Genomic DNA, 57671 nt, shown 5'->3' on the forward strand with positions numbered 1-57671 from the left:
GCTTTAACATCGGCTTCATCAACAACACCGCGCACACCACCGTAATGGTCGACGTGGCTGTGGGTATAAATCACCGCGACAACCGGTTTTTTGCCACGGTTTTTAAAGTAGAGATCCATGCCGACTTTGGCCGTTTCTGCCGACACTAATGGGTCAACAACGGTGATACCTTCTTTACCTTCGATGATGGTCATATTCGACAAATCGAGGTTACGGATCTGATAGACACCCTCCGTGACTTCAAACAACCCGCTGATATTGATCAACTGAGACTGGCGCCACAAGCTCGGGTTTACCGTATCCGGTGCCTTATCGCCTTCCTTAATAAACGCGTACTGTTGCGGATTCCAGATAACGTTGCCTTGTTCACCTTTGATCACGTCCTGAGGAATCGGGGCGATAAAGCCTTTGTGCGCGTCGGTAAAGTCGGTGTTATCAGAAAAGGGGAGTTGATTGTAGAGTGCATTGTTGGCTTGTTGCGTGGCTGCCGTCGCCTCTTTTGGGGCTTCAGCAGACATGACGGGAACAGCAAAAGACGTTAATAACCCAGCAAGTATAAAGCTTTGTGCGATTCTATTAAGTTGCATCGTAAAACCTCTCTGACACTTCATAAGTCCAGTTCTGGGGGGATGCTGCTTTAACGGATTGCGTTTTGAACCAATATTTGACTTAGTGCACGATTAACTATAATTCACATGAATGATTCGGCAAGGTAAGGGAAACGATTTATCTGACTGGTTTTTCGGAAGTTTTGAGAAGGCTGATAGGGATGACAGGCGGATCTGCCATCCATTTGTCGGTGATTATTTACCGGCAGTAACCTGTTTCCCGCTGGTGACAAATGTTCCGGCACCAAGGTGATGCAGGGTATTGAGTTTGCCATCATCAAACTGCCAACGACCTTCCACGAAGACTCGCTCATCAGCGGCAGCCGAGACCACTTCGCCAAACAAGGTGTCATATTTGTCCTGAGCCGCTGTGGCAGGAAGCAGGCGGCATTCCATCCAGGCGAGACACTTGGCTTCTACTAGCGGCAGCCCCAATACCGGGCCTTTGACTACCGGAATGCCGTAGCAGTTGAACTTATCTTCTATTCGACCGGAAACACTCCCTACGGCATAGGTCCAGTTCGTCGCGGCAACACCTGGAATAACAATACCAAATTGACCGCTACGTTCGATCAGTTCGCGCGACCAGGCAGTCTTGTCGACAACAATGGCTACCCGCGGCGGATCAAATTCCACGGGCATTGACCACGCGGCCGCCATCACATTACGCCGTTCTGTATTCGCGTCACGACTGGTTATCAAAATGGTGGGGCCGTGATTAAGCAGTCGGCTGGCGTGTTGTAATTCAACCGGACGAAAATGACTCATAGCGACTCCTCGGCAGAATAAAAATGACATCACAATAAACATAGATAGTAACGGGATTAGCGATTTTGTCGCCTCGCCGGGGGGAACAGCGCACAAAAACGACAGCGTAAAATTAAAAATGCGTTATAAGTACAACATTCAACAAACAGGAATCCCGTATGACGCCTTTTTTAAACGCTTATTTTGCCCGTATTGGCTGGTCAGGTGTGCCCAACGTCGACATTGAAACGTTGAGAGCGCTGCACTTACTGCATAACGGTGCCATACCCTTTGAAAATCTTGATGTGCTGCTGCCGCGTGAAATGCAGCTTGACGATGTGTCCCTTGAAGAGAAGTTGGTCACTGCTCGCCGCGGTGGCTATTGCTTTGAACAAAATGGTGTATTTGAACGGGCGCTGCGCGACATCGGCTTTACCGTACGCAGTTTGCTGGGACGCGTGGTATTGGCGAATCCGTCAAGCCTACCGCCGCGTACACATCGCCTGTTACTGGTTGAATTACAGGGTGAACAGTGGATCGCTGATGTTGGATTTGGCGGACAAACGCTGACAGCGCCGATTCGTCTGCAGGCTAACATTGAGCAGAAGACGCCACACGGCGAATATCGCCTGATTCAGGAGGGGGAAGACTGGATATTGCAGTTCCGCCATCATGATCACTGGCAGTCAATGTACCGATTCGATCTGGTGGTGCAACATCACAGCGATTATCTGATGGGTAATTTCTGGTCTGCACACTGGCCGCAGTCGCATTTCCGCCACCATTTGCTGATGTGTCGCCATTTACCCGACGGCGGCAAGCTGACGTTGACCAATTTCCACTTTACTCATTATCAGGATGGTCACGCGGTAGATCAGATTAATCTGCCTGACGTTGCCAGCTTGTATACGCTGTTGCAGGAACGCTTCGGCCTGGGCGTTGACGATGTAAAACACGGCTTTAGCGAGGAGGAACTGGCGACAGTAATGGCGGCGTTTGATACGCATCCGGAGGCGGGAAAATAGGGGCATCAGAATTAATGCCGGATGCGGCGTAATCGCCTTATCCGGCCTACCTGAAGATTTAAAAATCGATCGCCCATTCGGCGTGAAACAGGATCACTGCAGAGCCGGAAATCGTCACTTTTTCTGGCTGGTTATCACGGATTGTTACCGCCACATCAACCACACCGTCGCGTCCCAGCGCACGCCCCTGGTGCCCCTGAACATGCAACGTTTTGCCATCATGGGCCATCAGGTTATGGTGTACCAGCCAGGCCCCCATTGGACCATTCGCGTTGCCGGTAACCGGATCTTCCACAATTCCGATAGCCGGTGAAAACATGCGGCCATCGGTTGCGTTTTCGCCCGGACGGAGTTGAAACGGGAAGAAGCCGTTACAGCCAATCTCTTTGCTAATTGCCGTCAGCGCGGGCAGGTCAGGGGAAAGGGCGTCAATATTCACCTCGGGCTTCAGTGGGATCATCACTTTTGAATGCCCGGTAGATGCCACCTGAATCGGCAACCCAGGCAGCATATCGTCTTCAGTTAGGTGCAGCGCGTTAATAATCGCACGGCGAATGGCCCCATCCAGCGGCGCCTCAAAAACAGGTTTCCCTTGCTCCAGGCTGATGCGGTAGTCAGCGCCGTGCGTGCGTACGTCGACCCGGTGGCGACCGGCGAGTGACGTTTGCCAGACGGTCGTATCACTCAGCCCCAGCACGTTGGCGCGAACATAATGCGCGGCGACGGTAGCATGCCCACAGATGGGCACTTCGACCGTTGGCGTGAAGTAGCGAATACGCACATCGCTGTCGTCACTGGTCAGTAGAAAAGCCGTTTCCGAATGGCGCAGCTCACGTGCTATCAGCTGCATCTGGGCGTCACTCAACCCATCCGCATGCAGCACAACTCCCGCTGAATTGCCGCGAAAGGGTTCTGAGGTAAAGGCATCAACGTGGTAAACCTGTGGTTTCATTGGCGTTCTCCTGGAATGGAGAAGCATCATAACGTACAAAAAGTGGGATAGCGATGCTGCCCGGTAAGTGCACGCGCTACCGGACAGCAGAGAAAATTATCGGCGAGAACGTACTATCTGGTAACGGCGGGTGAAATACTCAACCGGTGCGCTCCAGACGTGAACCAGACGAGTGAACGGGAACAGCAGGAAAATCGTCATCCCCAGCACCAGGTGTACCCGGAAGATTAACGCCACGCCATCCAGATGCGCAGACGCACCGCCCTGGAAGGTGACGACCGACTGCGCCCAGCCCACCAGTTTCAGCATTTCACTGCCGTCCGGATGTTGTGCCGAAAACGGGATAGTGGTCAGGCCGAGGATACACTGAATCAACAGGATACACAGGATCAGGATATCTGCAGTGGAGGACGTTGCGCGAATACGCGAGTTCGTCAGACGGCGCACCAGCAGACCCACGCCGCCTACCAGCGTCAATACGCCACACAGACCGCCGGCAATCATCGCCATCTGTTGTTTCACGGCAACTGGCAGGAACCAGGCATACATCCAGTGTGGGGTTAACATGCCAAACAGGTGTCCAAAGAAGATCCCCAAAATGCCGATATGGAACAAGTTTGACCATAGCACCATACCGCGTTTATCCAGCATCTGGCTGGAGGAGGCACGCCAGGTGTACTGTCCGTAGTCGTAGCGTAACCAACTCCCGAGGATAAACACCGTGCCGCACAGATACGGGTAGATGTCGTAAAAAAAGACGTTCAGATACTGTATCATTTCGGGCCTCCCGCGCTGACGTCGACATACTGTGGTGCCACGTCCTGGCTAAAGCGTCGTTGATAGTTTTGTAACGGTGAACTGTCACAGGCAGTCGCATTATCCTCAATAAATTTCACCTGTTCCTCTTCCCAGACGGCATCCAGTGCCTGACGGGTATCATCGCGGGTTTCAGCCCCAACCTGCTTCGTGACACTGTCACTTGATAGAGGGCTTCCGGCAAGCAGCAGCAGGGCGTCAAACAGTTGATACCAGGGGGTATCGCGCTGTTTTAATCGACCGCCGAGCAGCGCCAGTATCGGTGCAACGTTCTGCAATCCCTCTTTGGCTTCTGTTTCAGGCAGCACGCTTAAATATTCCAGATACAGCGGCAGGTGATCCGGCAGTTCGCGACAGTTGAGTTGTAGCCCAACTTTTTCGTACTGGGCCAGCAGGTCGACCATCGCCTGACCGCGGTCGCGGGATTCGGCATGCACATGCTCGAACAGCAGCAGTGAGGTGGCGCGTCCACGGTCAAATACTTCACACCATTCGGCTTGTTTATCCAGTAACGGAGCATTGAGCAGTTCGTGGGTAAACCCGCTTAGCATGGGCGCATCGCTGGCGACCAGCGCGAAGGCGTCATCTTTGCACTCCCAGAGCAACGCGTCCGGGTATTCCATCAGCAGACCGATAACCTTGAGGATTTGCATTATTGACCCTCCGCTTTATCGCGTACTTCGGTGATATCGATAGCGTCAATGCGGCTACTGTTAAACAGATTGAACTTGGTATCCGAGCCGTGACAGCCGTCGCCGAAGGTGAAGCCGCAACCGTTTTTCTCCGGGAAAGCGTCACGTGCCATTTCACGATGGCTGGTTGGGATCACAAAGCGGTCTTCGTAGTTGGCAATGGCCAAATAGCGGTACATCTCCTCAACCTGTTCAACGGTTAAGCCCACTTCCTCAATTGCACGGGTATCGGTTACGCCTTCCACGGTTTGCGAGCGCATGTAGTGTCGCATCGCCATCATGCGTTTCAGGGCGCGCAGTACCGGACCGGTATCACCTGCACTGAGCATGTTGGCGAGGTACTGGACCGGGATTCGCAGTGACTCAACCGCGGGCAGAATGTTGCCATTGTGCGGCAGACCACCGGCATCAGCGTAAGACTGAATCGGTGACAACGGCGGCACATACCAGACCATCGGCAGGGTGCGATACTCCGGGTGCAGCGGCAGTGCCAACTTCCAGTCCATCGCCATTTTGTAAACCGGTGAACGCTGGGCCGCTTCAATCACGTTGTGCGGAATACCCTGTTTCAGCGCTTCTTCAATGACGGCCGGATCGTGCGGGTTAAGGAACACATCGCACTGACGCTCATAAAGATCGGTTTCATGTTCGGTGCTGGCCGCTTCCTCGATGCGATCGGCATCGTACAGCAGCACGCCAAGATAGCGAATACGTCCGACGCAGGTTTCGGAACACACGGTAGGTTGGCCGGATTCAATACGTGGATAGCAGAAGATGCATTTTTCTGATTTGCCGCTCTTCCAGTTAAAGTAGATTTTCTTATACGGACAACCGCTGATGCACAAACGCCAACCACGGCACTTATCCTGGTCGATCAGCACGATGCCATCTTCTTCACGCTTATAGATAGCGCCACTCGGGCAGGTGGCGACACAGCTTGGGTTCAGGCAGTGTTCGCACAGGCGTGGCAAATACATCATGAAGGTGTTTTCAAACTGACCGTACATCTCCTTTTGCATCTTCTCGAAGTTACGGTCACGGGCACGTTTTGAGAATTCACCGCCAAGTAATTCTTCCCAGTTTGGACCCCAGATAATTTTGTCCATCCGTTTACCATCAATCAGCGAGCGCGGGCGGGCAGTGGGCTGATTTTTGCCTTCCGGCGCACTGTGCAAGTGCTGGTAATCGTAGGTAAACGGCTCGTAATAATCATCGATTTGCGGAATGACAGGGTTGGCGAAAATTTTGGTGATGACCCCCATCTTGCCGCCCAAGCGCGGTCTGATCTTACCGTTAACATCGCGCACCCAGCCGCCTTGCCACTCTTCCTGGTCCTCCCAGTTTTTCGGGTAACCAATGCCGGGTTTTGTCTCGACGTTGTTAAACCACGCATATTCCATCCCTTCACGCCCGGTCCAGACGTTTTTGCAGGTGACGGAGCAGGTGTGGCAGCCGATGCACTTATCCAGATTCAGAACCATGCCTACCTGTGAGCGTATTTTCATTTTTTCGCCTCCTGTACCTGATCGCGACCTTCATCATCCAGCCAGTTAATATTTTTCATTTTCCTAATCATGATGAACTCATCGCGGTTAGAGCCGACTGTTCCGTAATAGTTGAAGCTGTACGCCAACTGCGCATAGCCGCCAATCATGTGGGTCGGTTTAGGACACACACGGGTGACGGAGTTATGAATACCGCCGCGCATTCCGGTGACTTCGGAGCCGGGTATATTCATGATTCGTTCCTGTGCGTGGTACATCATGGTCATGCCTGGCGGTACACGCTGGCTGACCACCGCGCGTGCGGTTAGTGCTCCGTTTGCATTGAAAGCTTCGATCCAGTCGTTGTCTTCAATACCTAACTCCTTAGCATCAGTTTCACTGATCCAGACAATCGGCCCGCCACGTGACAGCGTTAGCATCAGCAGGTTTTCACTGTAGGTAGAGTGGATGCCCCATTTCTGGTGCGGCGTCAGGAAGTTGAGTGCTTTCTCCGGGAAGCCGTTTGGCGGTATCTCACGCATTTCGCTGACGCTACGGGTATCAATGGGTGGACGATACGCCACCAGACTTTCCCCGAAGGCGCGCATCCACGCGTGATCCTGATACAGTTGCTGACGACCCGACAGGGTGCGCCATGGGATCAGCTCATGCACGTTGGTATAACCGGCGTTATAGGAGACGTGCTCGCTTTCAAGACCCGACCAGGTCGGGCTGGAGATGATTTTGCGCGGCTGCGCCTGAATGTCGCGAAAACGAATCTTTTCGTCTTCTTTGTTCAACGCCAGATGCGTATGGTCCCGACCGGTCATTGCCCCCAGCGCTTCCCACGCCTTCACCGCCACCTGACCGTTGGTTTCCGGCGCCAGTGCGAGGATCACTTCCGAGGCATCCAGCGCGGTGTCGATCAGCGGGCGGCCTTTCGCCGGACCTTCGCGCTTGGTGTAATTCAACTTGCCGAGGAAATCGACCTCTGCCTGGGTATTCCACGCAATACCTTTCCCACCGTTGCCGAGCTTGTCCATCAACGGCCCGAGCGAGGTGAAGCGTTCGTAAGTGGCGGGATAATCACGCTCCACAACGGCGATATTGGGCGCGGTCTTACCCGGAATAAGGTCGCATTCGCCTTTACGCCAGTCCAAAATATCAAACGGCTGCGCCAGTTCAGCTGGGGAGTCGTGCTGCAGCGGTTGCAGTACCACATCGGTTTCTTGTCCCAGATGGCCGACACACACCTCAGAAAACACCTTGGCGATGCCTTTATAAATTTCCCAGTCGCTTTTTGACTCCCAGGCAGGATCGACTGCAGCCGACAGCGGGTGAATAAACGGATGCATATCCGAGGTATTCATATCGTCTTTTTCATACCAGGTGGCGGTAGGTAACACGATATCGGAGAACAGACAGGTGCTGGACATGCGGAAGTCGAGCGTCACCAACAGGTCGAGCTTGCCTTCAATCGCCGCCGACTGCCATTCCACTTCCTCCGGTTTAATGCCATCGGTTTCGCCAAGCGCTTCACCCTGAATCCCGCTTTCAGTACCCAGCAGATATTTGAGCATGTATTCATGCCCTTTACCGGAAGAGCCCAACAGGTTAGAACGCCAGACGAACAGGTTACGTGGATGGTTTTTGCCGCTGTCAGGTTGTTCGCAGGCAAAGCGGATATCACCGGATTTCAGTGCCTGCGCGGTATATTCAGCAGGGGATAATCCGGCTTGTTGTGCCTTTGCTTTTACCGTGAGTGGGTTAAGGTTGAGTTGCGGAGCAGACGGTAGCCAGCCCATCCGCTCGGCGCGGACGTTGAAGTCGATCAGATGTCCGGTGAACTTCGAGGCATCGGCCAACGGAGAGAGCAGCTCCTGCGCGGTGACTTTCTCATAACGCCACTGGCTGGAGTGGTTGTAGAAAAACGAGGTACTGTTCATCTGGCGCGGTGGACGGTTCCAGTCCAGCGCAAAGGCCAATGGCAACCAGCCGGTTTGCGGGCGCAGTTTCTCCTGACCCACATAGTGTGCCCAGCCGCCGCCGCTTTGTCCGACACAGCCACAGAACACCAGGATGTTGATCATCCCTCGATAGTTCATGTCCATGTGGTACCAGTGGTTCACACCCGCACCGAGGATGATCATCGAGCGACCGTGGGTTTTGTGTGCGGTATCGGCAAACTCACGGGCGATTTGTTCGATATGACGGCTCGGAACACCCGTAATTTGTTCGCCCCAGGCCGGTGTGTAGGCTTTAACTTCGGTGTAATCTTTCGCGCTATGGATATCATCCAGTCCACGGTCCAGACCATAATTTGCCAGTACCAGATCATAGACGCTGACCACCGGGCAAACGCTGCCATCCGCGAGGGTGAGACGTTTTACCGGCAATTGTCGAATCAGTACCGGTTCCTGCTTCACGCTGCGAAAATGTGGGTTTTCATTGCCGCCAAAGTAAGGGAAAGCGACACCGGCCACGTTATCGTGCTGTCCGAGCAATGACAACGACAGTTCTGTTTCCGCGCCAGCCGCCAGCGGCTCCAGGTTCCATTTCCCTTTTTCACCCCAACGAAAGCCAATCGAACCGTTCGGCACGACCAGTTCACCGTTGCTGTTAAACGCTACGGTTTTCCACTCCGGGTTGTTGGTTTCACCCAGACCATCTATCAGGTCTGAAGCACGCATCATTCGACCAGGGACAAAACTACCATCTTCGCGGGCATCCAGCAGGACCAGCATGGGCATATCGGTGTAGCGGCGGCAGTAATTGAGGAAGTAATCGCTGGGTTTGTCGAGGTGGAATTCTTTGAGGATCACGTGCCCCATGGCCATGGCCAGTGCGCTGTCGGTCCCTTGTTTCGGTGCCAGCCACTGGTCGCATAACTTGGCGACCTCCGAGTAGTCCGGTGTAATGGCAATTGTCTTGGTGCCTTTGTAACGCACTTCCGTAAAGAAGTGGGCGTCTGGCGTACGGGTTTGTGGGACGTTTGAGCCCCAGGCAATGATATAGCTGGAGTTATACCAGTCGGCTGACTCCGGAACGTCGGTCTGCTCACCCCAGGTCATGGGTGACGCCGGCGGTAAATCGCAGTACCAGTCATAGAAGCTCAGGCAGGTTCCACCTAGCAGCGAGAGGTAACGCGTACCCGCCGCGTAGGAAACCATCGACATGGCGGGAATGGGTGAGAATCCGGCCACCCGGTCCGGGCCATAGGTTTTTACCGTCCAGACGTTGGCGGCGGCAATCAGTTGGTTTAGCTCTTTCCAGTTGGAACGAATAAACCCGCCGCGCCCGCGCACCTGTTTGTAGCTCTGGCATTTTTGCGGGTCGTTCATGATCGATTCCCAGGCCAGCACCGGGTCGGGCTGGCGGGACAGGGCGTCGCGCCACAGTTCGATCAAACGTTTACGTACCAGCGGGTATTTCAGGCGGTTAGCGCTGTAGAGATACCAGGAATAGCTGGCACCGCGCGGGCAGCCGCGTGGCTCATGGTTGGGCAGATCGGGACGGGTTCGCGGGTAGTCAGTTTGTTGTGTTTCCCAGGTCACAAGTCCGTTTTTAACGTAGATTTTCCAGCTGCATGAGCCGGTACAGTTCACGCCGTGGGTAGACCGCACAATTTTGTCGAACTGCCAGCGTTGACGATAGCTGTCTTCCCAGTCCCGGTTGGTGTGCATCACTTGCCCATGCCCCTCGGCAAACGTCTCGCCCTTTTGTTTAAAGTAGCGAAAGCGATCCAACAGTTTACTCATGACATTTCTCCTGCTCCTAATGGACGCTGCCTACGATCTGCAGGCCAAATAGTTGTTATTTTTTTTGCGATTTGCGGCCATAGACCAACCAGGTCACCAGCACGCAGACGATGTAAAACACTAAAAAGATTTTCATTGCTCCTACCGGCGAACCGGTCAGCGCCAGAGAAGAACCAAAGGCTTTTGGAATGAAGAAACCACCCACGGCGCCGATGGCGGAGATAAAACCCAGTGCCGCTGCGGTATCGGTCACCGCTTCACGCTGGGCTTGTTCTTCCGTTCCACCCTGTAGCTTCACGCGGTAGATGGTGATTTTGCGAAAGATCACCGCAATCATCTGGAAGGTTGAACCGCTGCCCAGTCCCGCGGTCAGGAACAAGCCCATGAACACCAGATAGAAGGCAACAAAATTTCCTTCTCCTGAGCCGGGGAGGGTAAGAAACAGCAGCGCACTGAACAGCGCCATAAAGATAAAGTTGATTAACGTGACCCGTACTCCGCCGAACCTGTCAGAGATGACGCCACCCGCCGAGCGTGCCAGTGCGCCGATAAACGGCCCAAAGAACGCCAGTTGCAGAATATTAACGTCGGGGAACTGGGTTTTCGCTAGCATGGCAAAACCGGCTGAAAAGCCGATAAACGAACCGAAAGTGGCAAGGTACAACAGGCTTAGCAGCCACAGATGAAAGCGTTTAAGGACCGGTAACTGAGAGGCGATTGAGGCCTTGGAACTGGCGATGTCATTCATTCCCACGCCCGCAGCCAGCGTTGAGAGCAGCAGCAGCGGAACCCAAATCCATGCGGCGTTTGCCAGTGACAATAACGAACCATCAGGCTGCGGTACGCCTTGTACCCCTAAAAAGGTGAATAGGGGTAGGAAAATGACTAACGGCGCGATTAACTGCATCACGCTGACACCAAGGTTACCGAGACCGCCATTCACGCCCAGCGCACTGCCTTGCTTCGCTTTCGGGAAAAAGAAACTGATATTACCCATACTGGAGGCAAAATTGGCACCGGCAAAACCACACATCAGCGCAATGATGATAAATACACCGAAAGGAGTAGCGGTATTTTGCACAGCGAAACCGAGCCATACACAGGGAATAACCAGGATTATCGTACTAAAAACGGTCCAACGGCGGCCGCCAAATATAGGTACCATAAAGGAGTAGGGGACGCGTAATATTGCGCCAGACAGAGAGGGTAATGCCGTTAATAAAAAGAGTTGATCGGTGGTGAAATTAAAACCAATTTTATTTAAGTTTACCGCAACCGCACTAAATAACATCCAGACGCAGAATGCGAGTAGTAAGCAACTCACTGATATCCAGAGGTTTCTTCGCGCAATGTGTTTGCCTTTATTTTCCCAAAAAGCGGGATTTTCTGGTTTCCAGTCAGTCAAAAGATAACGATTATTCTTCTCATTTGGTGATGACATATTTTCCTCACATGCGCACGTCGGTCAATAAATAAACGCCTGGGGTTCCGCACTGGTGCTAATTAGAAATTATTGAAAAGTTTTAGGAATATTGACTGAAAGGATAGATAAAAAAGCGCAATAACGCGGCGTGTCAGAGGAATAACACGTTGCTTAAGTGTTACTAATTGTAAATAGAAAAGATGTATTGTTAATTCATGTATAACATCAAATAAATAACTCCAGCGTTATCATGCGATCCAGGTGGCGATCGAAAGCCGGATCGGCCATTTCTGCAAAGCCCAGCATATACATCCCATCCAGTCCGCAAACCAGCGCAATTAAACGCCAGGCGACGTCGGCGGCATCAGGCGCTGAGGAGAATTCACCCGCTTTCTGCCCGTGGGTAATGATTGCAGCGGTTTCTTCATGCCACATACGCATTGTGAGCAGGTAAGCGCTTTTGATTTCCGGGTCCTTATCGGCCAGGATCTGCGCTTCGCGCCACAGCTTGATATACGGCTCGAACCCACCGTCTTCACTTCCCAACATGGCATGAAGTCGTTCACGGTAAGATGCGTTTTCACTGACCAGTTCGGCATCAAGAAGGGTGCGGATCAGGCGGACAAAGGCCTGGGATTTGAGCTCACCGGCAGAGGTAAAATGATGATGCAGTTGCCCGGTCGCTACCTGAGCCTCCGTGGCAATGCGTCTCACGGTCATGGCGGAAAATCCTTCTTCAAGCGCCACGCGCATTGCCGCCTGCAGGATCAATTCCCGACGTTCATCCCGATTCATATAGCTCATACATCCTCCCTATATTCACATTATTGGCAGTTTAACAAAAAGTTGGACATGCGTTCAATTTTCCGTAGGATCGCTAAAGCTGGACATGTGTCCAGTTTCAGTTTTGTAGGGAGTTTTATGTTTCGTCAGTGGTTAACGTTAGTGATTATTGTGCTGGTCTACATCCCTGTTGCGATTGATGCAACGGTGCTGCACGTTGCCGCGCCCACGCTGAGTATGACGCTGGGTGCCAGTGGTAACGAGCTGCTGTGGATCATTGATATCTATTCTCTGGTGATGGCCGGTATGGTGTTACCGATGGGGGCGTTGGGCGATCGCATCGGTTTTAAACGTTTGTTGATGCTGGGTGGTGGGCTATTTGGTCTGGCTTCGCTGGCTGCCGCGTTTGCTCACAGTGCCGGCTGGCTAATCGCAACCCGGGCCGTGCTGGCCATTGGTGCAGCGATGATCGTTCCGGCGACGCTGGCAGGTATTCGTGCCACCTTTGCCGAACAACGTCATCGCAATATGGCGCTTGGCGTCTGGGCTGCCGTCGGTTCCGGCGGTGCGGCATTTGGTCCCTTAGTCGGTGGTATGTTGCTGGAGCATTTCTACTGGGGCTCTGTGTTCTTAATCAATGTGCCCATTGTTCTGGTGGTGATGACATTGACCGCACGTTACGTGCCACGCCAGAGCGGACGTCGCGATCAGTCGTTAAATTTTGGCCATGCGATTATGTTGATCGTGGCGATTTTACTGCTGGTTTACAGTGCTAAAACGGCGCTAAAAGGGCATATGGCGACCGGGGTTATCGTATTGACGCTGCTAACCGGAGCAGTGCTGTTGTGGAAATTTGTGCGTATTCAACTCGCGGCCTCACGCCCAATGATTGATATGCGGTTGTTCACCCATCGCATTATCTTAAGTGGCGTGGTCATGGCGATGACGGCGATGATCACCCTGGTAGGGTTCGAGTTGCTGATGGCCCAGGAATTACAGTTTGTTCACGGTTTAACGCCGTATCAGGCGGGGCTGTTTATGCTACCCGTCATGCTGGCAAGTGGCTTCAGCGGCCCGATTGCCGGTATGTTGGTTTCACGGCTGGGATTGCGCTGCGTGGCAACGGCAGGTATGGCGTTGAGTGCAGTCAGTTTCTACGGCCTGGCAATGACGGATTTCAGCACTCAGCAGATCCAGGCCTGGATATTAATGGCGTTACTGGGGTTCAGTGCCGCCAGCGCGCTACTGGCTTCAACGGCAGCCATTATGGCGGCAGCCCCGGCTGAAAAAGCCGCTGCTGCGGGGGCTATCGAAACCATGGCCTATGAACTGGGTGCCGGTCTTGGGATTGCGATTTTTGGTCTCTTGCTAAGCCGTAGTTTTTCCGCGTCGATTCTACCGCCTGCCGGCCTCAATGCGCAGGAGCTGGAACGTGCTTCATCGTCAATGGGTGAGGCGGTGCAATTAGCACATTCCCTTTCGCCGACCCTTAGCGACGCGTTGCTTGCAGCTGCCAGAGAAGCATTTACCTGGTCGCACAGCGTGGCATTGAGCAGCGCTGGCAGCATGCTTATCGTATTAGCGGTAGGGATGTGGTTCAGCCTGGCAAAAGTGAACCGTCAATAACTAGTGAGCTAAATGACAGGGGTAATCCATCGCTTCGACTTCTTTTCCACTCAGGCGAGCGTATTGCCCCGTCAACCTCCAGAAAGCAGGCTGTGTTTCGGTATAGATTTCAGCCGCCAGAATCAGACGGCGACGATCGACCTCATTCAGCTCCAGCAATGTCCACGGAATAAAGTAGCGATCGCTATCGGTCAGTGTAAACCATAAGGGGCATCCACAGCCGGAACAGAAGAAACGTTCTCCGCGCGTTGATGAGGGAAAGTGCGAAGGTTCTGCTGAATCAGGGGACAGTAGTGGATGACCGCAGGCTTCCAGATACATGGCGACACCACCGGACCACTTCTGGCACAGCGTGCAGTGGCAGGCATAGACATCAAGCATTTCGACGTTTACGGTAAAATGACTCTGTCCGCAAAGACAACGACCAGTGAACGTCTGCACGGCATACTCCTTATGACCGAGTCTACATCAAGAGAAAAAGCCAGCCCTGGATGGACTGGCTTTGTATTCAACTTACAACAAAATTAGAACTGGTAGTTCAGACCAACTGCCACGATGTTGTCAGTGCTAACACGGGCGTCAGAAGTGAATTTGTTGTCGTCCAGCAGGTTGATTTTGTAATCAACGAAGGTAGACATGTTTTTGTTGAAGTAGTAGGTCGCACCCAGATCGATGTATTCAACCAGATCCTGGTCGCCGTAAACACCCAGATCTTTACCTTTGGATTTCAGGTAAGCGATGGACGGACGCAGACCGAAGTCGAACTGGTACTGAGCAACAGCTTCAAAGTTCTGCGCTTTGTTAGCGATACCGTTAACTTTACCGAAGGTGGTCATGTTGCGGGTTTCAGAGTAGGTGGTTGCCAGGTAGATGTTATTCGCATCATATTTCAGGCCAGCAGCCCATACTTCTGCGTTTTTACCGGAAGCGTAGAATTCGTTGTTACCATTACGCATCTGGTCATCAGTACGGTCAGATTTCGCATAGGTTGCACCGATGCCGAAGCCTTCGTATTCATAAGTAGAAGACAGACCGAAACCGTCGCCGTTCGCTTCATGTAATTCATCTTCGTTGGTACGGTCGTTTTTGCCCTGATACTGAGCAGCAAAGTTCAGACCTTCAACCAGACCGAAGAAGTCAGTGTTACGGTAAGTTGCAACGCCGGTAGCACGCTGAGTCATGAAGACGTCAGTCTGGGTCCAGGTATCACCGCCGAATTCTGGCAGGACGTCAGTCCATGCGCCGATGTCGTAAGCTACGCCGTAGTTACGACCGTAGTCGAAAGAACCGTATTCAGCGAATTTCAGGCCAGCGAATGCCAGACGGGTTTTGTCTGCTTCGGAACCTTGATCTTCAGAACGGTTGCCTTTGAATTCATATTCCCACTGGCCGAAACCAACCAGTTGGTCGTTGATCTGAGTTTCGCCTTTGAAGCCCAGACGCGCGTAAGTTTTGTCACCATCGCTGCTGGTATCGTCAGAGAAGTAATGCTGAGCGTGAACTTTACCGTACAGATCCAGTTTGTTACCGTCTTTGTTATAAATCTCAGCTGCGTTTACCGCACCCGCTGCCAACAGGGTAGTCACTGCCACTGCAACTAATTTAAGTTTCATTCTAAATAATCCTTATAATTTTTTCTTGGTGTGTTTCCTAAACCATTGCTAAACGAGGCCGTTCATCAATGACGAACTATTTTTAAATGACGATGTGGTATTAGTTCAATAATAAGTTTCATAATATTGCGGAATATTTGAATTTGTGTGATCCAGATCTACATAATACAGCTGATTATATTAATCTTAATATGTGACCTTTTGTTGGGATATATTTTCGACGGGGACTATTGTGCTGATTATGGTTTACTAATCGTTAGTAACCTATGTAAAATATATACAACCGGAGGGTTATAGGTGAACATATAATATTTTCGGGTGTTTATTAACTACCAGTCATTTAACATTTAATTAAACAAATAAAAACATAAAACACAAGCGAAATGTACAATAATTATCCGTTAACTGACCAGAGTGTAGCCGGGTTCTATCTCTATGCCAGAAACCCGGCCTGATTTCTATGCCCGACGTGTTGCCAGCCAGCAAAGTAGTGAGCCAGCACAGACCATCAGTGCGCCTTGCCAGAACGAGAACGACAGCGGGGCGCTGAGCAATACGGCAGCCAGTGCAGAAGAAAGCACAGGGGTGAAATAAGAGCCTACCGCCATGACAGTGACATTACCGTGTAAAATTCCGATATTCCATGCTGCGTAGGCAAATCCTAGCGTTAATGCAGCCGTGAACATCTTAATGGTCACCGGTGTGCTAAAAACCATTTCTGGTTGTGGTGTCATAAAATAGTAGACCCACAAACTTGTCGCGGTCAGTAAAACAAAAACGGTAATGCCATTAAACCCTTTCGCAAATTTATTAGTGACGGTGCAATATGTTGCCCAGATAAAAGCACCAAAAAATGCGAGAAAATAACTCAGCGGACTACTGGCAATGTTGCTGATAATTTCACCTGGATTTAGACCGTTCTCGCCACCTAAAACCCAGCAGACTCCGGTCAATGCGAGAATTAATCCTGGAATTATCATCCAGTTTGTTTTTTGACCATTAAATAATATAGCAAACAAAATCGTCAGACTTGGCCAGAGATAATTGACCATTCCTACTTCTATTGCCTGGTGTCGGGTAGCGGCATAACCTAATGCCAGAGCCAGGCAAATTTCATAGCTGACAAAAAGCACGCTACCCGCGATTAAATAGCGAGGCGGAATTTTTTTGATATTCGGAAATCCGACGGTAAATATCAGCAGAATACCGCTTAATGAGAAAATCATCGCTGCGCCGCCCGCCGGCCCCAGTCCTTCACTCACTCCACGCATCAACCCCACCATCGTGCTCCACAGCACGATGGCGATGAGTCCGATTAACGTTGCTTTTTGTTTTGTCATGCTGTTTGTCTGTCCGTCGTCCTGGCAAAAATGAAGCTGAAATTTATAGCACTTTTACGTCAGTACGGGCTAACTAATTAGCTTTTAGCTAACTCCTTGTGGGTACAAAGGTTACACAAACTGCACTATTTAGTAGCGGAACCGTTTCGTTATTGATTTGACGCAAAAAAAATATGGATATAGCTGTTAGTTTCGACGCGAAGTTGTACATGTCATCTTTCAGACTGCCGCGCTGGCGCAAGGTGAAAGATGTCTTGTACGAACCCCTGTAAAAAAGAGGAAAGCAATGGACGTCAGCCGCAGACAATTCTTTAAAATCTGCGCGGGCGGTATGGCGGGAACAACAGTGGCAGCACTGGGTTTTGCACCCAAAATGGCACTGGCTCAGGCGCGAAACTACAAACTGTTACGCGCGAAAGAGATCCGAAACACCTGCACATACTGTTCCGTAGGTTGCGGGCTATTAATGTATAGCCTTGGTGATGGAGCAAAAAACGCCAAAGAGTCGATTTATCATATCGAGGGGGATCCCGATCATCCGGTGAGCCGTGGGGCACTTTGCCCTAAGGGCGCAGGATTACTGGATTACGTGCACAGCGAAAGCCGTTTACGCTACCCGGAATATCGCGCTCCTGGTTCCGACAAATGGCAACGCATCAGCTGGGGTGAAGCGTTCTCCCGCATTGCAAAACTGATGAAAGCAGACCGTGATGCCAACTTTATTGAGAAGAATGAGCAGGGCGTTACGGTAAACCGCTGGCTTTCAACCGGGATGCTGTGTGCATCTGCGGCGAGTAATGAAACCGGCATGCTGACGCAAAAATTCGTGCGCTCACTCGGCATGCTGGCAGTAGACAACCAGGCACGCGTCTGACACGGACCAACGGTAGCAAGTCTTGCTCCAACATTTGGTCGCGGTGCGATGACCAACCACTGGGTTGATATCAAAAACGCTAACGTCGTGATGGTAATGGGCGGTAACGCCGCTGAAGCACATCCGGTGGGATTCCGCTGGGCGATGGAAGCTAAAAACAACAATGATGCTACGCTGATTGTTGTCGATCCCCGTTTTACACGTACAGCGTCGGTTGCGGATATCTATGCGCCGATTCGCTCCGGCACGGACATTACGTTCCTGTCCGGCGTATTGCTGTATCTGATTGAAAATAACAAAATCAATGCTGAATACGTTAAGCACTACACCAACGCCAGCCTGCTGGTGCGGGATGATTTTGCTTTCGAAGACGGTCTGTTCAGCGGTTACGACGCTAAAAAACGTCAATACGATAAGTCGTCCTGGAACTACCAGTTCGATGAAAATGGCTACGCAAAACGCGATGAAACCTTAAGTCATCCACGCTGCGTCTGGAACCTGCTCAAACAGCACGTTTCCCGTTACACGCCGGATGTGGTGGAAAACATCTGCGGTACACCGAAAGCCGACTTCCTGAAAGTGTGTGAAGTTCTGGCCTCCACCAGTGCGGCCGATCGTACCACCACCTTCCTGTACGCGCTGGGCTGGACGCAGCATACCGTTGGTGCGCAGAACATCCGCACCATGGCAATGATCCAGTTGCTGCTCGGTAACATGGGGATGGCCGGTGGCGGCGTAAACGCATTACGCGGTCACTCCAACATTCAGGGCTTAACTGACCTGGGTCTGTTATCGACCAGCCTGCCCGGGTATCTGACGCTACCGTCAGAAAAGCAGACTGATCTGCAAACCTATCTGGCCGCCAATACACCCAAAGCGACGCTGGCCTCCCAGGTTAACTATTGGGGCAACTATCCGAAGTTCTTCGTCAGTTTGATGAAATCTTTCTACGGCGATGCGGCGCAGAAAGAAAACGACTGGGGCTTTGAATGGCTGCCGAAGTGGGATCAGTCCTACGACGTCATCAAATATTTCAACATGATGGATAGCGGGAAAGTCACCGGCTACATCTGTCAGGGCTTTAACCCGGTTGCGTCCTTCCCGGACAAAAACAAAGTGGTGCAGAGCCTTAGCAAACTGAAGTATCTGGTGGTTATTGATCCGCTGGTCACAGAAACGTCCACATTCTGGCAAAACCACGGCGAATCCAACGATGTCGATCCGGCGTCGATTCAGACTGAAGTTTTCCGTCTGCCATCCACCTGTTTTGCAGAAGAAGACGGCTCGATTGCTAACTCTGGCCGTTGGCTGCAGTGGCACTGGAAAGGTCAGGATGCACCGGGTGAAGCACGTAATGACGGCGAAATTCTGGCCGGTATTTACCATCGTCTGCGCGAAATGTATCGCACCGAAGGCGGTAAAGCTGTAGAGCCTGTGCTGAAAATGAGCTGGAACTATAAGCTACCGGACGAACCGCATTCCGAGGAAGTGGCCAAAGAGAACAACGGCTATGCGCTGGAAGATCTCTATGATGCCAATGGCGTACTGGTGGCGAAAAAAGGTCAGTTGCTCAACAGCTTTGCGCTCCTGCGTGATGACGGTACAACGTCATCCTCCTGCTGGATTTATACCGGTAGCTGGACCGAGCAGGGCAACCAGATGGCCAACCGCGATAATGCCGACCCATCAGGTCTTGGTAATACGCTGGGTTGGGCATGGGCATGGCCACTGAACCGCCGTGTACTGTACAACCGCGCTTCGGCAGATCCACAGGGTAAACCGTGGGATCCGAAACGAATGTTGATCCAGTGGAACGGGACTAAGTGGACCGGTAACGATATCCCTGACTTCAACAACGCTGCGCCGGGCAGTGGCACCAATCCGTTTATCATGCAGCCGGAAGGGCTGGGGCGTCTGTTTGCCATCGATAAGCTGGCGGAAGGGCCGTTCCCGGAACATTACGAGCCGATGGAAACGCCGCTGGGTACTAACCCGCTGCACCCGAACGTGATCTCCAACCCGGCAGCGCGTCTGTACGAGGCGGATGCATTGCGCATGGGGACGAAGCAGGACTTCCCATACGTCGGAACCACCTATCGTCTGACCGAACATTTCCACACCTGGACCAAACACGCATTGTTGAATGCGATTGCCCAGCCAGAGCAGTTTGTGGAAATCAGCGAAACGCTGGCGTCAGCAAAAGGTATCGGCAACGGCGACTACGTGAAAGTCAGCAGCAAACGTGGATTTATTCGTGCAGTTGCGGTGGTCACCCGCCGTCTGCAAACCCTGAACGTCAACGGCCAGAAGGTCGAAACCGTAGGGATCCCGATCCACTGGGGCTTTGAAGGAGTCGCGCGTAAAGGCTTTATCGCCAACACCCTGACGCCGAACGTCGGTGATGCAAACTCGCAAACGCCGGAATACAAAGCGTTTTTAGTTAACATCGAGAAGGCGTAAGGGGGCGAATATATGTCTATGGAAACGCAGGACATCATCAAAAGGTCCGCAACAAACTCCATCACGCCGCCACCGCAGGCTCGTGATTACAAAGCCGAAGTCGCGAAACTGATCGACGTTTCCACCTGTATAGGCTGTAAAGCCTGTCAGGTGGCTTGCTCAGAGTGGAACGATATCCGTGATGAAGTGGGGCATTGCGTCGGGGTGTATGACAACCCCGCCGATCTCAGCGCCAAGTCCTGGACGGTCATGCGGTTTACCGAAACCGAACAGAACGGCAAGCTGGAATGGCTGATCCGTAAAGACGGCTGTATGCACTGTGAAGATCCGGGCTGCCTGAAGGCATGCCCGTCTGCCGGGGCAATCATCCAGTACGCGAACGGGATTGTTGATTTCCAGTCAGAGCATTGCATTGGTTGCGGGTACTGTATTGCCGGGTGTCCATTTAATATTCCGCGCCTCAATAAAGAGGATAACCGCGTGTATAAATGTACGCTGTGTGTGGATCGCGTCAGCGTTGGGCAAGAACCTGCCTGCGTGAAAACGTGTCCGACCGGGGCAATACATTTCGGCACTAAGCAAGAGATGCTGGAAATGGGCGAACAGCGTGTGGCGAAACTAAAAGCACGCGGTTTCGAACATGCCGGACTCTACAACCCAGAGGGGGTGGGGGGTACGCACGTCATGTACGTTCTGCATCATGCCAACCAGCCGGAGCTGTACCACGGTTTGCCGAAAGATCCGCAGATAGATACCTCTATCAATCTGTGGAAAGGGGCACTGAAACCGTTGGCAGCCGCCGGATTTATCGCCACCTTCGCCGGACTGATTTACCACTACATTGGCATCGGCCCGAATAAGGAAGTGGACGACGACGAGGAGGATCATCATGAGTAAGTCGAAAATGATTGTGCGCACGAAATTTATCGATCGCGCCTGTCACTGGACGGTGGTGATCTGCTTTTTCCTGGTGGCGCTGTCGGGGATTTCGTTTTTCTTCCCGACCCTACAATGGCTGACGCAAACCTTCGGTACGCCGCAGATGGGGCGTATTCTACACCCCTTCTTTGGTTTGCTGATCTTCGTTGCGCTGATGTTCATGTTTGTGCGCTTTGTTCACCACAACATCCCGGATAAGAAAGACATCCCGTGGCTGAAAAACATTGTGGAAGTGCTGAAGGGCAATGAACACAAAGTGGCAGATGTGGGCAAATACAACGCCGGACAGAAAATGATGTTCTGGTCGATCATGAGCATGATTTTTGTGCTGCTGGTCACGGGCGTTATTATCTGGCGTCCATACTTTGCGCAGTATTTCCCGATGCAGGTAGTGCGTTACAGCCTGCTAATCCACGCTGCGGCGGGCATAATTCTGATGCACGCTATCCTCATCCATATGTATATGGCATTTTGGGTGAAAGGATCAATTAAAGGCATGGTTGAAGGGAAAGTGAGCCGTCGCTGGGCGAAGAAACATCACCCACGCTGGTATCGCGATGTTGAAAAGCTGGAAGCGAAGAAAGAGAGTGAAGAAGGGGTTAAGTAAACCTGACGCTTTCTGACAACAATGGCGCTGCGGATGTAGCGCCATTTTTTTTGCCAAAAAAACGTCATGTTTCTGTCATCTGGTAAACGTAAGGTGTTGTCTTTCCAATAAGAGAAGAGTTAAAAGACAATGCATCTGGTGAAAAAATTACTCGCAGTCAGCGTATTTCTCTGTGCGTCCGCTCAGGCGCAGAATATCCTCGAATTTCCGCAGCCGGAGAATAACCCGGAAGAGTTTTATGCCGTGACCGAAATCCCGGCAGGCGGGATCATCAAATATGAAACCGATGCGAAAACCGGCTTTATCGTCGCCGATCGCTTCCAGTCGATGCCGGTTGCCTATCCGGCAAACTACGGCTCATTGACCCAGTCCCTGGCAGGTGACGGTGACCCGCTGGATGTGATTTTTTATACCCGGGCACCGCTGGCACCGGGAACGCTGATCAAGTTGCGCGCGATTGGCGTGCTGAAGATGATCGATGGCGGGGAAAAGGACGATAAAATTGTCGCCGTGCCGGCCAGCAAAATTGACCCCACCTATGACGACATCAAAGAGTTGAGCGATTTGCCGAAGATCGAAGTGCAACGACTGGAGTCATTTTTCCGCGTATACAAAGCGTTGCCGGAAGGACGTAAGAAAGTAGAGTTAAATGGCTTTAACGATGCGGCCACCGCGAAACAAGAGATCAAGCAGGCATGGGATGCCTGGAAGGCGAAATCACCGCAGAAATAATAAAAGTGCCGGATGGCGCAAGCTTATCCGGCCTACAATACCCGTTACTGTGCTGCCAGCTTACGCAGGCGTGAAATATCCACGTTTTTTTTGGCCTCTGCCAGGCTCCAGGCATTTTGCAGGTTTAACCACATTTCGGGGGAACTGCCAATCACCACGGAGAGTTTAATTGCCATCTCAGGCGTCAGGGCCGCTTTCCCGGTTAATAGCCGGCTTGCCGTTGAAGGTGCAATCTCCATCGCTCTGGCAAACTCGCGCAGGCTGACAGTGAGTTCGTCCAGCGCTTCCTGAATGATATCCCCAGGACGGGGATGATTTGCCATCTTCATCAATGATAGTCCTCGTAGTCCAGTATGTACGCGTCGCCATTGACGAATTCAAACGTAATACGCCAGTTACCTGAAACAGAAATTGCCCATCTGCCGTCACGCTCGCCCGCCAGAGGATGTAGCTGATAACCGGGCATATTGATATCTGTAACCTTGCTTGCCGCATCAATAACGGCAAGTCTGTGTCGTAATCGTCGGACATGTTTCGCCATAACGCCTGATGTTCGTCCATGAAGAAACAAATCGCGCAATCCCTTGTGCCTGAAGTTCATGATCATCCGTATCATCCTTGTTCCTTCAAGAGGAACACTACCATTAATGTTCCTTTTAGCGCAACACCAGGATTGCGATATTTAAAATTGTGCGGCGAATGCACAAAAAGGAAAAGGGAGAAGGGGCATATCTGGAAAGCGCCACGCAAGAATCGCCGGATGGCAGGCCTACACGCGCATTTTGCTGATGTAGGCCGGACAGGCTTGCGCCATCCGGCAATAGAGATTACTCCAGTTGTGAGTTCAGACGCTCAATCTCCTTACGCCATTGCGCCTGCAACAACGGCTTTTGATGTTTCGGCTTGCGGGCGAGATCGTCGGCCAAACGCTGCTCCAGCTCAAGGAGTTGTTCCAGCAATCTATCGCTGTCACCGCGTATTTCGGCTCTCGCTTCGACCACCGTTTTGGGAACGCTCATCTCCTCAGACGTTTCCCGAATACGAGCGTTAATCGCGTCCAGATCGTGCCATTCGCTAAGTTCGCCATTATCGATAAACCAGAACCGATTACAGCTTTGGCTGATAAGCTGACGGTCATGGCTGACCAGCAGCACGCCGCCGCTGAAACTTTGTAGCGTCTGCGCTAGCGCTTCTTTACCTTCCATGTCCAGATGGTTGGTCGGTTCATCGAGCATTAGCAGGCTATAACGCGCCAGCGTAAGCCCGACAAACAGTAGCCTCGAGCGCTCTCCACCGCTTAAGGTATTGACCCGCTGCTGATGGCGAACCCACGGGAACCCCGCACTGATCAGCGCCATCTTGCGAACATCAGGCTGCGGAGCAAACGGTTCGAGCGCATCAAACAACGTGTCGTCATCTGCGAGCTGATGTAACGTCTGATCGTAATACCCCAGTGTGACGCGAGGGTGCAACACCAGTGAATGCGATGTTATTTCCGACTGAAACTGCTGCCAGATAAGCCGTAGCAGCGATGATTTCCCACAGCCGTTACGCCCAACAATTGCCACCCGGTCACCACTTTTTATCCTGATACCGGCGATGGAAAATAACGTCGCGGCGTCAGGCGCTGGCGCGACAGCCAGGTTTGTCATTTCCAGCAGGCGATCGGCACGCAGGGCATCACCCTGTAATGTTAGTGTCCACTGACTTCCTGCGGTCACTTCCGTCTGAACATCCTTCAGGCGCTGCACCTGCTTTTCCATCTGCTTCGCTTTGCGGGACAAATCTTCGTTGTCGTAGACACGCCCCCAGGTTGCCAGTCGTTTGGCACTGGCGGTAACGCGGTCGATTTCCTTTTGTTCCGCCTTATAGCGCAGTGCATCGCTGGCATCTCTCTCAACCAGCGCCTGACGGGCGGCGCTGCAGGGAAGATCAAAAGCGTGCAGTGTGCGATCGCGCAGGATCCATGTTCCCTGCGTGACGGCATCAAGCAGTTGTGGATCATGGGACACCACGACGAAGCTGCCAGACCAGTTCTGTAAGAACTGCTCCAGCCACAGCAATGTCGGCAAATCCAGGTGGTTGCCAGGTTCGTCCAGTAGCATCAGGTCAGGGTTTCGCATTAGCGCACGCGCCAGCAGCAGGCGAGTATGCTGTCCACCGCTCAGCGTTTGCGCAGTGAGATGCAAATTTTCCGGCGTAAAGCCCATTTCGGCGAGCAACGCTTCAACGCGCCACTGCTGGCTGGCGCGCTCATGTTCGGGAAGCTGAGCAAGTACAGCCTCCTGCAACGTAAGTGGCAGTATATCGTCCGGCAAGTGCTGCTCCACGCGGGCGAGGTGGCAGTGATTCGCTTGCGCAATGGTTCCACTGGTGGGGGCGATTGTGCCATCAAGCAGTTTTAACAGCGTGCTTTTTCCGCAGCCGTTGTAGCCGATTAGCCCAATACGGTCGCCTTTTTTCAGGGTAAAAGAGAGAGAGTCGAACAGGGTGCCGAATGCCGTATCAACGTGTAAGGATTGTGCGGTTAGTAATGTGCTCATTGTTGCTTACTCAAGAGTTACAGGCGTAAAAACGCCTCGTCAAACATCGCTGACGATAACCCGGTAAGCCCGAGAGAAGGGGATTTAGAAGTTAGCTTCGCTCAAGCAGAAGTTATCGCAGCACGATACCGATAACGCTTGAGCACTGGCGATCGCCAAAAGCATGTGAAACGATGAAACGTTCACAGTACAGCATAAGTATCCTCCTTTTATATTTCCGAATGTTAATCGATGGTGAAAGTGTAATCGCAACTGACACCGTTGTGCAAGTGTTGAGCGCCCGGCGACAGGATCGCCACCGGGCAAACCGTCAAATAGAAGTACGACGGTAGTCGCGATATTCTGCCTGCCAGAAATTGTCGTCGATTGCCTGTTGCAGCGCTTCGGCGGACGTTTTCACCGCCACACCTTGCTGCTGCGCCATTTTACCGACGGCAAAGGCAATGGCGCGAGATACGGTCTGAATATCTTTCAGCTCCGGTAACACCAGCCCTTCGCCGTTGAGTACCAGCGGTGAATACTGCGCCAGGGTTTCACTGGCTGACATCAGCATCTCATCGGTGATGCGTTTTGCGCCTGAGGCAATAACGCCAAGGCCGATACCCGGGAAGATATAGGCGTTGTTACACTGGGCAATGGGGTAGATCTTATCTTTCCACACTACCGGAGAGAACGGGCTACCGGTCGCGACCAGCGCGTTACCCTCGGTCCACGCGATAATATCCTGTGGCGTCGCTTCTACGCGCGAGGTCGGGTTTGACAGCGGCATGACGATCGGACGCGGACAGTGCTTGTGCATCTCACGGATGATTTCTTCGGTAAACAGGCCCGTCTGGCCGGAAACGCCGATCAGGATGTCTGGCTTGACGTTGCGAACAACATCAAGCAGTGACAGCACATCTTCCTGCGTATCCCAATGTTGCAGGTTCTCGCGTTTTTGCACCAGCTTAGTCTGGAAGGAGAGCAGGTTTGGCATTTTATCGGTTAACAGGCCAAAGCGGTCGACCATAAACACGCGTTGACGCGCGGCTTCTTCGCTCAATCCTTCACGCTGGATTTGCGCGATGATCTGCTCGGCGATCCCGCAACCTGCGGAACCGGCCCCAAGGAAAACAATGTTCTGCTCGCTCAACTGGCTGCCGGCCGCACGGCTGGCTGCAATCAACGTGCCCACAGTGACCGCCGCGGTGCCCTGAATATCATCGTTGAATGAGCAAATTTCGTCGCGATAGCGGTTTAACAGCGGCATCGCGTTTTTCTGCGCGAAGTCTTCGAATTGCAGCAGTACGTCCGGCCAGCGATGCTTCACAGCCTGGATGAACTCATCGACGAATTCGTAGTATTCATCATCAGTAATGCGCGGGTTACGCCAACCCATATACAGAGGATCGTTGAGCAATTGCTGGTTGTTGGTCCCCACATCCAGCACCACGGGCAGCGTGTACGCCGGACTGATCCCACCGCAGGCGGTGTACAGAGACAGCTTGCCGATCGGAATACCCATGCCGCCGATACCCTGATCGCCAAGACCAAGGATGCGTTCACCGTCGGTGACAACGATGACTTTGATATTGTGGTTCGGAACGTTTTGCAGAATATCGTCCATGTTGTGACGGTTCTGATACGAGATAAACACACCGCGTGCACGACGGTAGATCTCGGAGAAACGCTCACAGGCCGCACCCACCGTTGGGGTGTAGATAACCGGCATCATCTCATCAAGATGATTATGTACCAGTCGATAGAACAGGGTTTCGTTGGTGTCCTGGATGTTGCGCAGGTAGATATGTTTATCGATTTCTGTTTTGAATCCCTGATATTGGATCCAGGCACGTTCAGCCTGTTCTTCAATCGACTCGACAACTTCCGGCAGTAACCCCAGCAGGTTGAAGTTACGGCGTTCTTCGATGCTGAAGGCACTCCCTTTGTTCAGTAGGGGAAACTCAAGCAGTACCGGGCCAGCGTAAGGGATGTAAAGGGAACGCAGTTTTTTAGTTTCGTTTTCCATGTCACTCACTCTTTTTTGAATAACCGTCCCTGGCACTCTTTATGATCGTATGTAGCCTGTCTGCCAGGGAAACGGGCGAAGTATAAAGCATTGTGAATGGGTTAAGGGGTTTTATAAGCAAAAACACCACTGCGGTTGCAATGGTGTTTATCTCGTTAATCAGTATGTCGTGCGGGAAACTACTTGCTGTCAGCGCGGCGTTTTCTTCCGGTAGGATTGTTGACCACGCTGGATTTGTCGCCTTCGGTCACGACTTTACGTTGATTGGAGATTTTGTGGTCCAGTCCAAGAATATGACGGGCCTGACGGTTCGATTTCATTCTAACTCCTTAATCCTGTTACTGGTTTCAAGGGCGAGCCCGCGTAAGAACGGACGAAATACAACCTGACAAAAAGCCGATGAGTCAATTAACGGCTCTCTGGATGGTCGGTCATTTTATCTGAAAGGTCAATGCTTAAGCAGGAAATGCAGAACTTTCCATTATGGGTCATGCATTTTCCCATGAGGCCTATACTTGTTACTCCAATGACAACACAGGAGAGCGGTAATGACTATCCATAAGAAAGGTCAGGCCCACTGGGAAGGCGACATTAAACGGGGCAAAGGTACCGTGTCGACCGAAAGTGGCGTACTTAACCAGCAACCGTATGGATTTAATACGCGTTTTGAAGGCGTCAAAGGCACTAACCCTGAAGAGTTGATTGGAGCAGCACATGCTGCCTGCTTCTCGATGGCACTGTCGTTGATGTTGGGCGAAGCCGGTTTTACACCCGATGCCATTGATACGACTGCCGATGTTTCTCTGGATAAGGTGGATGCCGGTTTTGCGATCACCAAAGTGGCGTTACACAGCCAGGTGAGCGTGCCGGGGATAGACGCCGCTACGTTTGACGGGATTATTCAGAAAGCGAAAGCCGGATGCCCGGTGTCGCAGGTACTGAACGCGGAAATTACGCTGGATTATCAGCTGAAGTCTTAATCGTGGCGTGCCGGATGCGACTGCGTCTTATCCGGCCTACGACAGTGCTGGATGTAAGTCGGTCTTATCCGGCACCAGATGATGTTATTGCGCTACCCAGCCGCCATCCATATTCCACGCAACGCCTCGCACCTGCGCCGCGCCGTCTGAGCACAGAAATAGCGCCAGCTCACCCAACTGTGTCGGCGTGACAAATTCGCGTGACGGCTGCTTTTCTGCCAATAAGGCATCGCGTGCCGCAGTGGGCTCAGCACCCTCAGCAATACGCTTGTCGATCTGCTGCTGGACCAGCGGGGTCAACACCCAGCCGGGGCACAGTGCATTACAGGTGACACCGGTCTGTGCGGTTTCCAACGCAATCGTCTTGGTTAAACCCACCACGCCATGCTTGGCTGCGACATACGCCGATTTGTCTTTTGACGCGACCAGCCCGTGCACCGAAGCGATATTAATAATGCGACCCCAGTTACGCTTGCGCATCCCGGGCAGGGCCAGACGCGTGGTGTGAAAAACGGAGGAGAGGTTAATAGCGATAATCGCGTTCCATTTGGCTACCGGAAACGTTTCTACTGGTGAAACATGTTGGATCCCAGCGTTGTTAACCAGAATATCCACACCGCCAAACTCACTTTCAGCGTAACGCATCATATCGGCAATTTGCGCTTCATCGCTCAGATCCGCACCATGGAAACCTGGGGTTTTACCGTACTGCGCAACCGCGTCTTTAGCGGCCTCCACATCACCGAAACCGTTAAGAATCAGGGTGGCTCCTGCTTGTGCCAGTACCTGAGCGATACCTAAACCGATACCGCTGGTCGAGCCGGTAACCAGAGCGGTTTTACCCGTTAAGTTCATGATGATTCTCCTTAAACGATTCCTGTGGTGTAGAAGACGCCGATAACAAACAGCACGGCCAGGCTTTTGATTACGGTGATGGCAAAAATCCCGCCGTACGCCTGACGGTGGCTGAGGCCAGTAATCGCCAGCAGGGTAATGACCGCGCCGTTATGTGGCAGAGTGTCCATGCCGCCGCTCGCCATCGATGCGACGCGGTGGAAGACTTCGAGTGGAATATTGGCGGCATGTGCGGCAGCAATAAACGTATCGGACATTGCCGCAAGCGCAATACTCATCCCGCCGGATGCCGAGCCGGTGATCCCGGCCAGAGTGGTAATGCTGATCGCTTCATTGAGCAACGGATCGGGAATGGCCGCCAGTGCTTTTGACAACACCAGGAATCCCGGCAGGGCGGCGATAACCGCGCCAAAACCGTATTCTGATGCGGTATTCATCGCCGCGAGGATAGCGCCGCCAACCGCCGTTCTGCTGCCTTCAGCCAGGCGACCTTTGATATTGCGATAGCCGAATAGCACCACCAGCAGGATCCCCGATATCAATGCTGCTTCTACGGCCCAAATAGCCGTAATTTTTCCCACTTCAGTGGTAATAGGTTTGGCAAGTCCCGGGAGTTCCAATTGATGCGTCGCGCCATACCACTGCGGGATCCAGCGGGTAAACAGCAGGTTAAATACCCCCACCAGGATCAGCGGAGAAATAGCAATAATCGGGTTTGGCAGATTAATGTTATCCGGTGTTTCCGGTTCATTTAACAGTTCAGTGCCATAGCCCTCATTTTTAGCCTGCGCTTTCCGGCGCTGGCGTTCGAGATACACCAGACCAACAAAGATAATAAATAGCGAACCCATCAGCCCCAGCCACGGCGCGGCCCAGGCGTTAGTCCCAAAGAAGCTGGTTGGAATGATGTTCTGGATCTGCGGCGTACCCGGCAGGGCATCCATCGTAAAGGAGAATGCCCCCAGCGCGACAGTTGCCGGGATCAGACGTTTGGGGATATTACTTTGGCGGAACAGTTCAGCCGCGAACGGATACACCGCAAAGGCGACCACGAACAATGACACGCCGCCGTAGGTCAGGAGCGCACATACCAGCACAATGACCGGGATTGCATGGCGTCGCCCGAGAATATTAATGGCAGCCGCTACGATTGAACGGGAAAAACCGGATAACTCGATTAACTTGCCAAACACCGCTCCCAGCAAGAACACCGGGAAGTAAAGCTTTACAAAACCGACCATTTTTTCCATAAACAGGCCGGTGAAGGCGGGGCCGACGGCGCTCGGTTCCGTAAGCAGAACAGCACCTAATGCCGCGATGGGGGCAAACAGGATAACGCTGTATCCGCGATAGGCTGCCAGCATCAGCAAGCCCAGCGCTGCCAGGGCGATTAATACACTCATCATGACTCCTTATTATTATAGTGGGGTACAGAAAGAGACGTTATGGCTTCAGGGCAAAGCGCAGTTGATGTTCACGGCGTTGCTGAATGTATTCCTTGCGCGAATCATCCCAGCGATAAAAGCCCTGGCCACTGCGCAAGCCGGTGTCGCCGTTGGCAACCTTGTCAGCAACAAGTGACATCATGTCACTGCCGGTGGCGAGTGTTGGGAGCAGATGGCGGCAAATGTCCTGCACGGTGGACAGTCCGGTCATGTCTGCCGCTTCCAGCGGGCCGACCATGGCATAGCGACGTCCGAGGGAGGCGCGCATCACCTGATCCACCACTTCCGCGCTGGCGATCCCGCTTTTGACGATATGCAGCGCTTCACGCAGCAGTGCGAATTGCAAGCGGTTGCCGACAAAACCCGGCGCGGCGCGATCGAGCACCACCGCTTCCAGTTGCATAGAGAGCAACAGACGTTGCAATTCGCTGAGATATTCAGGTTTGGTTGCCGTGCCCGGCACAATTTCAACCAGCGGAATAAAGTGGGGTGGGTGCCAGAAATGGGCGATCAGCAACCGTTCGGGGTGGGTGAGTTTTTCTGCCAGCGCATCCGGCGGCAGGCCGCTGGTATTACTGGCAATCACCGCATCTGGGGCGATTAATGCTTCCAGTTGTGCGTACAGTGCGTGCTTAAGCTCGAGTCGTTCCGGGATCGCTTCAATCAGTAATTGCGTGGTGGCGATATCCTGCAGCGAGGTCGTACCGTGTAGTCGCGCGAGAACCGATTTTTTTTCCTCTGCATGAAACTGGTCCGTCGCGATCAGCTCATCGAGAATACTCTCGGCAACGGCGGTAATTTCAGCTATCCGGTCGCTATCGGTATCAAATAGCCAGATATTATGGCCGAAACGGGCAAAATGGGTGGCAATGCCGACGCCCATTAAACCCGCGCCCAGGACGCTAAAGTGATTATTTTGCATGCTGTTCTCCTGTTGAACGCTCTACCGCCAGTGCGACACCCTGACCACCCCCTACGCACAATGTGGCCAGTCCTTTGGTGACGTTGCGGCGTGCCATTTCATGTAACAGGGTCACCAGAATGCGGCAGCCAGAGGCGCCAATCGGATGACCCAGTGCAATCGCGCCGCCGTTGACGTTAACTCTGTTGCTGTCCCAGTTCAGAGCTTCACCCACCGCCAGCGCCTGTGCGGCAAATGCTTCGTTAGCTTCGATCAGATCAACGTCATTGAGTGTCCACCCGGCGCGTTTCAGACACTGGAGCGAGGCTTCTACCGGGCCAATACCCATGATAGACGGGTCGACACCGGAAACGGCGTATCCCGCGACCCGGGCGAGTATCGGCAGGTTGAGCGTTGCGGCTTTGGTGGCGCTCATCAGCATCACCGCCGCCGCGCCATCGTTGATTGATGAGGCATTCCCTGCGGTAACCGTGCCATTACCAGGGCGGAATGCCGGTTTCAGTTGTGCCAGTTTCTCAGCCTGAGTATCCGGGCGTGGCTGTTCATCATGCTCAACCAAACGTGGTGGTTTTTTCCCTTGTGGAACGCTGACCAGCGTGATTTCCGCGTTGAATCGACCGGATTCAATTGCCGCTGCGGCTTTCTGCTGAGACTGCAGCGCAAAGGCATCCTGTTGTTCGCGGCTGATAACAAACTTATCTGCCAGATTTTCAGCAGTAATGCCCATGTGGTAGTCGTTAAACGCATCCCACAGTCCGTCGTGTACCACGCTGTCTTTCAGACTGGCATGCCCCAAACGCAGGCCCGAACGTGCGCCGTCGAGAAAATAGGGCGCATTGCTCATGCTTTCCTGACCTCCGGCAATGACGATGTCCGCATCACCGCAGCGGATAGCCTGCACCGCCTGTTGCACCGCTTTCAGGCCTGAACCACATACCAGGTTGATGGTTAGCGCAGGGACCGTCACCGGCAAACCTGCCCGTAATGCTGTCTGTCTGGCCGGATTCTGGCCGCTGCCCGCCGTCAGAACCTGTCCCAGGATCACCTCGTCAATGTGCTCCGGCGCGACGGCGGTTTTTTCCAACAAAGAGCGGATCACTACCGTCCCCAGCTCCACGGCACTGAGCGGTGCCAGGGCCCCATGGAAACTGCCAATGGGTGTGCGCGTTGCCGCGACAATAACAACATCCTGCATGGTCAGATCCTCAGTTGAATTGCATTTCGGGCACGGTGTCGGGAACGATCAGTTTTCCAGCGGTCCTGGCAACAATCTCCTCGACGCTGATGCCCGGCGCACGTTCGCGCAGGATGAATGCGCCGTTGGCGATCTCCAGTAGCGCCAGGTCGGTAAGCACGCGTTTAATGCAGGCCACGCCGGTTAATGGCAGGGTGCAGGCGGGGAGCAGCTTGGACTCACCGTTTTTGGACGCATGCGTCATCACCACAATGATGTTTTCAGCCCCGGCCACCAGGTCCATTGCGCCGCCCATGCCTTTCACCATCTTTCCGGGGATCATCCACGACGCAATGTTGCCATTGGTATCCACCTCAAATGCGCCAAGCACCGTCAGGTCAACGTGACCACCGCGGATCATGGCGAAAGACTGTGCTGAATCGAAAATTGCCGCGCCTTTACGTGCCGTCACGGTCTGTTTCCCGGCGTTGATCATGTCGGCATCCAGTTCGTCTTCGGTCGGAAACGGCCCCATCCCCAACAGACCGTTCTCCGACTGCAGCATCACGTCCATACCCTCGGGGATATAGTTGGCCACTAAGGTTGGAATACCGATCCCGAGGTTGACGTAATAACCGTCGCGCAGTTCCCGGGCGACACGCATCGCCATTTGTTCACGTGTTAACATGGTCAGGCTCCTTTCTGGCGCAGGGTGCGTTGTTCAATGCGTTTTTCAAACTGCCCCTGAATGATGCGGTTTACGAAAATTCCCGGGGTATGAATCGCCGCAGGGTCCAGTTCACCGGGAGGAACAATTTCTTCAACTTCCACGACGGTAATGCGCCCGGCGGCGGCCATCAGCGGATTAAAGTTCTGGGCAGTGTGGCGGTAGATAACGTTGCCGTACCAGTCGGCTTTCCAGCCTTTGACCAGCGCAAAATCACCCGTAATCGCCTGTTCCATGATGTAAGGACGGCCGTCAAATTCACGTACCTCTTTGCCTTCGGCGACGGGGGTACCGTATCCCGTGGCGGTGAAAAACGCCGGGATCCCTGCGCCGCCGGCCCGTAACTGCTCAGCCAGCGTGCCCTGTGGGGTCAGAATGGCTTCCAGTTCACCGCTCAATACCTGCTTTTCAAACAGCGCATTTTCGCCAACATAGGACGCCACCACTTTGCGTACCTGGCGTGTTTCGAGCAGCACACCGAGGCCAAAACCATCCACACCGCAGTTGTTTGAGACGACAGTCAATCCCTGAACCTCCCGACGGCGTACTTCGGCAATCAGGTTTTCAGGAATGCCGCATAAACCAAAACCGCCTGCCAGCAGCGTCATGTTGTCGGTCAGCCCAGCCAGCGCCTCTTGATACGTGGCGACACGTTTATCCAGTCCAGCCATACACTTGTCCCTCCAGTTGTCCTTGTCGACATCATTGGGGGTGAAAAATGATTTGTTAATTTTAAATTTGTGACTCACTCATTGGGTTTTTTTATCAATTTAATGTTAATTAAAGGTATTCAATAGGTTAAAGGAATGCGAAATGGGAATGAGCATCAAACAGTTACGCGCGTTTTTAGCGGTAGCTCACACTCTGAATTTTGCTCATGCCAGTGAACGACTGAATATGTCGCAGCCTGCGTTAAGCCTGGCGATTAAAGGGCTTGAGGACTCGCTGGGTGGGGCCTTACTGCTGCGCACGACGCGCAAAGTCACCCTGACACAGGAAGGCGAAACGTTGCTGAATATGGGGCGACAACTGCTTGCTGACTGGGAAAATACTGAAGAAGCGATGCGTCAGCGCTTTACGTTACAACGCGGTAAAATCTCCATTGCTGCCATGCCCTCGTTTGCGGCAAACGTCTTGCCACAGGTACTGAAAACCTTTCGGGATTGCTATTCCGGTATTAACGTGACGGTTCACGATGTCATAAACGAACAGGTCATTGAAATGGTGAGTGAAGGGCGGGTGGAGATGGGGATCGCCTTCGAGCCTGATTATTCAGGGCAACTGCACTTCACACCGCTCGGTGTCGATCGTTTTGTGGCGATCGTCCCGCCAACGTCCAGGCTGGCGGGGCGAGAGCGTATTGCGTGGCGCGAATTGCTGACGCTGGATTTTATTACGCTGCAACGTCCATCTGCCGTGCGCCTGATGCTGGAAGAACAACTGGTGCAAAGCGGACATACGCTGGACGTGGCGCTGGAAAGCCATCAACTGGTGACCGTTGGCCGTATGGTGGCAAACGGATTGGGCGGCAGCGCAGTTCCCGCACTGTGTCGAACACAAATGACAGAACTTGGCGCAACCTGTATAGAACTTGACGGTCCCGTGATCCAGCGGCGGATCGGGGTGCTGCGTTCGGCACACCATAAATTATCAACCGCGTCGGGAATGCTGGTGGACGCGCTGAAAAAGGCGTATCTCGCCTGAAAATGCGCAGTCAACAGATATCAATGGCCTGCCAACAGCGAACTTCCCGTCCGGCTTCATTTTTCAGTAATGCCTGTTTTTTTTCACATCCGTGGGTTGCCAGCGGGCATCTGTCGCGAAAAAAACAGCCTTGCGGTAGCGTCCTGTTGCCGGGGAGTTCGGTTTTACGCAGGACCAAATCTTCAGCCAGCGGCGTACCCGTTTTAGGCACCGAATCCAGCAACAGACGGGTGTAAGGATGTGCCGGATGCGAGAGAACCTGCTGCGCATCGCCCAGTTCGACAATTTGCCCAAGATACATCACCGCCACACGGTCACTCATATGCCGCACGACAGATACGTTATGCGATATCAGCACAAAAGTCAGATTCCGGCGTGCCTGCAATGCAACCAGCAGATTGAGGATTTGCGCCTGTACCGAAATATCCAGTGCCGACGTCGGCTCATCAAGGACGATTACATCCGGCTCCGATGACAGCGCGCGGGCGATGGCAATACGCTGGCGCTGCCCGCCGGAAAAGGCATGCGGCAGGCGATCGAGATATTCCGGACGAATCCCTACCTGTCGAGCCAAATCCTCGGCCAGGGCGCGGCGCTCGCGTTCAGCGCTACGCTTTTGGATCCATACCGGCTCAGTGATTATTCGCCATACCGGCAAGCGCGGGTCCAGGGATGAAAGCGGGTCCTGAAAGACCATCTGCATACCATTGTTGCCCCCGCTGCAAGAATAGTACCCCTGGCTCGGTTTGATCATCCCCATCAGCAGTTGTGCCAGCGTACTTTTACCGCAACCGGATTCACCAACAATCCCCAGCGTTTCCCCCTGGCGGATTTGTAAATCCAGACCGTTGAGTGCATGCACCCGCTCTGTTACTTTGCCGAGCCAGTTTTTTCGCGCGGGGAAGTTGATATGAACATCCTGCAGGTCCAGTAAAATATCAGACATGTGTCGTCTCCAGTTGTGGGTACCAGCAGGCGGATTGTTGATCCGCACCGCCCTGGCTGCATAAATCAGGTGTTTCTTCACAGCGAGGCCCCGCGGCAAAGCAGCGCTCGCGGAATGCGCATCCGACAGGTAAACAGGTTAAATTCGGTACGGTACCCGGAATCGCGGGGAGCAAAGCACGCGGTTCACCGTGCTCAGGCGCACATTTCAGGAGACCAATAGAGTAGGGATGTGTGGGGTGCTGAATAACGGTTTGTGTTGGACCACTTTCAATCACGCTCCCGGCATACATAACGTATAACCGGTCACACAATTGCGAGACGACGGCCATATCATGGCTGATAAACAACACGGCGGTACCGCTGGCCCGTGCTTTAAGCTTCAGTAATCGCAGTACCTGAAGCTGTACCGTGACATCCAGCGCGGTAGTGGGTTCATCGGCAATGATCAGGTCTGGCTCGCAGGAGAACGCGAGCGCAATCATCACGCGCTGACGCATCCCCCCAGAAAGCTCAAACGGGAAGCGGGACATCACTTCCGGGGCATCCGGGATTTGCATTTCTTCCAGTAAAGCGATGGCTTTCTGCCGGGCATCCGTGCGGCTCAATGCCTGATGGTGACGGATGACCTCCACCATTTGTTGGCCGATTCGTCGTGTTGGATTCAACGCCGTCATCGGCTCCTGGAAAATCATCGCCACGCGTTGGCCGCGCCACTGGCGCATTTGTTTTTCGCTGGCAGTTAAAACATCTTCACCCAGTAGCGTAACGCGCCCCTGATGGATGCGATAGCTTCCTTCGGGTAACAGACGCATGGCGAGCATGGCCGTGACGGATTTCCCTGAGCCAGACTCACCGACCACGCCGACAATTTCCCCCCGGTTGATATGCAGCGACACATGATTCAGCGCATGCACATCCGCTTTATAACCGGGGAAGCTCAGGTGCAAATTCTCGATCTCCAGGACTGGTTGTGTCATGACTGTTTTCCTCCGGCTTTCGGATCCAGCAGATCGCGAATACCATCACCAAAGAGATTAAAGCCCACGGCGGTAATCAGAATGGCGGCACCAGGAAATGCACAATACCACCACTGATCAAGTACGTAGTTTCTACCAATCGCCACCATTGCGCCCCATTCAGCGCTGGGTTGTTGAGCGCCGAGCCCAATAAATCCGAGCGTGGCGGCCATCAGGATCGCACTGCCAATGTCCAGTGATGCCTGCACAATCAGCGGGGGAAGTGAATTGCGTAAAATATGCCAGCTGATCAGATGCCAGCGGGATGCACCATAGGTTCGCGCGGCCTGTACATAAGTAAACTGACGAACGACCAACGTTTGACCGCGCGCGAGGCGGACATAGAAAGGAATGCGTACAATCGCAATCGCCAGCATGGCGTTGAACAGACTTGGCCCTAATGCGGCGGCCAGTGCCATTGTCAGTACCAGCGAAGGAATGGACAGCATAACATCCATCATACGCATGATGATCGCATCGGCACGTCCGCCCATCACGCCAGACAGGCATCCCAACAGCGAGCCCAGCCCACCAGCGATACCAACCACCACCAGACCGGCGACAATTGACTGCTGACTTCCGACCAGGACGCGGCTGAACAGATCACGACCCACTTCATCGGTGCCAAACCAGTGGATGGACGACGGTGGCAACAGGCGTGCGGTCAGATCAATGGCGTTAGGATCGTAAGGGGTGATCCACGGAGAGAGCACCATTAACAATAGCATCAGTACAATAATGACGCCGCCAATCAGCGTCAGCGGACTGCGCTTCATCATCCAGAATAGCTTTGCCCAGTCAACACGGCGGCGGGTCGCTGGTGATGGGGCGGGTGTTTCTTGTGTGAGCATCACTGTGCACCTCCACGTCCGATTCGCGGGTCAATCCACAGGTAAAGGAGATCCACCACCAGGTTGACCAGCACATACGCAAAAGAGACCACCACGGCAAATCCCATGACTGCCGGGAAATCGAGTGCCTGAATGGAGGTCACAACCCAGGCACCCATGCCCGGCCAGGCAAAGACCGTTTCGGTCAGTACTGCACCATAGAGCAGATCGCCCAGGGCCAGACCCAGCACGGTTATCGACGGAATCAACGCATTCGGCAACGCATAACACAAAATGATATACCAACCCGGTAAACCACTGGCCCGCGCGGTGCGGATATAATCTTCGCTCAGTTGTTCCAGCATGGCGGAACGAATCTGTCGGGCAACGATCCCTAAGTGCACAAAGGCCAGCGTCAGCGACGGCAGGATCAGGTGCTGCAGCGCATTGAAAAAGACCTCAGCGTTGCCTTCCAGCAGCGCATCAACCAGATAGAAACCGGTGACGTGCGTGGGGGGATCGAGCCAGTCATCAAGCCGTCCGCCGCCGGGTAAAATCTGCAAATGGCCATAAAACAGCACGATAACGCCGAGGCCCAACCAGAATGCCGGGGTCGAAATACCGGTAATAGCCATCAGGCGGACAAGATGGTCGAGCCAACGGTTGCGCCAGACAGCAGACAGAATACCCAACGGGATACCGATGATCAGCGCCAGCAGCAGAGAGCAGAAGGCCAATTCAAGCGTGGCAGGGAAGAACACGCGCAATTCATCCAGTACCGGCCGGCCGGTGCGAATGGAGGTGCCTAAATCACCCTGAAAAATATCGCTGACATAACGGAAAAACTGAATATACAGCGGCTGATTCAGTCCCAGCTGTTGGCGAATATTTTCGACAATTTCATCGCTGGCGCGATCGCCGGCCAGCAGCCGTGCGGGGTCGCCCGGGATCAGGTGCGAAATAATAAAAGTGATTACACAGACACCGGCAACCACCAGGATAAGTCCCCAGCATCGCTGGCGTAAAATGCTCCAGAACGTCATTGGCTTCCCCTTGCGGAGCCAAATCGGCTCCGCATTAACGTGGCTTATTTACTCATGGTGGCGATGTTGAAGACCTGTTCCAGCATGGGGTTGAAGACAAAACCTTTGACGTCTTTATTCATCGCCAACTGGTAGTTTTTCTGGAATAAATAGACGTAAGCTGCTTCATCAATGACGATGGTTTGCGCCTGCTGGTAATCATTGGTTCTGGCAACCTGGTCGGTAGTGGCCAGCGCGCTGCGCAGCAACTTATCGACCTCACTGTTTTCATAGAATGAACGGTTACCCGGCAAGCCTTTCTTATCCGACTCGAACCAGTAGTTCATGAACATGTACGGGTCAGCAAAGTCCGGGCTCCAGTTACCGATGGCAATGTCATAGTCACCTTTACCGACGCGGTCGCGCATGGTGGCATTTGCCAGTTTTTCCAGTTTCACCTTAATGCCTAACTTGCCGAGGCTGGCCTGAGTGGAGAGAGCAATCGGCTCCCAGTTCGGATCGTTATCGGAATACAGGAAGCTCAGGGTTTCGGGTTTGTTGGCAACGTTGCCTAATGCTTCTTTTGCTTTCGTTTCATCAAAGCTGTACTGCATGGCTTTGTCATCAAAACCCCACATTCCCTCAGGAATAGGACCACGCATCTGCTTGCCGTTACCGCTCAGGATCCCTTTCACCATCCCCTTATAATCCGTGGCCCATGAGATGGCGCGGCGCAAATCCACCTGATTGAGCGGCGCCTTGCTGTTGTTCAGGTATAAATAGGTCACACGCAATGATGGGTAATCCGCCACGTTGACTTTACCTTCCTGTTTGAGGGCAGCAAGCTGGTCAACAGGGAGTGCATCGGCGATATCAATATCTCCACGAGACAGTTGCAAACGACGGGAAGCGCTTTCTCCGATGATTTTGACCGAAACGCGTTTAAACGTGGGTTTAGGACCGGAATAATGAGGGTTGGGTACCAGTACCAGTTGTTGTCCTTTTTGCCAGCTCTTCAACATAAAGGGACCAGACCCAGCCGTATTTTGTGCCAGGAATCCACGAGCATCATCCGCGGCATGCTCTTTTAAGATCGCCGGGTTGATAATTGAGGCACCGTCATTGGCCAGCGTATATAAGAACGGCGCGAATGGTTGGCTAAGGGTAAATTTCACCGTGTTGTTGTCGATGGCATCAACTTTCAGATCTTTCGGAAATGCCTCAGCCGGCCCTTGACCGATCTTGAGCAGGCGCTCAAAAGATTGTTTTACTGCATCAGCGGTCACTGGCGTGCCGTCGGCGAATTTAGCATCGCTTTTCAGGGTAAAGGTCCATTCTTTTTGGTCATCAGACGCTTTCCAGCCGCTGGCCAAATCACCTTCAACTTCCGTGGAGCCTTTGCCGCCCTCAGTTTTGTACTGCACCAAACGTTGATATGAAGGATAAGTCACCGTCCAGTCGTTGTTATCGATTGTTACAGCAGGGTCGAGCGTTTGTGGATCGGCGGCTTTACCGATAACCAGCATGTCTTTTGGGACGGCGGCCTGCGCGGCAGGCAAAGCGACCGCCAGCGCAACGGCTAACAGAGCGGGGCGAAAAAACGAGGTTAACGCAGGTGTAGTCTTCATAACCAGGCTCCAGAATTAAAGGGGATGTTGTGTTGTTATAGACGTGACAGTGTAACAAGCTATTTGATCGTCAAGCAGCGGGTAACGCGCGGCATTCGGCAGTTCGAAATGCCACCACTCGCTGTTGATGCCGACAAAACCGCCGCCGAACATGATGGCATTGAGCAGCAGTCGATTACGCTGCGCAGCCGGAGGAACTGAAGGGTGCCAGGCATGGGAACGGTCATGCATTTCATCAAAACCGGCCCCCATATCGAGCACATTACCGCGAGTGTCCATCAGCGTGACGTCAATGGCCGTACCCCGGCTGTGATTCGAACCGATCGCCACATCCACCACATACTGCGGATCCGGACAGGCATTCCACAGTATCGCCTGCGCCTGCTGTGGGCGGTACGCGTCATACACCACCAATGACAAACCCGCCAGCTGCGCGATGCTGATGCTTTTGGCCAGCGCAGTGACGGCCTCGGAATGCAGCAGACAGCGCGCTTCCTGGTAGATAGGCGCGCCGGTAATGTTATCGGCTGTAGCGTATTTCAGATCGATATGCAGTGACGGGAATATCACCGACAAATCGACCAGTTGTGGGGTATCTGACATAGCACGTTTCCTGTTTATTGTTCGAATTGACCAAATTGTTGTTGTAACTGGCGATTGGTTTGCAGGCGTCCCGCGAGGGCGTCGCCCAGTTGCGCGACCACCGCGGAGAGTAATAAGTTGAACAGACAACTCACCGGAGCAAGCGAATCCCAGAAGTGCCCGGTGTCCGTTTTCACCTGAAGTAAATCAATGGCATAGTCTCTGGCCCAGGGGCACCATACATCCGTGATTAACGCGAGAGGAATGCCACGCTCACTGGCAATGCGGCAATATTGTCGGGATGTTGCCGAGTAAGCGCGCGTATCGGTGATCACGACATAAGGTTGATTAAATCCCGAGTTCAGCGACTCAACCCAGCTACCGGAAAGTCCTTCGGAGTAACTCACTTTCGGTCGCAGATATTCCAGATGGCTAAAAAAGGCGTTGGCGATCCCGCGGGTGGACTGGATCCCAAGAATATAAACAGCTTCGGCCTGCGCTAATTGCTGCGCAATACGTAAAAATGTTTCGCTTTGTGCCAGTTGATAGACGTGGGTGATAGCGTCAATTTCCAGCAGCAGCGATTGTTGTGCGCGATCAGGTAGATTTTGCTGCTGGTGCCAGGAGTCCAGGCGCTCGTTCATTCCCCAGGGCTGATAGGGAATAGCGGGTATTTCACGCAGGCTGGCTTTCGCATCTTCCAGGTTACGAAACCCGAGTTTACGCAGGTAACGCCCGACGGTAATGCCACTGGTTCCTGCTGCTTTTGCGATGCCGTCTGCCGTTTCAAAAGGGATCTGTGCAGCGTGCGCTAACAACCAACCGGCAACGCGCTTTTCGCTGGGCGTTAGCTGGCTAAAGGTCTGTTCTATGCGGGCAAATAACTCAGGTTTTGATGTCATTACCATCTCGCTGTTAGTTGTTTGTCAGATACCGCTTCACTGTTACCGGATTAACAATGCAGGACGCGTGCCAGGTCAGCGACAGCGCTGCGTCGGGGCTTCTTGTTAAAAAATATCAATTTTCATTAACTAATGATCAACATTTGTGCAGCGTAGTTCAGTTTTGGTGCAACGGTAGGGTAAGTGAGGGATGAATCTGCTGATTTCGTCGTAACGATCACATTGTGTGCAACATTTCTTATCAGACATCAGAATCAGTAATGTGAAATATAAATTTCAGCCATATCGATGACCGTAATCTTTATTCTTCTGACGGTGGGAGTATTATTTTTTGCGAACTACATTAACGGTTTAAAGCGCAAGTGTAGATATTATCTGGATTATAAATGGAGTACTACAATGAATAAATTCTCCCTTTCTACAGCAGGCATCCTGGTCGCAGCGCTGTTAACCAGTGTAAGCGTCAATGCAGCAACTGATAACGCTAAAACTGAAGTCACTCCGAAAGGCATGAGCTGCCAGGAGTTTATTGATTTGAACCCGCAAACTATGGCTCCGGTTGCTTTCTGGGTGCTGAATGAAGACGAAGACTTCAAAGGCGGTGACTTCGTAGACTATAACGAAACCATCACTACAGCTGTGCCTCTGACCGTTGAACTTTGCAAAAAACATCCGCAAAGTGAATTAAGCAAAATAAAAGAAGAAATCAAAAAAGAATTATCTAAATAAGATTAAGCATGTATTAAAACCCAGCCAAAGTGCTGGGTTTTGCTATTTGTGACAATGTCACTTATTTATTTTGTAATACTTAAGAAAACTTTATAAAGATATAAACTCCTGTGCCGATACTGGGTAAAAGTTAGCCTTTTGCAGAAGGAGTTTGTATGGCCTGGTATCCTACTCGTATTTCAACGCGGTTAACCATTGGCGGCATCCTGCTGCTTGCGGTGACCACCCTTGTTATTGTTGCAATTATGCTCTGGCGTGGTCAGCCACGCGTCGTTGAAATCAATACCGCCCTGATAGAAGAAACAGGGCAAGGTTTAACCCGTCAACTGAGTACTGTGCTCTCTCGTATCGAGGGCGAAACCGTCAGTCTGTCACGACTGGCCGAAGTACTGCCTAATGATGAATCTTTGTATCAGAACGTGGTTCCACACCTGATTGGCGAAGACAGCCACTCAATTATTACCGGCGGCGGGATCTGGCCAGAACCAAACGCGTTCACCCCGGGAGTAGAGAAACGTAGCTTTTTCTGGGCGCGTAATGCTGAGGGTAAGCTTGATTTTTCGAATGATTATAATGCCGAAGGATCTGCCGGTTATCACAATGAAAGTTGGTATCAGCATGCTAAAGGTCACTCACAGAACAGTTGCCTGTGGTCTGATGTTTACCAGGATGCCAGTTCCGGCGTGAACATGGTGACCTGCAGTATTCCTTATCAATTAGCGGGTAAGTTTGCCGGTGTGGCCACCACCGATATTCGTCTGGATAACGTTGCAACCTTTATGCAGCAGCAGGGCAACAGTACCGGTGGCTACGCATTTGTGGTTGATAAACAGGGTCAGATCCTCTATTTCCCCCAGGCCGATCAGACAAAATACAAAACCTTTAGCGATCTGGCGCAAAGCGCACACTGGCTGGCCCCGGTGGAAGCCGGGCTGAAATCGCTTCGCACGACTGATGGCGTAAAAACCATCACGCTTGAAAGCGACAACGTACTGAATGCTCCGTCACGCGTAATGTTGTTCCCAATGGCTGATACTGGATGGGTCGTAGGGCTGGTGACACCGGAAACGCGCATCGTTGGTCTCGCTAAAGTCATGATGCAGGATGTGCTGGAAGTGCTGATCCCGATTATGACCGTGTTGCTTGTCGGATCATGGCTGGTGGTGCGTCGCTTGATCTCTCGCCTCGATGATACTCGTCGCGCGCTCGATGATATCGCACAGGGTGAAGGCGATCTTACCCGACGTCTGGATGTTCGAGGTAAAGATGAGATTTCAGATATCGCGGAAGCCTTTAACCTGTTCGTCGATAAAATATCCGCCATTCTGATCACCGTCAGAAGCAGTAGCGTAGTGGTAGCCAATAACGCCGTCAGTCTGGCCGACAGTAACATGGAGCTGTCTTCACGGGTTACTCAGCAGGCGGCCGCGCTGGAAGAGAGTTCGGCGGCGATGGAACAGTTAAATGCGACCGTTCATCAAAATGCGAGCAACACGCAACTGGCAGATGAACTTTCCGACAACACTGCGCAAACGGCGAATCGCTGTGGCGACGTGATGCAGGGTGTGATTTCGACAATGGATAACGTCAGTGCCTCGTCTGGCAGAATGGTGGAAATTGTCGCCGTCATCGACAGCATTGCATTCCAGACCAATATTCTGGCGCTGAATGCCGCCGTTGAAGCCGCCAGAGCGGGGGATGCAGGCAGAGGATTTGCGGTTGTCGCATCTGAAGTTCGTACCCTGGCACAGCGCAGTGCCACTGCTGCCCAGGAAATCAAAGCGTTGATTGATGAGTCCGTTTCACATGTTGGCAGCAGCAGCCAGCAAATCCACAATGCAGGTGAGCGCCTGGAAGAGCTGGTCAACAACGTGCGGCAGGTTAGCCAACTGATGGGGGAAATCCGTGTCGCGGGTGACGAGCAGCGTAAGGGCGTTTCCGAAGTCACACTCGCCGTTACCGAAATGGACAGCACCGTGCAGCAAAACGCATCGTTGATTGATGATGCCGCCACACGAACCCAGGTGCTGAAAGAAGAGGCGGAACAATTAGCGTTACTGGTTTCCTCATTCAAATTACCGGAGCCTTCAGCGGCCTGACCCCACGTAAAGTATCCGGGTGCATCGTCTGCGCCCGGATAACACCAGGCTACACTTAACGTGGTTAACACGTCAGGAGCCAGAGTATGGCTGAGTTTGTCGTAGCGATGCTGGTGCACACCCCGGTGTGGGTATATGTCTTGTTGGTCTTCCTGTTATTTCGGGGGATTAAAGCCAGGATACCCGCAACCGTTACGCTGGAAAAGCTGGCACTGATCCCGGCTCTCTTTCTTTTCTGGGATGTTTACGATCTGGTCACTTACCGCGATCAGTCCATCAGCACGTATCTACAGTGGATGGTTGGTATTATTAGCGGCGTGATTGTGGGCTATATGTTGATAAACCCCGGCCGTCTGGCACGCAGTACCGCGCCACGCAGCATTCATCGCCCGGCAGATTACTCTGCATTACCGTTCATGATGTTGGCCTTTGGCATCAAATATGTACAAGGTGTATTGAATGCTATCGCTCCTGATATTTTACGCCAGCCGGTAATGAGCGCGTTGGCAATCATTACCGGTGGCGTGTTTGCCGGTGTATTTATCGGGAAATTTATCCGTTACGTCAGCGTTTATCTCCGGTCACCAGCTCCCGGCAACACTTAGCGCCCCCAACGATCACGAATATAGGTCACGGCTTCCTGGGTTTGCGGTTGGTTAAGATAGTTCTCCCGAAACAAGATAGTGCCATTAATATTCGGTTCGGACTCGTTCAGATCGAGTTGCTTTTTCAACTCCGGCACACCGCCTTGTACCGTCCAGTCCGGTTCTTTTCGTGACGGCTCACCTACTTTATACAGCGCAACGCCAATATACAGGCGGGTATTGGTGGATTTCACCACGCCAGCCCACCATTTTGCCAGAACATCATAACGCGCCGCATCACGGGCGAAAGGCCAGTACAGTTGTGGTGCGATGTAATCCAACAGACCTAATTGCACCCAGCGCCGGGTATCGGCATACGATTCATCATACGCTGCCGCCCCTCGGGTGTCGGAGCCTGCCGGATCGTGGGAGCGATTACGCCACACGCCTGCGGGGCTAACACCAAACTCCACGTCAGGCTTAATCTTTTTGATGGCCTGTGAAACCTGTTCGATCAGCCGTTGCGTGTTATGACGTCGCCAGTCTGCTTTTGAATCAAAACCCTGACCATACTTTCTGAAAGTCTGGCTGTCGTTTAGCGTCGAACCCGGCGATTCGGTATAGAAGTAGTCGTCAAACTGCACGCCATCCACCGGATAATTCTCAACGACCTCCGCCACGATGCTGGTTATCCAGTCGCGCGCGTCAGGAATACCCGGGTCCAGTACAAAACGTTCACCTGATGTACGGATCCAGTCCCGATGCAGAACGTAAACGCTGGAGGGATTCTGCGACAGCGTGCTGTTTAATTCTGCGACCGTTGACGGTTTCGTATTGACGGAGACGCGGTAGGGGTTAAACCAGGCATGAACTTTCATCCCGCGTTTGTGCGCCTCGTCGAGCATAAATTGCAACGGATCGTAACCAGGATCCTTGCCGATGGTGCCGGTCAGAGTGTCTGACCAGGGAAGAATTTTGGATTGCCACAGTGCAGTGCCGTCCGGTTTTACCTGGAAAAAGACGGTATTGATCCCAAGACGTTGCAGATTATCCAGCTTATCCGTCAGCGCTTTTTGCTGCTGGCTGATGCGGATGGCGGGTGAACTGATGTTTACAGATGAGATTGGCGGCCAGTCCAGACGGGAAACCGTTGCCAGCCAGATACCACGAACCGGCTCTTTGCTATGCTGCGGGGTTGTGACCGGGGGATGAGGAGTCACCTTCGGCCCTGGCGGTTGTGAAGAGCAACTGCCAAGTAACAGCATACTGCCAACCAGTACAGCAAACCATTTCACATTGGTTAGCGGTAGCGTGTTGCGGGAACGGGCGAGGAGAGTCGCCAGTTTTTTCTGATAATGACCTGAAAAAAAACCGGATGCTGACATCGGATTTTGCTCTTATTTTTTCTTGTTGCGGCTGTTAGCCCAGGGATCAATAGCTGGAGCGGTGGGTTCTGGTGCAACGTCATGCAGAGAATCAAGATACAGTGCTTCAACTTCTGCACGCGCCCACGGCGTACGACGCAGAAACTTCAAACTGGATTTAACGCTCGGTTCATTTTTAAAACAGTTGATGTTTATCCGTTGGCCAAGTTCAGCCCAACCATAACGATCAACCAGGGCATTGACCTGCATTTCGAGCGTCACGCCATGCAAGGGGTCTTTAGAAATATGAGCATTCATATGAAGTCCAGTTCGGTAGTTCCAGATTTTGTCAGTCGCGCGAGCGAAAGGTTACAAGAAAGCAAGGCGACCAGCAATGGTATAAACCGGCATAGCACTGCGAATGAGCACCATGCCAGCAATGTGCGCTCAGTACTCCTTAAAGGCGAGTTCCAGGCGGGCGATCAGCGGTTTAAACAGGTAGCTTAAAAACGTTCGCTCGCCGGTCTTGATGGTCACGCTCGCGGGCATGCCCGCTTTAATCTTGTAATCGCCCAGCAAACGCGCTCCTTCTGCGGAAACTTGCACTTCGGCGAGATAATAGGGCTGTTGCGTTGCTTCATCAATTAAACGATCGGCTGAGATGGTCAGAACTCGGGCTGGTACGGAAGGTAACAGCGCATGGTTCAGGGCAGGAAACAGCACGTCAACGGTTAAACCTGGGGCCAGTTTATCAATGGCGTGCACCGGTATCCTGGCGTCGATTTGCATCGGCTGTCCAGCGGCAACGATATCCATGAGATGCTCACCGGGCTGAATCACACCGCCGACGGTACTGACTTTGACATCCAGAACGATACCGTTGATTGGGGAGCGAATCTCCGTGTTATCCAGTTCATGGCGGGTAGAAACCAGTTCATCCTCCAGCATCGCCACTTCTTTTTGGTTTTCAGTTAGTTCGGACTCAACGTCGCGTAAATACTGATGCCGTACCTGATACGCTTTGATTTTTAATTCGTTTTGCTGGGATTTGAGTTTAGCAATGTTCAAAATATCCTCGGACACACTGCCGGATATTTCGGCCGCCTCGCGCTCCAGCACCAGTAATTGTGCCTTGGGGTAATAGTTTTTTTCACTCAGCGCCCGAATCGCGCCCAACTCCCGATTGATCAGGTTGAACTGGTGATCGCGGTAACCTTTTATTTTATTGAGATTATCCGTTTGCCCGACCAGACCATCGAGCGTTTCCTGAATCATGGACAATTCATCCTGCATCGTTTTGCGTCGCGTATCGAACAGTTTGGCCTGTAGATTCCTGACTTCTGCCAGCCGTTTATTACCGGAAAACTGCTGTGTCAGCATGGAATTAAATACGATTGCCTCCAGGCCATCTCTTTCTGCTAACAGACGATCTTCAATGCTTTTGGCGGAAATATACTGTGCGTTTAACGCGCTGTAGCGCATGTCGAGTTGCATCTTATCCAGGCGGACAAGCACCTGATTTCGCTTAACCAGGTCACCCTCTTTAATAAAAATATCCGTCACTCTACCGCCGCTCAGATGCTGAATAGTTTTTCGGTTATTGGATACGGTTACCGTACCGTCCGCAACGACACCCGCATCTAAAGGGGCTTGCACTGCCCAAAATAAGAAACCACCCACCCCCAGCACAATGACAACGACACCGCGAACAATAGGGGACCAGATGTTGGTATCCACACCGGTGACGTCCGCGTTATTGGGATTCTTTTTCATCTTCATGCCTCGCGCTGCTGTTCGTTGATGGATGAAGAGGGTGTTGCCACTGGTTTCAGCACGTTAGCCTGGCGCAGATGGGCGAAGACCTGATCGCGTGTGCCGAACTCCTGAATAGCGCCGTCATTGAGCAGTAAAACTTTATTGACCACACCGAGCAGAGTAGGACGGTGCGATATAATCACGGTCGTTTGTCCCTGTGTTCGCAGCGTGTTGATGGCTTTAATGAGGGCAAACTCCCCGGCATCATCAAGATTGGCATTCGGTTCATCAAGGACGATAAATGCAGGGTTGTTGTAGACAGCACGAGCCAGCCCAATACGCTGGCGCTGCCCACCGGACAACTGGTATCCACCTACGCCGAGCGGTGTATCGTACCCCTGCGGCAGGCGCAGGATCATCTCGTGTACACCCGCCAGAAGTGCGGCCGCCACGATCAGTTCGCTGTCATTTTTCGTAAAACGCGCAATGTTTTGTGCGATAGTGCCGTCAAACAGTTCAACATCCTGTGGCAGATAGCCTATCGAGGGACCCAGCAGGGCTTTATCCCACTGGCAAATATCTGCGCCGTCTAACCTGACTTTTCCTGATAACGTCTTCCAGACACCGACCAGTACTTTCGCCAGTGATGTTTTTCCGGATGCAGAAGGACCGATAATCCCCAGCACTTCACCTTGTTCGAGTTGAAAGGAGATATTACGCAGCAACGGGGCGTGTTGTCCGGGAGCTGTCGCAAACACGCCTTCAACGCTGATGTTACCTTGCGGACGCGGCAGGGTCAGCACGTCTTTCGGGGCTGGATACTCCTTTAGCAGCTCCGATAACTGATGCCACGCGCTACGAAACTGGACAAACTGCTTCCAACTGCCGATGACTTGTTCCACCGGGTTCAGGACGCGTCCAAGTATAATCGAGGCGGCGATCATCAGGCCTGGGGTAATATGCCCACCAATTACCAGTAACGCCCCGGCACCCAGTGCGACAGATTGCAGCAACACGCGAACAAACCGGCTCAGGCTGCTTAACCCCGCCGTTTTATCGGCGATCTGTGTTTGCAGTACCAGCACTTTATTATGCTGTTCCTGCCAGTTTGCTTTTAGGGTGGAAAGCATGCCCATCGCCTCGATAGCATCGGAGTTTTGCAGCTGTTTATTCAGCTTGCTGGCATTATTGATGGTTAAGGCATGGGCTTGTTGAATAGGGCGCTTAGTAGAGAACTCTGAAACCAGTGTCAGAATGAATAATAGTGTGATTCCACCAAGAGACAGGTATCCCAACAGGGGATGTACCAGAAAGGCGATAAACAGATAAATCGGCGTCCACGGAATATCCAGCAATGAAAACAAGCTGTTCCCGGAGAGAAACTGGCGGATCTGATCGAGCTCGGCTAAAGATTGTGCCGGGTTGTTATCACCGGTGGACATTTTTCTTCTAAAAGCCGCATTAAAAACTAATTGGCTGAGCTTTATATCCAGCCGATTTCCCAGTCTTACCATGACCTGTGCGCGAGCAGATTCAATCATGGCAATAATGATGTACAAACCGACAATTAATAAGGTGAGCATTAGCAGCGTCGTGGTGTTTTTACTCACCAGTACGCGATCGTAAACCTGCAACATATAGATTGCCGGCGCCAGCATAAGCATATTAATCACACAACTAAAAAACAGCAGCATCAGAAAAGTGGGTTTCGTTCCTTTTAATGCATCATTCAGTTCTGTTGGCGTATGCTGGCGCGACATAGTCTTCTCCTTATACGATCAATGAACTATTGCCATTGTTGCTGGCAAGGGTAGTCGGCATTTCCAGATAAAAATCACCCATATTAACGGTGGTCGAATTGACGCCCACTAACGTAATGGTGTCAGTGCCGATGGTCACGATGGTGTTGCCGTTATTTCCGGTGATAGAGACGCTGCTGGCAAAGTTCTCCGCGTTAATGCCTAGCAAAACGAGGTCAAGGAAGTCTTGCCCGCCATTGGGGTTACTGTCGAAACCCGTGATACGGTCCTGTCCAAAGTTGGCTCCGAAGGCGAAAATATCACTTCCGGTTCCGCCATCCAGAATATCGTTTCCTTCCTGACCGTTGAGAATATCGTCGCCATTACCGCCAGAGAGGGTATCGGCACCCGCGCCGCCAATCATGACGTCGTTACCGTTTCCACCCTGCAGGTTATCGGCACCCTCTCCGCCATCCAGGAAGTCATTTCCGATACCGCCAAACAACTGGTCATTGCCGCCCATACCGAACAGATAGTCATTGCCGCTACCACCGGTGATAATATTGGCGATTGAATTACCAGTACCGATAAAACTACCGTTCCCGGTAAAGACCAACTCTTCCACGTTATCGGTCAGGTCATAGCTGCTGAGAGTAGTGCGGACAATATCTGTCCCGCCGTTGAGATCTTCGATCACGACATCACCAAAATCATCAACGATGTAGGTATCATTACCTGTACCGCCGGTCATACTGTCAGCGCCAAGACCACCGTCCAGGGTATCGTTACCCGCGTCACCTTGCAGCGTATCTTGTCCCGCCTGGCCGGAGAGAGAGTCATTACCCGCACCGCCGACTAACAGGTCATCACCCGCGCCACCCAGTAAGGTGTCATTGCCGTTTTCACCGCGCAGGATGTCACTCCATGCGGTACCGATGAGCGTATTGGCACCATTATTACCCACGATCAGATCGCCAACAGGTTGCGTGGTTGTCGACGTCAGGATAACCGGGGGATTACCCTCATCATCTACGACAGTGACGACCACCTGCAACGTGCGGCCGACCATAGCCTGGCCTGGCGTGAAGGTGGCTGATGTTGCGCCGTTGATGTTGACGAATCCGGTCGGTGAACTCATTCTCCATTGGTAGCTGAAATTTCCGCCGCTCAGGCCATCCGCGTCGGCGATACCCGAAACCACCGCCGTCAGCGTCAGACTTTCCGTTGGCGTGAGATCATTAATCACCGGCGTACCTGTTGTTGCCTGATTTCGTGGCAAGACGGCCTGAGTTTGTGCTGACACTAAGGTCTCGGCATCGCCCATTCGGTCATTGAAACTGGCGACAACACGCAGCGGAGCGCCCTGGATAGCGCCGGGAACTCTGAACTCCACGCCGGTTGCCTGATCCTGCCATTGTCCGTTAATTAAAGCCTGCCATGTCATGGTGATTGCAACATCTGCCGCAAGACCGTTGCCATCGAGCAGGTTTGCTACGTTAACCCGTAACAGGTCACCCACCGACGGGTTTGCACTACTGATTGCCAGGTCGCCCGTCGCGTGTTGCGCCGTGACCCACAGCTGTTGACCATCGCCAAACTCCAGTTTTTCGATATTCAGCAGACGGTCAATACCATCATTCAGGTTCAATGCGGAATTGGGGGTGGCGTGATCGACTCTGAGACTACCATCTGCCATTCGGGTAAAGGCGTAGTTGCTACTGACATCGCGATACACTGCCACGTCAGTTTCCGTGCCATCTCCCTCATGCAAGATTTCGCGCACAATCGACAACTGATTCGGTTTCAGCGTACCTGCCAGCATGTACGATTTCAGCTCAGCCATGCTTTCGGCGCTGGTGAGCCCCGGCATACCTGAAACAGCAATGCGCACGTTCAGCCAGGCGTCGCCATCAATGATGTCATTACCGGCTTTACCCATAATGCGGTCGCTACCGCCGCCGCCGAGTAGAATGTCACTACCATCGTCCGGATTGAGTAACACCGCATCCGGGTTGGCTGAACGCGCGACACCGAGAATAGCCTGCAGACCGTCGATTCTGTCGGCACCTTCCTGGGTCAGATTATTAGAGAGGGGGATACCCTGAACCGGTGCAGTACCGATCGGCTGTTCCGTACCGGTCAGGATATCATTGTGTTTCCAGCCAGACAGACCTTCGACCAGGTCAAAACGGTCGCGCAGAATAAACTCCTGCTGGTTGACGAAAATCGGGATACCCAGGTCAGAGTTAGCGCCATTAGGATCACCTTTATGGATCGCCCAGTCGAAACCGGCCATACCATTATTACGCTGGATACCCGCGCCCTGAACCATGATGTCATCACCGGCTTCGCCATCGTAGTCCGTATCGTTACCCTGACCGTTCAGGACATCGTGACCAATAATGGTGCTGTTGAAGAACAGCTCAGAGTTATCACCCGCGAGTGTGTCAAACCCATCACCACCTTCCAGCCAGTCATCGCCTTCATTACCCATCAGGAAATCACCACCCGATCCCCCAAGTGCAAAGTCGTTGTCCTGCCCAGCGAAAACCTCCTGGGCATCTTCACCGACCACGACGAAGTCACTGCCCGTGCCGCCAAAGACTAGATCGTTTCCGTTCCCGGAGAAGATGACATCGTGCCCGGCATCACCATGGAGGAAGTCAGCATCGCCTACAGGTGTACCGGTGTCCGTAATGATGTCATCGCCATCACCACCGTGAACCACATCCGCTTCATCGCCGCCGTCCAGACGGTCATCACCGCCATCTCCCCACAGGCTGTCGATACCTTTCCCTCCGATGAGCGTATCGTTCCCTGCGGTACCGCCAAGCACCACATGACCATCGCCGGTATATTTCAGATAACCACCATCAGCGAAACTGTCACCGTCCACATCCGCCCCAGGATCGCGTCGTACCAACAACGGCGAGAGCAGATCTTTCAGCGGATTCCCCCATTTAGGGTCGATTTCCGTTTGCAGCACGCGGTTTACTTCGAATATATGGTCAGGGGTCTGAAACAGGTTAGCAGGCAGGTGAGAGGACCCCTCTTCACCGAGATCACTGTTGCGCATAACCAGAGCAGAAAATGAGTTGGCTTCCAGTTCGTTCAGTAAATTCAATCCTTGTACCCGACTCAAATAGTAGAAACGGTCGCCGTCCTGCAACATTTCCATCTGTGTTTCGAAGACAAAATTGAAGGTTGATCCGAGCATGCCGCCAAATTCATTTTTGCGTTCAGCAAGCCCTCCAATCCAGAAATCGACCTTATTCAGACCTGTTTCTTTGCTAGCCCATGCGCCGGTACTGTTGAAGAAATCCATTGCGTCTGCTGGCGGAGCGTTGTTGGTATCACCAAATAACAGGAAATTAACCGCTGCGCGTTTACCTTCAAGGCTGGTGGCATTAAGGATCAGTTCGTGCTGACCATAGGCCGCCATAAAGTTGATAATGGAGGCCGGGTTTTTCAGGTATGTGGTGAAATCGGCCCAACTGGTATACGGCCGAAGCTGGCTATCTCCGCTTAATGCAAAGAACTGTTCACGGGCCTGGTTCAGCGACGGCATAGCCGTATCACGTCCACGGGCAATGTTAAGCGCCCCCAAATCAAGCGGCAGGCCAATCAGGTTATTACGCAAGGCGTCAGTAATAAACTCATCAATCTCGTTACCGACTTGTCGCGTCATGCCCCGAACAATCGCACCGATTGCCTGTTCATCGGACACGGTGGCACCGTTAATTTCATTAAATGCCACTGGATTGAGAAATGCGGCAATCAGACCGATATCACCGTTTTGCATGTCAATGTCGGTACGCGCTACGGTTTCTGTGAGCATTGAATGCCCGAAGCGATAAACCACGTGCGCAAACTCAGCAAAGATCTGCGGGTTGATATCTGCCGTGTTTGAAAAGACAAACGGATCGACGGCAGGTTGTACGGTGCGAGCAAACTCCTCGAAAACGAGGTGCTGGTACTGCATTTCTGTGGAGAATCGCCCCGCCTGGAAGAGGTATTCACCGTTCCAGACCAGCGTACTGGTGTCAGCAGGGAGCTCAGTGATTTGATGTGAGGGCATCAGCCACTGGTTGATAAGGTCAATATCACCGGTTTCCAGCAGGGTGGTTTTGTATTGCTCAACCAGCCGGTTATGTTCACTGTGAAATACGGCGTGAACGGCAGTTAGTCCAATGTTTTCATTACCGCGCCCGTCACCAGTGATAAAGTGGCGATCCAGGAGTTCATCATCGTACGTGCCCGCAGGCTGTTGCCCGCCAATAACATCGTCATCATCTGCCAGTAAACCCGCTTTTGGCGCGGCAGTATGCGCAATATCATCGAGAAAAGCATGCCCGGTTCGGAAGGTGCCCTCAGGTAACAGGCCGCCATTGGCTTCAACCAGCCCACTCGTGGTAACAATCTGTACTTTTCCATTTTCACTTAAAATCAAATTACCGTAACGATCAGTCGCCAGAAGCGGCACATTAAACACATCCTGATCGGTCAATTTGATGCCGAGTAGCGTTTCCGCCTGGTTCTTGACGTCAGCCCAGGTTGCCAGCCCACCGTTAGCCCCTCCTAATAAATTACCCGTCGGCTCAGGTTTACCGTCAATTAATACATATTCACGGATAAAGATCTGATGCGACGGATGAGAGGTGTAGGTTTGGTTCTGATCGATAAATGGGGTTGTAAGATTAACGGTTTCTCGATTCTCATCGACCGTTGCCCGGGTTAATAACATAAAGTTGGTCGACGAACCTTCAACATATAAAGGGTCGTCGGGTTGCAATGGAATGAAGACGATGCCGTTTCCTCCTTTAGGAATGAGGTCCAGACCATGGTCAAAAAACTGACCAAAGAAAGTCATCCAGCCATTAAACGCCGGAGAAAGGCCAATGTCAGGAGATTGGTTGGGAATAGATAAACTGCCATTTCCGGTAGTCGTCCCCCCCCCGGGAGCATCTTTTAAGGCATTAAATACCTCCAGCGCGGCCGGATTGGAGGCGGTTTGGTCAGAAATTAAGTTACTAATAACACGAGGGTCGGCATCAATGACCGTCCCGCCAATCTGAATATAACTGGTCATCTCATCCGCATCCTGCCAGTTCAGTGCCGTTAATCTCGGCATTGTCTGATCGGCCGAACCGTATAATTCTTGGCCGGGGAGGAGATTATTCCATGAGCCATCTACAGTACGCAGTCCGTAAGGTAACAGTGGACTGGAGACTAATTCCCGTAGCATATCAGCGTTGATGCTACCATCCGGGTTAGTCGCCGCTTCGGATATTTTTATCTGCTTAAGAATAAAAGCAAGATCGTGGAGAGTGACAGTAAAGTCATATTGTGAGGCCATACGTTATTACCCCTATCTTTACCTGTATTAGCTATCATCACCCATTTTCTATTTACAAAAACTGACAGAAGAATAGGCAGTATTAGATACCTGATTGTTATTACATGCTTAGATTCCATTCCGAAAATACAGAAGATACCCACAGCGTATTTAGAGTTGTTCTCCTGAACTTTACTTCGCACAATGAGGTGCTCACCTCATTTATATAAAGGTTTGGGCGGATAGCTGGTACCGTGGGCCATTGAATTAAAAGGTTTACTCATGGCGCACGGTTTTGAGAAGGACGAGTCCTCTCAATGCTTAAACGTGTTAGGGGGGGGTAACCTCATATTACATTTCTGTTATGATCATAACTATGGTTTTTCCTTTGCCGACTTCACTCATACTTTTCTATCAAAAGATTAAATTTTCATTTCTTTACATTAAAGTTTATTACCATGCTAACGTGTTTTATAATAGTAACGTTGTAGTGTGAAATATAAAATTTAATATTGGATAAAATTCAACAAGACACCATTCCTGGCTAATGATTATGATGTTGCGGAAATCAATATAACAATCTTTGTGAAACAGAGAGGCGACTCTATCGTTTTACAGGGGTACAACAACGCTCCTCTGGCAATAAAGATTACCCTTCCAAACAGGTAACTCAATGAATAAAAATATCATTCTCATCTCCGGGATGCTCTTTTCGACTGTCGGGCATGCCAGCGCACTCTATTTCTATGAAACAGGCACCGAGGACACCGCACTGGCGGGGGCAGGTCAGGCCGCGCGCGCTCAGGATGCCGCAACCTTGCTCACTAACCCCGCCGGAATGACACGTTTACCCGATCATATGGTGACCACAGGATTGCAGGCAATGGGTGGTGATATTCCTTACACACTCAATAACGCGTCTGTCGAACAGCAAAGTCCCGGCAATGCCATGAAGGTATTCCCTAATGCCAGTCTGTTTTACACCCAACACCTGAACGATACCGTTTCTGCGGGAATTGGATTGTATAGCAACTATGGCCTCGGTATTGATTTTGGTCACTGGGCAGGCGATCGACTCATTAAAAAAAGTACGATGGTTGCGATGACGCTAAGTCCAGGTGTGGCATGGAAACTGAGTGATAGAGTGTCCGTTGGTGCCGCAGCCGGGCTCAACTACGGTTTTCTATCTCTGACCCGGAATAATGATGGCAATGATCAGACACAACACGACCATGACTGGGCGATGAACTATCATCTTGGCTTATTAATGGATTTAACCGATCAAACCCGTGCAGGTATTACCTGGACCAGCAAGACAGACTACCATTTCAATATTGATGGTAAGGTACGATTCCCGAACCAGCCCAATCTTGAGTATGATGTGCCGTTCTCTACCCAGGTGCATGCACCACAACAGGTGATGTTTAGCCTGGTTCACGATATTAATCAGCAGTGGTCGGTGATGGGCGATCTTGGCTGGCAGGACTGGAGCCAGTTTGGTAGCCCGCAGATACAGGTTAATGGTCATACAAGCGATCGAACAAACCGGCTTCAGGACACATGGCATACCGCGTTGGGTGTGCAATATCGTCCCGATGAGCAGTGGCGCATAAATGCAGGCGTCGCATTTGACAGCTCACCGTACAAAACGCAAAACGATGTCGCACTTTCATTACCAACCGGCGATGAATGGCGTTTTGCCACCGGAGCGCAGTACCAAATTACCCCGGCCAGCAATGTCGGATTTGCAGTCGAATATTTGCATATGCAGTCGGCGAACGTAAAATCAGATCCATTTGCCGGTGAATACAAAAATCCGTGGCTATGGTTTGCCAGTGTTAACTACAGCTATCAGTTCTAGTATTTGGTTGCTTTCCGCGCATTATCAATAATCACCACGTTGAACTATCTCCCGTCATATTTTCGTCTAGCACGCGCGGTATAGCTGCATTTTTACCCATATCAGGCTATCTGCTGGTGGCCTTTTCCATTTGTTCTAATTTAAATAAAAACTCATTTCTGCTTTAAGTATTGGGCAACATATGATTTTAATAGACTTATGAACTATCTTCATGGAATAACCATTGTTTCACGCCACTCAATAAATTAAAAGAATACAGGTTTTCTCATGCAAATTTTACCCCCGGTACGCCCAGAGCAAAGCATACAGCGTTTGACACAAGCACTTGAACCTATTGCGGAAAAACTCAATGTTGTTCCGCGACGACGCATCATGTGGAAATACAAAAACCAGCCTCAGCTCTATCTGTTTTTGCAAGGCGAGCTCTCTATTTTACGTTC

General features: G+C 52.2%; 48 protein-coding genes (2 of these 48 cut by a window edge). 13 read left to right on the forward strand and 35 right to left on the reverse strand.

The features are described 5' to 3' along the window. Together NNO03_RS03560 and NNO03_RS03565 are read right to left on the reverse strand one after the other, a co-directional pair. A protein-coding gene (locus NNO03_RS03560; protein ID WP_271448830.1) for an alkyl/aryl-sulfatase crosses the window boundary here: on the reverse strand, positions 1-587 show its 5' portion. It extends 1390 nt beyond the left edge of the window; 587 of the gene's 1977 nt are visible here — the first part of the coding sequence; the start codon lies at positions 585-587; the stop codon falls past the left edge of the window. A gap of 216 nt (positions 588-803) precedes the next feature. After that, entirely contained in the window at positions 804-1376 is a 573-nt protein-coding gene (locus tag NNO03_RS03565) for a flavin reductase family protein (RefSeq protein ID WP_271442337.1), read from the reverse strand. 158 nt (positions 1377-1534) lie between these two features. On the opposite strand from NNO03_RS03565, the gene nhoA reads away from it, so the two are divergent. Further along, positions 1535-2380 (forward strand): N-hydroxyarylamine O-acetyltransferase, encoded by an 846-nt coding sequence (gene nhoA, locus NNO03_RS03570; RefSeq protein WP_271448831.1) that lies wholly within the window; start codon positions 1535-1537, stop codon positions 2378-2380. 58 nt (positions 2381-2438) lie between these two features. Here nhoA and NNO03_RS03575 read toward each other — a convergent pair whose 3' ends face one another. The 7 genes from NNO03_RS03575 to NNO03_RS03605 all read right to left on the reverse strand — a co-directional run bounded on the left by NNO03_RS03575 (position 2439) and on the right by NNO03_RS03605 (position 12309). Beyond that, on the reverse strand, positions 2439-3332 hold the full coding sequence (locus NNO03_RS03575) for a PhzF family isomerase (protein WP_271448832.1): 894 nt from the start codon (positions 3330-3332) through the stop codon (positions 2439-2441). A 96-nt stretch (positions 3333-3428) separates the two neighbouring features. Next, positions 3429-4109 carry a respiratory nitrate reductase subunit gamma gene (gene narI / locus NNO03_RS03580; RefSeq protein ID WP_271448833.1) on the reverse strand — a complete coding sequence of 227 codons (681 nt, stop codon included), beginning with the start codon at positions 4107-4109 and terminating at the stop codon, positions 3429-3431. Then, the gene (gene narW, locus NNO03_RS03585) at positions 4106-4801 is read right to left on the reverse strand and encodes a nitrate reductase molybdenum cofactor assembly chaperone (RefSeq protein WP_271448834.1); all 696 of its coding nucleotides are present in this window, start codon (positions 4799-4801) and stop codon (positions 4106-4108) included. Before narW ends, narI begins: the two co-directional genes overlap by 4 nt. Next, complete coding sequence (narH, locus tag NNO03_RS03590) at positions 4801-6345, reverse strand: nitrate reductase subunit beta (protein ID WP_271448835.1); 1545 nt, start codon at positions 6343-6345, stop codon at positions 4801-4803. The genes narW and narH overlap by 1 nt, the downstream gene beginning before the upstream one ends. Further along, the gene (locus NNO03_RS03595) at positions 6342-10082 is read right to left on the reverse strand and encodes a nitrate reductase subunit alpha (RefSeq protein ID WP_271448836.1); all 3741 of its coding nucleotides are present in this window, start codon (positions 10080-10082) and stop codon (positions 6342-6344) included. Before NNO03_RS03595 ends, narH begins: the two co-directional genes overlap by 4 nt. Positions 10083-10137: 55 nt before the next feature. Then, a complete protein-coding gene (locus tag NNO03_RS03600; protein ID WP_271448837.1) occupies positions 10138-11523 on the reverse strand; it encodes a NarK family nitrate/nitrite MFS transporter in 1386 nt (461 codons plus the stop codon). Between the two features lie 207 nt (positions 11524-11730). Further along, positions 11731-12309 (reverse strand): TetR family transcriptional regulator, encoded by a 579-nt coding sequence (locus NNO03_RS03605; protein ID WP_271448838.1) that lies wholly within the window; start codon positions 12307-12309, stop codon positions 11731-11733. A gap of 117 nt (positions 12310-12426) precedes the next feature. Here NNO03_RS03605 and NNO03_RS03610 point away from each other — a divergent pair, with 117 nt between their 5' ends. Beyond that, positions 12427-13914, forward strand: coding sequence for an MFS transporter (locus NNO03_RS03610; RefSeq protein ID WP_271448839.1), 1488 nt, complete (start codon positions 12427-12429; stop codon positions 13912-13914). On the opposite strand, the gene NNO03_RS03615 is transcribed toward NNO03_RS03610, so the two are convergent. The 3 genes from NNO03_RS03615 to yddG form a co-directional block, all read right to left on the reverse strand. Further along, complete coding sequence (locus NNO03_RS03615) at positions 13915-14295, reverse strand: GFA family protein (RefSeq protein WP_271442846.1); 381 nt, start codon at positions 14293-14295, stop codon at positions 13915-13917. Between the two features lie 143 nt (positions 14296-14438). Beyond that, the gene (ompD, locus tag NNO03_RS03620) at positions 14439-15527 is read right to left on the reverse strand and encodes a porin OmpD (RefSeq protein WP_271448840.1); all 1089 of its coding nucleotides are present in this window, start codon (positions 15525-15527) and stop codon (positions 14439-14441) included. A gap of 458 nt (positions 15528-15985) precedes the next feature. Beyond that, positions 15986-16867 (reverse strand): aromatic amino acid efflux DMT transporter YddG, encoded by an 882-nt coding sequence (gene yddG / locus NNO03_RS03625; protein ID WP_271448841.1) that lies wholly within the window; start codon positions 16865-16867, stop codon positions 15986-15988. Positions 16868-17153: 286 nt separating this feature from the next. On the opposite strand from yddG, the gene fdnG reads away from it, so the two are divergent. From fdnG to NNO03_RS03645, 4 genes are all read left to right on the forward strand, one after another. Then, a complete protein-coding gene (gene fdnG, locus NNO03_RS03630) occupies positions 17154-20201 on the forward strand; it encodes a formate dehydrogenase-N subunit alpha (protein WP_271448842.1) in 3048 nt (1015 codons plus the stop codon). A gap of 12 nt (positions 20202-20213) precedes the next feature. Then, positions 20214-21098 (forward strand): formate dehydrogenase N subunit beta, encoded by an 885-nt coding sequence (gene fdnH / locus NNO03_RS03635; protein ID WP_003833024.1) that lies wholly within the window; start codon positions 20214-20216, stop codon positions 21096-21098. Continuing rightward, complete coding sequence (gene fdnI / locus NNO03_RS03640) at positions 21091-21747, forward strand: formate dehydrogenase-N subunit gamma (RefSeq protein WP_048211647.1); 657 nt, start codon at positions 21091-21093, stop codon at positions 21745-21747. Before fdnH ends, fdnI begins: the two co-directional genes overlap by 8 nt. A gap of 129 nt (positions 21748-21876) precedes the next feature. Next, a complete protein-coding gene (locus tag NNO03_RS03645) occupies positions 21877-22479 on the forward strand; it encodes an inorganic diphosphatase (RefSeq protein WP_137381855.1) in 603 nt (200 codons plus the stop codon). A gap of 44 nt (positions 22480-22523) precedes the next feature. Here NNO03_RS03645 and NNO03_RS03650 read toward each other — a convergent pair whose 3' ends face one another. The 5 genes from NNO03_RS03650 to sra form a co-directional block, all read right to left on the reverse strand. Next, positions 22524-22808 carry a HigA family addiction module antitoxin gene (locus tag NNO03_RS03650; protein ID WP_048211649.1) on the reverse strand — a complete coding sequence of 95 codons (285 nt, stop codon included), beginning with the start codon at positions 22806-22808 and terminating at the stop codon, positions 22524-22526. Further along, positions 22808-23086, reverse strand: coding sequence for a type II toxin-antitoxin system RelE/ParE family toxin (locus NNO03_RS03655; protein WP_202039701.1), 279 nt, complete (start codon positions 23084-23086; stop codon positions 22808-22810). Before NNO03_RS03655 ends, NNO03_RS03650 begins: the two co-directional genes overlap by 1 nt. Positions 23087-23306: 220 nt before the next feature. Then, on the reverse strand, positions 23307-25022 hold the full coding sequence (locus NNO03_RS03660) for an ABC-F family ATP-binding cassette domain-containing protein (protein ID WP_271448843.1): 1716 nt from the start codon (positions 25020-25022) through the stop codon (positions 23307-23309). Between the two features lie 310 nt (positions 25023-25332). Beyond that, positions 25333-27030 (reverse strand): malate dehydrogenase, encoded by a 1698-nt coding sequence (maeA, locus tag NNO03_RS03665; RefSeq protein WP_271442375.1) that lies wholly within the window; start codon positions 27028-27030, stop codon positions 25333-25335. Between the two features lie 179 nt (positions 27031-27209). After that, complete coding sequence (gene sra, locus NNO03_RS03670; protein ID WP_005126806.1) at positions 27210-27350, reverse strand: stationary-phase-induced ribosome-associated protein; 141 nt, start codon at positions 27348-27350, stop codon at positions 27210-27212. Between the two features lie 228 nt (positions 27351-27578). Between sra and NNO03_RS03675 the strand changes: the two genes are divergently transcribed. Further along, positions 27579-28010, forward strand: coding sequence for an OsmC family protein (locus NNO03_RS03675; protein WP_005126807.1), 432 nt, complete (start codon positions 27579-27581; stop codon positions 28008-28010). A gap of 84 nt (positions 28011-28094) precedes the next feature. Here the strand turns inward: NNO03_RS03675 and NNO03_RS03680 are convergent, their stop codons facing one another. From NNO03_RS03680 to NNO03_RS03705, 6 genes are read right to left on the reverse strand one after another with little or no spacing between them, the layout of a single operon-like run. Then, entirely contained in the window at positions 28095-28865 is a 771-nt protein-coding gene (locus NNO03_RS03680; protein WP_271448844.1) for a 3-hydroxybutyrate dehydrogenase, read from the reverse strand. Positions 28866-28876: 11 nt separating this feature from the next. Then, positions 28877-30271, reverse strand: coding sequence for a GntP family permease (locus NNO03_RS03685; RefSeq protein ID WP_271448845.1), 1395 nt, complete (start codon positions 30269-30271; stop codon positions 28877-28879). Between the two features lie 37 nt (positions 30272-30308). Then, positions 30309-31232, reverse strand: a complete 924-nt coding sequence (locus NNO03_RS03690; RefSeq protein WP_271448846.1) for a 3-hydroxyacyl-CoA dehydrogenase family protein — start codon at positions 31230-31232, stop codon at positions 30309-30311. Further along, on the reverse strand, positions 31222-32427 hold the full coding sequence (locus NNO03_RS03695) for an acetyl-CoA C-acetyltransferase (protein WP_271448847.1): 1206 nt from the start codon (positions 32425-32427) through the stop codon (positions 31222-31224). Before NNO03_RS03695 ends, NNO03_RS03690 begins: the two co-directional genes overlap by 11 nt. A gap of 10 nt (positions 32428-32437) precedes the next feature. Next, positions 32438-33094, reverse strand: coding sequence for a CoA transferase subunit B (locus NNO03_RS03700; RefSeq protein WP_137383055.1), 657 nt, complete (start codon positions 33092-33094; stop codon positions 32438-32440). A gap of 2 nt (positions 33095-33096) precedes the next feature. Continuing rightward, positions 33097-33804, reverse strand: coding sequence for a CoA transferase subunit A (locus tag NNO03_RS03705; RefSeq protein ID WP_048211658.1), 708 nt, complete (start codon positions 33802-33804; stop codon positions 33097-33099). Between the two features lie 142 nt (positions 33805-33946). Here NNO03_RS03705 and NNO03_RS03710 point away from each other — a divergent pair, with 142 nt between their 5' ends. After that, the gene (locus NNO03_RS03710; protein WP_061067901.1) at positions 33947-34837 is read left to right on the forward strand and encodes a LysR family transcriptional regulator; all 891 of its coding nucleotides are present in this window, start codon (positions 33947-33949) and stop codon (positions 34835-34837) included. A gap of 10 nt (positions 34838-34847) precedes the next feature. Here NNO03_RS03710 and NNO03_RS03715 read toward each other — a convergent pair whose 3' ends face one another. From NNO03_RS03715 to NNO03_RS03745, 7 genes are read right to left on the reverse strand one after another with little or no spacing between them, the layout of a single operon-like run. Continuing rightward, a complete protein-coding gene (locus NNO03_RS03715; RefSeq protein WP_271448848.1) occupies positions 34848-35783 on the reverse strand; it encodes an ABC transporter ATP-binding protein in 936 nt (311 codons plus the stop codon). After that, on the reverse strand, positions 35776-36762 hold the full coding sequence (locus tag NNO03_RS03720; protein WP_271442381.1) for an ABC transporter ATP-binding protein: 987 nt from the start codon (positions 36760-36762) through the stop codon (positions 35776-35778). The genes NNO03_RS03715 and NNO03_RS03720 overlap by 8 nt, the downstream gene beginning before the upstream one ends. Beyond that, on the reverse strand, positions 36759-37655 hold the full coding sequence (gene ddpC, locus NNO03_RS03725; protein ID WP_271448849.1) for a D,D-dipeptide ABC transporter permease: 897 nt from the start codon (positions 37653-37655) through the stop codon (positions 36759-36761). The genes NNO03_RS03720 and ddpC overlap by 4 nt, the downstream gene beginning before the upstream one ends. Then, positions 37652-38674 carry an ABC transporter permease gene (locus NNO03_RS03730; protein ID WP_137383060.1) on the reverse strand — a complete coding sequence of 341 codons (1023 nt, stop codon included), beginning with the start codon at positions 38672-38674 and terminating at the stop codon, positions 37652-37654. Before NNO03_RS03730 ends, ddpC begins: the two co-directional genes overlap by 4 nt. Before the next feature lie 44 nt (positions 38675-38718). After that, positions 38719-40281, reverse strand: coding sequence for an ABC transporter substrate-binding protein (locus NNO03_RS03735; protein ID WP_271448850.1), 1563 nt, complete (start codon positions 40279-40281; stop codon positions 38719-38721). Positions 40282-40296: 15 nt separating this feature from the next. Continuing rightward, on the reverse strand, positions 40297-40884 hold the full coding sequence (gene ddpX, locus NNO03_RS03740; RefSeq protein WP_271442384.1) for a D-alanyl-D-alanine dipeptidase: 588 nt from the start codon (positions 40882-40884) through the stop codon (positions 40297-40299). A gap of 14 nt (positions 40885-40898) precedes the next feature. Continuing rightward, the gene (locus NNO03_RS03745; protein ID WP_271448851.1) at positions 40899-41765 is read right to left on the reverse strand and encodes a MurR/RpiR family transcriptional regulator; all 867 of its coding nucleotides are present in this window, start codon (positions 41763-41765) and stop codon (positions 40899-40901) included. Between the two features lie 399 nt (positions 41766-42164). On the opposite strand from NNO03_RS03745, the gene hdeB reads away from it, so the two are divergent. The 3 genes from hdeB to NNO03_RS03760 all read left to right on the forward strand — a co-directional run bounded on the left by hdeB (position 42165) and on the right by NNO03_RS03760 (position 45198). Next, a complete protein-coding gene (gene hdeB, locus NNO03_RS03750) occupies positions 42165-42494 on the forward strand; it encodes an acid-activated periplasmic chaperone HdeB (protein ID WP_005122660.1) in 330 nt (109 codons plus the stop codon). Between the two features lie 155 nt (positions 42495-42649). Beyond that, a complete protein-coding gene (locus NNO03_RS03755; protein ID WP_271448852.1) occupies positions 42650-44593 on the forward strand; it encodes a methyl-accepting chemotaxis protein in 1944 nt (647 codons plus the stop codon). A gap of 86 nt (positions 44594-44679) precedes the next feature. After that, positions 44680-45198 carry a hypothetical protein gene (locus tag NNO03_RS03760; RefSeq protein WP_271442666.1) on the forward strand — a complete coding sequence of 173 codons (519 nt, stop codon included), beginning with the start codon at positions 44680-44682 and terminating at the stop codon, positions 45196-45198. On the opposite strand, the gene NNO03_RS03765 is transcribed toward NNO03_RS03760, so the two are convergent. The 5 genes from NNO03_RS03765 to NNO03_RS03785 all read right to left on the reverse strand — a co-directional run bounded on the left by NNO03_RS03765 (position 45195) and on the right by NNO03_RS03785 (position 55391). Continuing rightward, on the reverse strand, positions 45195-46562 hold the full coding sequence (locus NNO03_RS03765; protein ID WP_271448853.1) for a glycoside hydrolase family 10 protein: 1368 nt from the start codon (positions 46560-46562) through the stop codon (positions 45195-45197). The genes NNO03_RS03760 and NNO03_RS03765 overlap by 4 nt on opposite strands. Before the next feature lie 12 nt (positions 46563-46574). Next, entirely contained in the window at positions 46575-46859 is a 285-nt protein-coding gene (locus NNO03_RS03770; protein WP_137383067.1) for a VF530 family DNA-binding protein, read from the reverse strand. A 129-nt stretch (positions 46860-46988) separates the two neighbouring features. After that, positions 46989-48314, reverse strand: coding sequence for an HlyD family type I secretion periplasmic adaptor subunit (locus NNO03_RS03775; RefSeq protein WP_271448854.1), 1326 nt, complete (start codon positions 48312-48314; stop codon positions 46989-46991). A 2-nt stretch (positions 48315-48316) separates the two neighbouring features. Next, positions 48317-50056: a type I secretion system permease/ATPase gene (locus NNO03_RS03780; protein ID WP_271448855.1), complete on the reverse strand. Its 1740-nt coding sequence runs from the start codon at positions 50054-50056 to the stop codon at positions 48317-48319. Positions 50057-50066: 10 nt separating this feature from the next. Then, a complete protein-coding gene (locus NNO03_RS03785) occupies positions 50067-55391 on the reverse strand; it encodes a peroxidase family protein (protein WP_271448856.1) in 5325 nt (1774 codons plus the stop codon). Positions 55392-56043: 652 nt separating this feature from the next. Between NNO03_RS03785 and NNO03_RS03790 the strand changes: the two genes are divergently transcribed. After that, a complete protein-coding gene (locus NNO03_RS03790; RefSeq protein WP_271448857.1) occupies positions 56044-57231 on the forward strand; it encodes an OmpP1/FadL family transporter in 1188 nt (395 codons plus the stop codon). 267 nt (positions 57232-57498) lie between these two features. Further along, positions 57499-57671: the 5' portion of a winged helix-turn-helix transcriptional regulator gene (locus NNO03_RS03795; RefSeq protein WP_271442849.1), read on the forward strand. The gene runs 457 nt beyond the window's last position; 173 of the gene's 630 nt are visible here — the first part of the coding sequence; its start codon is at positions 57499-57501; its stop codon lies off the right edge, out of view.

The organism is Citrobacter sp. Igbk 16, from assembly GCF_028069755.1.
In the GTDB taxonomy this organism is placed as follows: Bacteria; Pseudomonadota; Gammaproteobacteria; order Enterobacterales; family Enterobacteriaceae; genus Citrobacter.

Excerpts from the sequence above, each read along its gene's own strand:
- NNO03_RS03680 (WP_271448844.1), bottom strand. The coding sequence starts at position 28,865 with ATGAACTTAACGGGTAAAACCGCTCTGGTTACCGGCTCGACCAGCGGT.
- yddG (WP_271448841.1), bottom strand. The coding sequence starts at position 16,867 with ATGACAAAACAAAAAGCAACGTTAATCGGACTCATCGCCATCGTGCTG.
- NNO03_RS03650 (WP_048211649.1), bottom strand. The coding sequence starts at position 22,808 with ATGAAGATGGCAAATCATCCCCGTCCTGGGGATATCATTCAGGAAGCG.
- NNO03_RS03675 (WP_005126807.1), top strand. The coding sequence starts at position 27,579 with ATGACTATCCATAAGAAAGGTCAGGCCCACTGGGAAGGCGACATTAAA.
- NNO03_RS03660 (WP_271448843.1), bottom strand. The coding sequence starts at position 25,022 with ATGAGCACATTACTAACCGCACAATCCTTACACGTTGATACGGCATTC.
- hdeB (WP_005122660.1), top strand. The coding sequence starts at position 42,165 with ATGAATAAATTCTCCCTTTCTACAGCAGGCATCCTGGTCGCAGCGCTG.
- NNO03_RS03615 (WP_271442846.1), bottom strand. The coding sequence starts at position 14,295 with ATGCTTGATGTCTATGCCTGCCACTGCACGCTGTGCCAGAAGTGGTCC.
- NNO03_RS03730 (WP_137383060.1), bottom strand. The coding sequence starts at position 38,674 with ATGACGTTCTGGAGCATTTTACGCCAGCGATGCTGGGGACTTATCCTG.
- NNO03_RS03780 (WP_271448855.1), bottom strand. The coding sequence starts at position 50,056 with ATGTCGCGCCAGCATACGCCAACAGAACTGAATGATGCATTAAAAGGA.
- NNO03_RS03645 (WP_137381855.1), top strand. The coding sequence starts at position 21,877 with ATGCATCTGGTGAAAAAATTACTCGCAGTCAGCGTATTTCTCTGTGCG.
- NNO03_RS03715 (WP_271448848.1), bottom strand. The coding sequence starts at position 35,783 with ATGTCTGATATTTTACTGGACCTGCAGGATGTTCATATCAACTTCCCC.
- NNO03_RS03735 (WP_271448850.1), bottom strand. The coding sequence starts at position 40,281 with ATGAAGACTACACCTGCGTTAACCTCGTTTTTTCGCCCCGCTCTGTTA.
- NNO03_RS03720 (WP_271442381.1), bottom strand. The coding sequence starts at position 36,762 with ATGACACAACCAGTCCTGGAGATCGAGAATTTGCACCTGAGCTTCCCC.
- nhoA (WP_271448831.1), top strand. The coding sequence starts at position 1,535 with ATGACGCCTTTTTTAAACGCTTATTTTGCCCGTATTGGCTGGTCAGGT.
- NNO03_RS03790 (WP_271448857.1), top strand. The coding sequence starts at position 56,044 with ATGAATAAAAATATCATTCTCATCTCCGGGATGCTCTTTTCGACTGTC.
- narH (WP_271448835.1), bottom strand. The coding sequence starts at position 6,345 with ATGAAAATACGCTCACAGGTAGGCATGGTTCTGAATCTGGATAAGTGC.
- NNO03_RS03565 (WP_271442337.1), bottom strand. The coding sequence starts at position 1,376 with ATGAGTCATTTTCGTCCGGTTGAATTACAACACGCCAGCCGACTGCTT.
- fdnI (WP_048211647.1), top strand. The coding sequence starts at position 21,091 with ATGAGTAAGTCGAAAATGATTGTGCGCACGAAATTTATCGATCGCGCC.
- NNO03_RS03705 (WP_048211658.1), bottom strand. The coding sequence starts at position 33,804 with ATGGCTGGACTGGATAAACGTGTCGCCACGTATCAAGAGGCGCTGGCT.
- NNO03_RS03775 (WP_271448854.1), bottom strand. The coding sequence starts at position 48,314 with ATGAAAAAGAATCCCAATAACGCGGACGTCACCGGTGTGGATACCAAC.
- NNO03_RS03575 (WP_271448832.1), bottom strand. The coding sequence starts at position 3,332 with ATGAAACCACAGGTTTACCACGTTGATGCCTTTACCTCAGAACCCTTT.
- fdnH (WP_003833024.1), top strand. The coding sequence starts at position 20,214 with ATGTCTATGGAAACGCAGGACATCATCAAAAGGTCCGCAACAAACTCC.
- maeA (WP_271442375.1), bottom strand. The coding sequence starts at position 27,030 with ATGGAAAACGAAACTAAAAAACTGCGTTCCCTTTACATCCCTTACGCT.
- NNO03_RS03595 (WP_271448836.1), bottom strand. The coding sequence starts at position 10,082 with ATGAGTAAACTGTTGGATCGCTTTCGCTACTTTAAACAAAAGGGCGAG.
- sra (WP_005126806.1), bottom strand. The coding sequence starts at position 27,350 with ATGAAATCGAACCGTCAGGCCCGTCATATTCTTGGACTGGACCACAAA.
- NNO03_RS03600 (WP_271448837.1), bottom strand. The coding sequence starts at position 11,523 with ATGTCATCACCAAATGAGAAGAATAATCGTTATCTTTTGACTGACTGG.
- NNO03_RS03785 (WP_271448856.1), bottom strand. The coding sequence starts at position 55,391 with ATGGCCTCACAATATGACTTTACTGTCACTCTCCACGATCTTGCTTTT.
- NNO03_RS03685 (WP_271448845.1), bottom strand. The coding sequence starts at position 30,271 with ATGATGAGTGTATTAATCGCCCTGGCAGCGCTGGGCTTGCTGATGCTG.
- NNO03_RS03755 (WP_271448852.1), top strand. The coding sequence starts at position 42,650 with ATGGCCTGGTATCCTACTCGTATTTCAACGCGGTTAACCATTGGCGGC.
- NNO03_RS03695 (WP_271448847.1), bottom strand. The coding sequence starts at position 32,427 with ATGCAGGATGTTGTTATTGTCGCGGCAACGCGCACACCCATTGGCAGT.
- NNO03_RS03710 (WP_061067901.1), top strand. The coding sequence starts at position 33,947 with ATGGGAATGAGCATCAAACAGTTACGCGCGTTTTTAGCGGTAGCTCAC.
- NNO03_RS03770 (WP_137383067.1), bottom strand. The coding sequence starts at position 46,859 with ATGAATGCTCATATTTCTAAAGACCCCTTGCATGGCGTGACGCTCGAA.
- NNO03_RS03690 (WP_271448846.1), bottom strand. The coding sequence starts at position 31,232 with ATGCAAAATAATCACTTTAGCGTCCTGGGCGCGGGTTTAATGGGCGTC.
- NNO03_RS03605 (WP_271448838.1), bottom strand. The coding sequence starts at position 12,309 with ATGAGCTATATGAATCGGGATGAACGTCGGGAATTGATCCTGCAGGCG.
- ddpX (WP_271442384.1), bottom strand. The coding sequence starts at position 40,884 with ATGTCAGATACCCCACAACTGGTCGATTTGTCGGTGATATTCCCGTCA.
- NNO03_RS03760 (WP_271442666.1), top strand. The coding sequence starts at position 44,680 with ATGGCTGAGTTTGTCGTAGCGATGCTGGTGCACACCCCGGTGTGGGTA.
- narI (WP_271448833.1), bottom strand. The coding sequence starts at position 4,109 with ATGATACAGTATCTGAACGTCTTTTTTTACGACATCTACCCGTATCTG.
- NNO03_RS03700 (WP_137383055.1), bottom strand. The coding sequence starts at position 33,094 with ATGTTAACACGTGAACAAATGGCGATGCGTGTCGCCCGGGAACTGCGC.
- NNO03_RS03610 (WP_271448839.1), top strand. The coding sequence starts at position 12,427 with ATGTTTCGTCAGTGGTTAACGTTAGTGATTATTGTGCTGGTCTACATC.
- NNO03_RS03655 (WP_202039701.1), bottom strand. The coding sequence starts at position 23,086 with ATGATCATGAACTTCAGGCACAAGGGATTGCGCGATTTGTTTCTTCAT.
- ompD (WP_271448840.1), bottom strand. The coding sequence starts at position 15,527 with ATGAAACTTAAATTAGTTGCAGTGGCAGTGACTACCCTGTTGGCAGCG.
- NNO03_RS03765 (WP_271448853.1), bottom strand. The coding sequence starts at position 46,562 with ATGTCAGCATCCGGTTTTTTTTCAGGTCATTATCAGAAAAAACTGGCG.
- narW (WP_271448834.1), bottom strand. The coding sequence starts at position 4,801 with ATGCAAATCCTCAAGGTTATCGGTCTGCTGATGGAATACCCGGACGCG.
- NNO03_RS03745 (WP_271448851.1), bottom strand. The coding sequence starts at position 41,765 with ATGACATCAAAACCTGAGTTATTTGCCCGCATAGAACAGACCTTTAGC.